Here is a 57671-nt window from a genome sequence, read left to right as displayed (position 1 = left end):
GCAGTGCTCGCGGAGCCGCTGGGCGTACCGCTCGGTGGCGTCGTGCACGGGCACGGCCGACTGCCGGCCGGGTCCGTAGAGAGTGGCCAGGTCGGACTCGAGGGCCGGCACCCGGAACAGCGCCGGGTCGGCGAACGGGCCGGCCACCTCGTGGTCGCGCAGCTCGCCGGCGGCGATCTCCAACTCGCGGTAGATGACCAGGTACTGAGCGGTCAGCTCGGCGAAGCCGGCCGGCGGCACCTTGCCGGCCATCAGGCGCGAGATGAACGTCCTGTTCTCGGCCTCCCGATGCTCGGCCATGGTGGCGCGGCGGATGCGAGCAGCGAATCCGGTCATGTCGGCCCGTCCTTCCTGATCAGCGGGATAAGAATCCGGCACGACCTCGGTGTCTCGTTCATGGTCGTCATCAAGTGCGGCCCGTGTCCAGAGGTTGACGCGGACCGCATACCCCGATGACGCTCGCGCCGAGCACGGAAGCCGAGGTCAGGATCAGCGGGCGTACGACGTCCGGCGTGCCCGGACGATCATGTTGCTCTCTACGATGGGGTCGGGCCGGCCGGGGATCGTTGCGGAATTCCCGGCCGGTTCCCCCGCTCATGCGACCGGTAGCTCGTGCCCGTGTTCGGCGTGATCGAGGGCCGCCACCGTCGTGCCGCTGAGCGCCGGGCAGACCGGGCACTTGTATTTGCCCACGCTCGTGTCCCAGGTGGCGGCGACCCGTGGGCCGTCAGCGGTCTGGATGGTCAGCGGCGGGTACTCCTTGGCCAGGTGCCGGCGGCACTCCTCGGCGCGGGCGCGGGCCCGGTCCGCGGACGCCCGGTTGTTCGCCGGGTCGACGCCGGCGTTGGCGAGCCGGTCGTGCAGCACCGCCTCCCGGTCGTAGAGCGGGGCCAGCTGGGCGGCCGGGAAGATGTGCTCCTCCAGGTGGCGCCGGCGCCGGCTGCTGATGTCGAGCTGCTCCTCGAACGGGCCCATCCGGCGCAGCCCGGCCGAGAGCGGGGCGTTCGGGTGCCGCGGCGAGACGTACTGGTGCGACTCGCGGTGGCGTACCGCCCAGCCGTCCAGCTCGGCGGCGACCGCGGCGGTGAACTTGGCGCCGTGCGGGAGCCGCTCCGGGCGGGCGAGCGCGTCCTCCCACTGCTCGACCGCGCCGGTGAAGCGGCCCTGCGCGGTCTGCTTCGTGACGCCGAGTGACTCGCCGATCTCCTTCCAGGAGAGGCCGGCGGCGCGGCAGGTGACGACGGCGGCGGCGAGCAGGCGCTCGGCGTTGGCTACCGCGCGTGACGCCTCCTCGACCAGCTTCACCTCCGGCCGCCCGTCGGCGGCGACGAACGAGCGGGTGTGGTCGGACAGCTCACGGGCGATCGACGCGAGGACCACGAGCGCGCGGGCGTCGTCGGTCCAGGGTGAGTCGGCGTCGGTCTGGGTCCACACATCGTCACGGCTGGTCATGGCTGGTCAGGCTACGCCTGACGATCTTGAAAAGTCAGGGCCGACCTGACGATTGCTCATCAGCCGTGTCGGTGATGCTTCTTCACGTAGGTGTAGCCCGGCTCCAGCGTCTCCTCGGCGATCCGGCTGTGCAGCTCGAGCTGCTTCTCGGACGGCTGCGCGCCGGGCGGCAGCTTGCGGACGAAGCCGTTGACCCAGTGCTCGGCGCGCTCACCGGAGGGCCCGATCGGCTCGAGCAGCGGGGCGTAGAAGAGCATCTCGGCGCTCTGTTCACCGTCGACCGGCGGGTAGGACGGCCGGCCGTCCGCGTCCAGGCTGCCGGTCACCCGGGTCACATAGCCCTCCCGGATCAGCTGGTCGACGGCGTTGGTGAGCAGGAACGTGCCTTTCGCTCCCCGGCCCAGACCGGCGTGCGCGGCGACCTCCGCCTCGGGGAAGACCGCGCTGCCGTCGGAGAAGACCCGGCCCAGCCGGCGCACCACGCCGAGCACCCGCCCGTGGTTCGACCGGCCCGGATCGAACTCCCGGGTGACGACCTTCGCGTCGTACTCATGGAAGTAGTCGGCGCCGTCGATCCGCATCGGCTGGTCCAGCTCGGCGGTGCGGATCAGCATCTCCTCCTTCGCCGGCCGCCAGGAGAGGGTGACCAGCACGCCCGGTCGCACCTCGGCCGGCCAGTTGATGCCGGTGAACCGCCGGCCGACGTCCTGCTCCAGAGTGGTCTCGACCGCCGCCCGGACGCCGTGCTCCAGCGTGACAGTGATCGATTCCCGGCCGTGCAGCGCCTCGGCGATCTCCTCCGGCACCGGGCAGACGGCGCCCTCGATGTCCGCCCGCAGAAGGGCGAATCGCCTGGTCACCGTCTTCACATACCGAAGATACCGCGGGTCAGATATTCCCGGACGTGTGCGCGGGCCTGGTGGATCCGGCTCTTCACGGTGCCCTCCGGGATGCCCAGATGCCCGGCGATCTCCCGGTAGTCGAGCTGGCAGACGTCCCGCAGCACGATCGGCGCCACCAGTTCGGGCCGGTGCGCCTCCAGCTGCTCCAGCGCGTCCAGCAGGTCGAGCCGCGATCCGGCGATCACGCTTGTGGTCCGCGGATCGGCCACCTCCACCGGCACGTCCTGGGCCTGCTCGGCGGCGCGCCGCTTGAGTGTCCGGTACGTCTGCCGGGCGCTGTTGGCGATCACCACGTGCAGCCAGGTGGAGAACAACGACCGGCCCTCGAACCGGTGGATCATCCGGGCCACCTGGAGGAGCACGTCCTGGCAGGCCTCTTCGGCGTCCTGATAGCAGGGCAGGAAGCGGGCACAGCGGCGCAGCACGCTGGGCCGGATCTCGGCGAGCAGTTGGTTCAGCGCGAGCGCATCGCCGTCGGCGGCCCGGCGGGCGAGTTCTTCCATGGTCGTGACTCCCATAATGTGCAGTGTGTCAATGCCTGCCAAGATCGGCCGCTACCGCCTGGAACGCCGGCTGGGCTTCGGGGCCTTCGCCACGGTCTGGCTGGCCGAGGACGACGCCCTCGGCTCACCCGTCGCGATCAAGGTGCTGGCCGACAACTGGGCCCACCACCCGGACGTGCGGTCCCGCTTCGAGCAGGAGGCGCAGGTGCTGCGCCGGGCCGACTCGGAGCGCCTCGTCCGGGTGCACGACTTCGGTGAGCTGCCGGACGGCCGGCCGTACCAGGTGATGACCTACGCCTCCGGCGGCACCCTGGCGGATCGGCTGGCCACCGGGCCGATGGCGATCGGCACCGCCCTGCGGACGGCGGCGGAGATCGCCGAGGCGGTCACCGTGCTGCACGCCTCGGGTGTGCTGCACCGCGACCTGAAACCGACGAACGTCCTGTTCGACACGGTGCGGGGCGTCGAGCGGGTGCTGGTCGCCGACCTCGGCCTGGCCAAGGAGATCGCGCACGCCTCCGGGTTCACCGTGGTCGCCGGCAGCCCCGGTTACATGGCCCCGGAGCAGCTGGTTCCCGGCGGCGGGCTGGACGTGCGGGCCGACGTCTACGGGGTGGGTGCGCTGGCGTACGAGATGCTCACCGGCCGGGTTCCGGAGCCCGGCGCTCCGGCGCCGTCCCGGCTGCGGCCCGGGGTCCCCCGTGAGGTCGACCGGATCGTGCAGCGGGCCCTGGACACCGACCGGGACCGGCGTTTCCCGACCACTGCAGCGCTGGCAGCCGCGCTGGCCCGGCTGGCCGAGCCCCGGCCGGCGCGGTGGGCGGGGCGGGCCGCCGGCGCCCTGACAGCGGTCGCTGCGCTCGGCGCGCTCGGCGGCGCCGCCGATCCACTGTCGACCCCGGCCGGCTGGGTCCGGGTGACCGACGACAGCCGGACCCTGTCGGTCGCGGTGCCGCAGGGCTGGGCCGGACAGGCCCGCACCGCGGGCTGGGCGCCGGGCAGCGGGCGCGCGCCTGCCCTGACCATCGGCGCGGACCTCGTCACCGGGGTGGGCCCGGCGGTCTTCGTCGGCGTCGGTGGCGCCGCGCAACCGCACGATCGGTGCACCCGGTTGCCCGGCCGGGACGTCCGGGCCGGCGCGGTGACCGGCCGCGCGGAGCGGTTCGTGGCGTGCGACGGGACCACCGTCTCGTACACCGAGGTCACCCTCGGCGGCGGCCTCTACGTCCAGCTGAGGCAGACGGACGCGACCGACCGCACCGATGCCGTGCTGAGCACCCTGCACGTCACTCGACGCACTTCTGTCCCTCGGCCGCCCACACCAGGTAACTGACCTTGCCGTCCCGCACGTCGATCCGGTAAGCGGGCTGATTGTCGTCGCTCTCCCCGGTCCAGCCCCAGCCGGTGTCACCGTCGCCGACAGCCAGCTCCCAGCCGGGGTACGCCTCCTGCACCGCCGTCATCGTGCTGCCCAGCCGGATACCGGCCGTGGTGCGGACGCCGGGCGGGGCGTCGATGCTCGAGACGCCCATCCCGGGGGTGAAGAAGACGGTGGCGTCGGTTCCCTTGATCTTCGAGATGCCGCACCCGGCACCGAAGTCCTCGGTCTCATACCCGGAGATCAGGCCGGTCGCCTCGGCCTGTGACCGGCTCATGCCCAGCTTGAGCGCGCCGAATCCGTCCCGGCCCAGCACTGTCGGCGGCCGGGCCGGCGACTTCGACGTCTTCGCCCGCGAGGGGGGCGTGCTGGTCGCGGGCGCCGAGGAAGCCGGCACGGAGGGAGAGCCCGATGTGGGCGCCGAGGTAGGGGCCGCCGGTGCGGAGCTCATCGCCGCGGCCGGCAGCGCATCACCGTCCAGCCGCTGCGGCCCGCCCCCGCACCCGGCCGTCACTGCCATCGTGACCAGCAGTACCCCGGTGAAAGTCACCTTGCGCATCTCTGTTCCCCCGTGCTCGACCGTGTGCCGGTTGATCCGACATCAGGTGCGATGCCGGAGGGAACGAAGTAGTTCTCGATTCGCGGTCACGAAAGGGTAACGACGGCGTGCAGAGCCGCGGCGTCGACTCCGGGAAAGCGGCGGGCGGCCAGCCAGGCGGCGGCCGCAGCCGGGTCTCCGCTGGTCAAGACCTCGCCGCGAGGTCGCAGCACCGCGAGGAGGCCGTCACGAAGCGGGGTGTCGGCGACGAGCAGACCGCCGGCGAGCACCACCGGGCCGTCCGCACCGACCTGGTCGAGCGTCGCGGTGAGGTGACGGACCGCCGCGGCGACGATCGTGACGGCCTCCGGTGAGCCGGAGCGGGCCTGGTCGCACACCACCGGCGCCAGGGCGGCGATGCGGGCGTGCGGCAGCTCCTGTGCCCAGTGGATCAGCTCGTCCCGGCCGCGCACCCCGGCGTGCGCGGCGACCGCCGACGCGAACGGCGAGGGCCAGGACCGGACGGCCGCACGCAGGGCGCTGACCCCGAGCCAGTGGCCGGACCCCTCGTCGCCGAGCAGCCAGCCGAGACCGTCCGCGACCCGGACGATCCGATGCTCCTCGATCCGGGCCGCCACCGCGCCGGTCCCGGCGATCAGCACCGCGCCGGACGACGCGGCAGTGCCGGCGGCGAAGGCGGTCACCGCGTCCCCGACGATGGTCCGCTCGCAGCTCAGCCCGGCGCCCCGCCAGGCGGCGTCGAGGGCTGCGAGGATCGCCGGATCGGTGCAGGCGCCGGTGCCGGCCAGGCCGAGCACGCCGCCGGCGACCGCTGCCGGGTCCGCGCCGGACAGTGCCTGCCGCAAGGCGTCGCCGATGGCCGACGCTGCTGCCGGACCGGCCGCGAACAGGTTGCCGGGACCGGCGCGACCACGGCCCACCACCGCCCCGGCGAGGGTGGCCACGACGGCCCGTGATGCCGTCCCACCAGCGTCGACACCTACCACGAGGTCCATGCCGAGATCGAAACACAGAAATTCATTGTTGACTAGTTGTGTCGACGGTCGTAATTTTCATCGACAACAGCACTTGATGAAAAGGATGACCACGGATGACGGGTGAGAGCGGCGGGCTGCTCGGGCGGCTGCGCATCGAGGGTCCACAGATGCCGGAGGCGCTGAGCCGGATCGCGGAGACGATCCTGGCCGACCCGGAGACCGCGGCCCACGCCAGCATCGTGGACCTGGCCGAACGCTCCGGGACGTCGACCGCGACCGTCACCCGGTTCAGCCGCACCCTGGGCTTCAAGGGATACGCCAGCCTCCGCGTCGCCGTCGCCACCGAGACCGGGCGCGCCGAGCAGGCCCGCTGGGAGACCGACATCAGCGGCGACATCACCCCGTCCGACTCGCTGGACCAGGTCCTCAGCGTCGTCGCCGCGGCCGACACCCGGGCCATCCAGAGCACCGCCGCGGGCATCCAGATCAGGGACGTCGAGCGGGTCGCCGACACCATCGCCGGCGCCCAGCGCGTCGAGCTGTTCGGCCTGGGCAGCAGTGGCACCGCGGCCCGCGAGATGGCGTTCCGGCTGGAGCGGATCCGGGTCCCGGTCTGGCACCGGCAGGACAGCCACACCGCACTGACCAACGCGGCGCTGCTGCTTCCCGGCGACGTCGCGATCGGGCTGTCGCACTCCGGCCGGACCCGCGAGGTGATCGAGACCCTCGCCGAGGCGGCCGACCACGGCGCCCTGACCGTCGCGGTGACCAGCTTCAACCGGTCACCGCTCGCCGAGGTGGCCGACGTCGTCTTCACCACGTCGGTGCTGGAGACCACGTTCCGGCTGGCGGCGCTCTCCGCGCTGCACTCGCAGCTGCTCGTCCTCGACCTGATCTACGTCGCGGTCGCCCAGCGCACCTACGAGCGCACCGCCGAGGCGCTGGAGCTGACCGTGCGCGCCGTGGACGCGCACCGACTGCCGGAAAAGGTGCCGACCCGTAAACGCAGGTCGGAGAAGGGAACACCGTGACCATCACCAGCGGGGACTACCTGCGACACATCGAGGACGTGGTCGGCCGGATCGGCCGGGGCCAGCGGGACCGCAAGGATCGCGCGGCCGACCTCCTGACCGAGGCGGTGCGCAACGGGGGCGTGATCCAGGCGTTCGGCTGCGGGCACTCCGAGGCGCTGGCCATGGAGATCGCCGGACGGGCCGGCGGGCTGGTTCCCACCAACCGGATCGCGCTGCGCGACATCGTCCTCTACGGCGGCGAGCCGATCGAGGCGCTCGCTGACCCGACCGTGGAGCGCAACACCGACATCGCCCACAAGCTCTACCAGCTGGCCCCGGTCAAACCGGACGACGCGTTCGTGATCGCCTCCAACTCCGGCATCAACGGCGCCGTCGTGGAGATGGCGCTGCTGGTCAAGGAGCACGGCCACGCGCTGATCGCGATCACGTCCGCGGAGCACTCGGCCGGGGTGGCGTCGCGTCATCCGAGCGGCCGCAAGCTCGGCGAGATCGCCGACGTGGTGCTGGACAACGGAGCGCCGTACGGGGACGCGACGCTGCCGCTGCCCGGTGGCGGGGCGGTCGGCGCGGTCTCCTCGATCACCGCGGCGCTGCTGGCCCAGCAGCTCGTCACCGAGGTGGTGGCTCGCCTGCTCGCGGCGGGGATCACCCCGCCGGTCTACCTGTCGGACAACGTGCCCGGCGGCAAGGAACACAACGCAGAACTCGAGGCGCGGTACGCCGGGCGCATCCGGCGTACCGCATAGGGAAGAAAGAGCCCGCTGATGAACCCTGAATCCCTGCCCAGACCGTACCCCACCCGAAGAAGCCTGCTCAGGACAGCGGGAGCTGCCGCGCTGAGCGCACCCCTGCTGGCCGCGTGCGTCACCGCCGCGGACGACGACGAGCCCGCCGACACCGGCGGCGGCGCCAAGAGCGCCGACAACCCGCTGGGGGTCAAGCCCGACGCGCCCCTCGAGGTGGTGGTCTTCAAAGGGGGGTACGGCGACCAGTACGCGATCGACGCCGAACGTGTCTACAACGAGAAATACCCGGCCGCCAAGATCGACCATAAGGGACTGCAGAAGGTCGGCGAGGCCATCCAGCCCCGCTTCGTGTCGAACGACCCGCCGGACGTGGTGGACAACACCGGCGCCGGCCGGCTCGACATCGCCACGCTGGTCGCCGCGAAGCAGGTCACCGACCTGGCCGAACTCCTCGACGCGCCGGCCTTCGACCAGCCCGGCAAGAAGGTGCGCGACACCCTGCTGCCCGGTGTGGTCGAGGACGGCACGTTCGACGGCAGCACGGTCACGCTGAACTTCACCTACACCGTCTGGGGCCTCTGGTACTCCAAGTCGCTGTTCGCCGAGCGCGGCTGGGCGTACCCGAAGAGCTGGACCGAGATGCTCGCGCTCTGCGAGACGATCAAGAAGGCGGGCATCGCGCCCTGGACGTACCAGGGCAAGTACCCGGAGTACATCAACGACCCGCTGCTCACCATGGCCGCCAAGATCGGCGGACTGGACCTGGTGAAGGCGGTCGACAACCTGGCGCCGGACGCCTGGCGTCAGCCGGGCCTGACCCAGGCCGCCGAGGCGTTCGCCGAACTGGCCGGCAAGGGCTATCTGCTGTCCGGCTCGGAGGCGCTGTCGCACACCGAGGCGCAGGCCGCGTGGTGCCAGAAAAAGGCCGCGTTCATCCCGTGCGGCTCCTGGCTGGAGGCCGAGCAGAAGGACGTCACACCGGCCGGCTTCGACATGGTCATGGGCACCGTGCCGAGCGGCTCCGCGGCGGACAAGCTTCCGGTCACCGCGGTGCAGGCGGCCAGCAGCGAGTCGTACCTGGTGCCGGCAAAGGCGAAGAACGTGCCGGGTGGTCAGGAATACCTGCGGATCCTCTTCTCCAAGGCGTCGGCGACGGCGTTCGCGCAGGCCAACAGCACGCTGCCGGCAGTCGCCGGAGCGACCGACGGACTGACGCTCTCCAGCGGCCTCGGCTCGGTGCGCGACGCGGTCACGGCCGCCGGTGGCGACGCTTTCAACTACCGGTTCCGTACGTGGTACGCGCCGCTGGCCAAAGCGATCGACGACGCCACCGGCGAACTCGTGAACCGCCGGATCAGCCCGGCCGACTGGTCCACCCGGATCCAGAAGGCCGCCGACGCGCTGGCCAAGGACTCCACCGTCAAGAAGTACACACGCTGATGCGACACGGCCGGTGGCGGTTCCTTCTCGCCGCGCTCGTGCCGGCGCTGGTGCTGCACGTCGTCTTCGTGCTCTCGCCGTACGCCCAGGCGTTCTATCTGTCGCTGACCGATTGGACCGGGGTGGCCGGCGAGGCACGGTACGTCGGGGCGGACAACTTCGCCCGCCTCGGCGGCGACTCGCTCTTCCTGGACGCGGTCCGCAACAACGCGGTGATGCTGGTGGTGGTGCCGGTGGTCACGATCGCGCTGGCCCTGTTCCTGGCGAGCATGCTGCACGGGCGGCGGCGGATACGCGGCTCGTCCGCGTACCAGATCGTCTATTTCTTCCCGCAGATGCTCTCGCTCGTGATCATTGCGGTGCTCTGGGGTTTCGTCTACAACCCCAACACCGGGCTGCTCAACTCGGGCCTGCGGGCGGTCGGGCTGGACGGCCTGGCACGCAGCTGGCTGGCCGAGCCGTCGACGGCACTGATCTCGGTGATGGCGGTGGTGGTCTGGTCGTCGGTCGGCTTCTACGTGGTGCTGTTCAGCGCGGCGATCGACGGCATACCGAAGGAGCTGTTCGAGGCCGCGGTGCTCGACGGCGCGGGCCCGTGGGCCACTTTCCGCGGGGTCACCCTGCCATTGGTCCGGGAGAGCGTGCAGGTGGCGTTCGTCTATCTCGGCATCGCGGCGCTGGACGGGTTCGTGCTGGTCCAGGTGATGACGGTCGGTCCGGGCGGACCGGACGGCGCCACCGAGGTGGTCGGGCTGTCGCTCTATCGGACCGCCTTCACGTACGGCAAGTTCGGTTACGCCACAGCGATGGGGGTGGCGCTGTTCTTCGCCGCGCTCACGCTCGCGGTATTCGCGCTGCGCTGGGGCCGTCGCAACCAGGTGGAGATGGCATGACCGCATTGCTGGAACGCCCCGCCTCGGTCGACCGGGTCTCGCCGCCCCGGGCCCGGCCCAATCCGCTGCCGCACCTGGCGATGTTCGCGTGGGCGGTGGTGACCGCGTTGCCGCTGCTCTGGGCGGTGGTCAGCTCGCTCAAGACGGACGACGAGATTCTCAACGACCCGTGGGGCGTGCCCGGCGAGTTGCACTTCGAGAACTGGTCGCGGGCCTGGACCGCAGCGAGCATCGGCCGGTACTTTTTGAACAGCGTGATCGTGGTCGGCGGCGCGCTGGTGCTGACCATGCTGCTCGGCTCACTGGTCGCGTACGCCCTGGCACGGTACGACTTCCGGGGCAACCGCCTGATCTACTACACGTTCGTCGCGGCGATGTTCTTCCCGGTGTTCCTGGCCCTCGTGCCGCTGTTCTTCGTGGTGCAGCAACTCGGCCTGCTCGGCACCTATCCCGGACTCATCCTGGTCTACACCGCGTACGCCGTACCCTTCACGATCTTCTTCCTGCACGCCTTCTTCCGCACCCTGCCCACCGAAGTCGCGGAGGCCGCCGTCCTCGACGGCTGCTCGCACGCCGCGGTCTTCTTCCGTGTCATGCTCCCGCTCGCCCGCCCCGGCCTGGTGGCGGTCGGCATCTTCAATTTCCTCGGGCTCTGGAACCAGTACCTGCTCCCCCTGGTTCTCAATCCCGACCCGGACCGGTACGTCCTGGCACAGGGTCTGGCCGCCCTGTCGGTCAGCCAGGGCTACCGCAGTGACTGGAGCGGCCTGTTCGCCGGCTTGACCATCGCCATGCTGCCGGTGCTCGTCGCCTACGTCGCGTTCCAACGGCACATCCGCGCCGGTATGACCGCCGGCGCGGTCCGCTAACACTCCGAGCCCATCCCCCGGGAGGAGTCTGTCCATGTCCATCGGCAAACGTCTATTCGTCGGCGTCGCCGCGACGGTGCTGACCGCAACCAGCGCCGTCGTGATGAACGCCGGCAGCGCCGCGGCCGCCGACTGCGGCTACCTGTTCGACGACTTCCACTACAGCTCGTCGTCGGACCCGTCCCTGACCGCCAACGGCTGGACGCCGCGCAGCTACCAGGGCGGCCCGGGCGTGCCCGGCGCCAACTGGTCACCGTCGGCGATCACCTTCCCGACCAACGGCGGTCAGAAGGTCATGCAGCTCACCGCGTCGACCGACGGCACGGCCGCCGGGACCTCGCACGCCGAGCTCTACTCCACGCAGAAGCGCTACCTGGAGGGCACCTACGCCAGCCGGGTCCGGTTCACCGACGCACCGGTCAGCGGCAACGACGGCGACCACATCAACCAGACCTTCTTCACGATCAGCCCGCTCAACGGGGACATGGACCCCACCTACAGCGAGCTGGACATCTCCGAGTACCTGCCGAACGGCGGCTGGGGCGAAACCGGTCCGATCAACTACCAGACCTCCTGGTACACGTACCGCGCCGACCCCTGGTTCGCCGACAACATGCACTCTGAGCAGCGGTCCAGCCTGGACGGCTGGCACGACCTGGTGGCGCAGGTGGCGAACGGGCACGTCGTTTACTACATCGACGGCGTGCAGGTGGGCGACCACGGTGGCAAGTACTTCCCGCGCCAGACGATGACCATCAACTGGAACCTGTGGTTCATCGACACGGCCACCCACACCGGCGGCACCTCCACCTATGTCGAGCAGGTGGACTGGGTGCTGTTCGCCAAGAACCAGGTGCTCAGCCCCGGTCAGGTGACCTCGCAGACGGCGTCGTACCGGTCCGCGGGCACCGCGTTCTCGGACACGGTGGCGGCGTCCGGCCCGTGCGTCGACCCGACGCCGACACCGCCGTCATCGACACCGCCGTCACCGACGCCGACCACGCCGCCGCCGGCCGGTGACTGCTCCAGCGCGGTGAGCTGGCAGCACGGGACCGCCTATCCGGGCGGCAGCGTGGTGAAGCACGAGAAGAGCCGGTACGGCGACCCGTCCGGCCCGAAGTCGGGGCAGGGCGTCCACCTCTGGAGGTCGAGGTGGTGGAGCCAGGGCTCGGAACCCGGCTGGACCGAGCAGTGGCAGGACCTGGGCCGCTGCTGACGTAACAGCGTGTGAAGTTCGGGTGCGCTCCGCGCCCGAACTTCACACGCACGGTGGCCGCTTCGTGTGCCGGCCTTCACCTGCTGGTCGCGGCGCTCGGGGGCGCGGTGGCGCGGAGCCGCTCAGCTCCGGATCTCGCAGCCGATCAGGACGTCGGAGACGGTGACCATGCAGTGGTCGCCGGTGGCGCTGTTGCTGCCGCCGTCCAGCCGGTCGGCGGCCTCGCCGTAGATCGGGTCCAGACCGCCGACGGTGTCGTCGCCCGCCTCGCCGTAGATCTCGTCCCGGCCGTCCATGCCGTCGACCGTGTCGTTGCCGGCGCCGCCGCGGATGATGTCGTTGCCGTTGCGGCCCTCGATGTAGTTGGCAGCGCTGTTGCCGGTCAACCGGTCGGGGCCGCTGCCGGCGATGATGCCCTCGACGTCGGCGGCGACCGTGTCGCCCTCGCCGGGGATCCCGTCGTCGCCCGCGGAGCCGTCGAGGTCCACGACGACGCCCTTGCCGTAGAGGTTGTAGTGCACCCGGTCGGTGCCGGCACCGCCCACCAGCACGTCGGCGGCCGGCGTGCCGAGCATGGGGTTGTCACCGAAGAGCCAGTCGTCGCCGGCGCCACCGTCGACGCGGTCGCGGTCCTGCTGCCCATCCAGGTCGTCGTTGCCGGCGTCGCCGTACATCTTGTCGTTCCCGGTGCCACCGCTCAGCGTGTCGTCGCCCGCGCCGCCACGCAGGGTGTCCGCGCCCGCGTCACCGGTGGCCCAGTCGGTGCCGGCGTCGCCGTGGAAGGTGTCGTTGCCGTCGTGGCCGAAGCCCCGATCGTTGCCGGCGCCGCCGTAGAACGTGTCGTTGCCCCAGTCACCGAAGAAGGTGTCGTTGCCCGCCCCGCCGGAGTGCGCGTCGTTGCCGATGCCGCCTTCCAGCCGATCGTTGCCACCGAGTCCCCAGAGCCGGTCGGCGCCGTTGTCGCCGCGCAGCAGGTCCGCCTTCGATCCGCCGTAGATCCGGTCGTTGCCGTCGCCGCCGTTGGCGGTGATCGGCAGGTCGGTGCGGTTGGTCGCGCTGTCGTTGCCGCCGTGCAGCTGGAGCCGGACCCGGGAGGGGATCTTCGCGGTGGTGCAGCGGACCCGCGTCTTGTCACCCTTGACCTGCTTACAGCCCTTACCCGGCTTGATCCGCAACCGGTCGTCGATGGTCACGGTCCGCCCGGAACGGGTGACGATGACCTTGTTGACGCCCTCGTAGGCCGCGGTGAACCGCACGGTCGTCCCGGAGACGGAGGCCACGGCGACCGTGCCTTCGGCGGAAGCCGGAGCAGCGAAGAGGACAGTAGACGCGAAGACGGTCAAACCGGCGGTGAGCAGCCGGGACAGGTGCGGCACGAGGGCTCCAAGATCCAGCGAAGGGGCCGCCATCATAGAACGCTACCGTTACGACGCGCTGCACCGGCCCGGCCGGATGATCGGAGATCCGCAATGGAGCAGTCCCGTAGCTCATACGACCTAGCTCACCTCGGGGCCGGTGGAGAGGATCTCGCGGGCCTGTTCCGCGGCCCGGATGATGGCTTCCCCGGTGAAGTCCATGAACCGGGCGATGTTCTCCAGGCGGGCGGCGGCCTTGGTGCCCGGACCGAGGATGCCGACGCCCTGCCGCGCGGTCCCGGCCAGATCGAAGTTGGCTTTCGCGGCGGCGATCATCGACTGGTACCACACGTCGTTGTCGACGATGTACCGCTCGCGGCGGCGCTCGTCGCGTTCCCGCCGGATGAGGCCCTGACCCTCGAGGAAGGCGGTCGCCTTGGAGACGGACGCCGGGCTCACCTGCAGGCGCCGGACCAGCTCGGACGCGGTCAGACTGGCCGTCTCCGTGATGTAGAGGCAGGTCAGCACCCGGGCGGTCATCTTGGGCAGGCCGGACTGCATCAGGATCGTGGTGAACGTCTCCTCGTACTCCCGGACGGCATCGGCGTCCTGCCCGGGGGTCAGGGCCGGTGCCTCCGACCCCGGCGCCGCGGGCGGCCGGCGCCGGTGGGCGCGGCGCTCGGAGGCGCGGTGGGCCAGGTCGGCGCGGTAACCGGTGGGGCCGCCGTTGCGCATGACCTCGCGCGTGATCGTCGAGGTCGGACGATCGAGGCGCCTGGCGATCTCCGCATAGGCGAGGCCGTCGGCCACGCCCAACGCGATCTGCTGGCGTTCCTGCTGGCTGAGTCTGCCTCCCGGCATGGTGATCTCCTCCGCGCTCCTCGGATGTCGCCAGCATAGCGTTCAATTCTCATTCATTGCAACGCAACGACGTGCCGCATTGCATTAGATTCTGAGCTGATGCAACGATTTACCGGGCCTGAGCAGCTGCTGTTCTCTAAAAGTGCAACAATGTTGTTGCTCGATATGGAAACGCAACGTAGCGTTTCCCACATCGGAAACAACGAGCACAGGAGCAGAACAATGCAGAGCTTCACCACCCCCGCCCCCATCTCCGCCGTCCTGGACATCCCCGCCGGGCGGATCCAGTTCATCGCCGCCGACCGCTCCGACACCTCCGTCGAGGTGCTCCCGGCGGACGCCGCCAAGGAACGGGACGTCAAGGTCGCCGAGCAGACCACCATCGAGTACGCCGACGGTGTGCTGCGGATCGAAGCCTCGCCGAAGAGCCAGTACCTCGGCAGCTCCGGCTCCATCGAGGTGACCGTCCAACTGCCGGCCGGCTCGCGCATCGAAGCGAAGGCGGCGAGCGCCGACCTTCGCGGTGTCGGGCGGCTCGGCGACGTCACCTACGAGGGCGCGCACGGCTCGATCAAGCTCGACGAGGCGACGAGCGCCCGCCTCAACACCGCTGCCGGTGACGTCTCGATCGGCCGGCTCACCGGCCCGGCCGAGATCAGCACCGGCAAGGGCGACATCCGGATCGCCGAGGCCGGTCCCGGCAAGGTCGTGCTGAGTGCCCAGGCCGGTGCGATCACGATCGGCGCGGCACCCGGCGTCTCGGCCGCCCTCGACGCCGGCACCGGGCACGGCCGCATCAGCAACAGCCTCCGCAACGACGGTGCCGCCGAGCTCGACGTCCACGCGACCACCGGTTACGGCGACATCACCGCCCGCAGCCTCTGAGCCCCCTTTTCTTGAGGAGATCGACCATGACGACCCCGGCCATCACGGCGAACGGCCTGCGCAAGTCCTACGGCGACAAGGTCGTGCTCGACGGCATCGACCTGACCGTCCCGGAAGGAACAGTCTTCTCGCTCCTCGGCCCCAACGGCGCGGGCAAGACCACCGCCGTCAAGATCCTCTCCACCCTGGTCTCCCCCGGCCCCGGCTCCGGCGACATCCGCGTCGCCGGCCACGACCTCGCCACCGACCCGCAGGCGGTCCGCGCCACGATCGGTGTCACCGGGCAGTTCTCCGCCGTCGACGGCCTGATCACCGGCGAGGAGAACATGCTGCTGATGGCGGACCTGCACCACCTGTCCCGCCGCGACGGCAGCCGGGCCGCCGCCGAGCTGCTGGAACGCTTCGACCTGATGGAAGCCGCGAAGAAGCCCGCCTCGACGTACTCCGGCGGCATGAGGCGCCGCCTCGACATCGCGATGACCCTGGTCGGCAACCCGCGGATCATCTTCCTCGACGAGCCGACCACCGGTCTGGATCCGCGCAGCCGGCACAACATGTGGCAGATCATCCGGGAGCTCGTCGCCGGCGGCGTCACCGTCTTCCTCACCACGCAATACCTGGAGGAGGCCGACGAGCTCGCCGACCGGGTGGCCGTGCTCAACAACGGGAGGATCGCCGCCGAGGGCACCGCCGACGAGCTGAAGCGGCTGATCCCCGGCGGGCACGTCCGGCTCCGCTTCACCGACCCGGCCGCGTACCAGGACGCCGCCCGCGCACTGGGCGGAGCCGCCCGGCACGACGAGTCGCTGTCGCTGCAGATCCCCAGCGACGGCAGCCAGCGCGACCTGCGCTCGGTCCTCGACCGGCTCGACTCCGCCGGCATCGAGGCCGACGAGCTGACCGTGCACACCCCCGACCTCGACGACGTCTTCTTCGCCCTGACCGGCGCCGACCAGCCTCAGGAGGCTGTCCGATGAGCACCCTCGCCCTCGCCGTCCGCGACTCGTCCACCATGCTGCGCCGCAACCTGCTGCACGCGCGCCGCTACCCGTCGCTCACCCTGAACCTGCTGCTCACCCCGATCATGCTGCTGCTCCTGTTCGTCTACATCTTCGGCGACACCCTGAGCGCGGGCATAGGCGGTGCGCCGGACCGGTCGGCGTACATCGCCTATCTCGTACCCGGACTGCTGCTGATGACCATCGGCAGCACCGTGATCGGGACAGCCGTCTCGGTCTCCAACGACATGACCGAGGGCATCATCGCCCGCTTCCGCACGATGGCCATCCACCGTGGATCGGTCCTCGTCGGGCACGTGGCCGGCAGCGTCCTGCAGTCGGTCCTGAGCGTGATCCTGGTAGGCGCCGTCGCGGTGGCCATCGGCTTCCGCTCCACCGACGCCACGGTTCTGGAATGGCTGGCCGCGTTCGGCCTGCTCGCCCTCTTCGCTCTGGCGCTGACCTGGATCGCCGTCGGGATGGGCCTGGTCAGCCCGAACGCCGAGGCGGCCAGCAACAACGCCATGCCGCTGATCCTGCTGCCACTGCTCTCCAGCGCCTTCGTGCCGGTCGACGCGATGCCCGGCTGGTTCCAGCCGATCGCCGAGTACCAGCCCTTCACGCCGGCCATCGAGACCCTCCGCGGCCTGCTGCTGGGCACCGGGATCGGCCACAACGGCTGGCTCGCCGTCGGATGGTGCGTGGGCCTGGCCGTCCTCGGCTACTTCTGGTCCACCGCCAGGTTCAACGGCGACCCGCGCTGACGATCCGGCTCACGGCCGTCTCCCGCTTCCGCGAGGGGCGGCCGTCCCCGTGAAGGGCTGTTATCGATTCGTGATGCAAGTTCGAGAACTACCTCGCCTGCGGCCGCATCGCATCAGATGTCAGAACGACCAGAAACCCGGGGGATTCCATGTTCCTGTTCAACCGCAAGGCGCTCGCTCTCGCAGGTGCCGCCGCCGTGGCCACCACGACCACCCTGTTCGCCTCCTCGGCTCAGGCCGCCACCGTCGGCACCGCTCAGGTGCTGGGGAAGAGCAACAGCATCGTCACGTTCACCGCCGCGGCGGGCCGGTCCAACTCGCTGGTCGTCACGATTTCCGGACGAACCGTCACCCTCGACGACTCGGCTGTCATCAACCCCGGCAAGGGCTGCAAGGCGGTGGCCGGCGACCGGACCGTGGTCAGGTGCACCACTTCGGTGAACCCCACCGAGATCAGCGTCACGCTCGGCGACCGGAACGACAAGGTTCGCAACCGGACCGCGGTACGCATGGTGGCCGAGGGCGGCGCCGGCGACGACATCCTGGCCGGCGGCTCGAACCGGGACCGGTTGTTCGGCGACGCCGGCGACGACAGGCTGCACGGTGGCGCCGGCGCGGACGCGATCGACGGCGGATCGGGTGTCGATCACGTCCACGGCGGAGGCGGCAACGACTGGCTGCGGGGCGGCTCCGGCAACGACATCGTTCTCGCCGGCAGCGGCAACGACACCGTGTACGGCCACACCGGCCACGACGATCTGCACGGCGACGGCGGCAACGACACCATCCGGGGCGGCCAGGGCGACGACGCCATCGCCGGCGGCCCGGGAAGCGACAAGATGTACGGCGAGGCCGGCAACGACGGGATCGTCGGCGGCGAGCTGGACGGGGACGTTCCGGACAGTGCCGACGTCATCTTCGGCGGTGCGGGCGCCGACACCCTGATCGGCCAGGCCGGCAACGACCGGATCAGCGGCGGCCCCGGCAAGGACCGGATCACCCAGTAGACAAGCGTGTGAACTTGCGGCTCGATTCGCACCCCAACTTCACACGACCTCACGGAGAAGACCCGCGCCGGAAGCCGGCGCGGGTCTTTTCGCGGTCGGAGTCAGAGCTTGCCCCAGATCTGGTTGGCGGTTGCGGCGCAATCCCAGAGCTGCAAAGTGGCGCCGTTGGTGCCGTTCCAGTCCTTGATGTCCACGCACCGGCCGGACGAGACGTTGAGCAGCGTCCGGGCGGAGGTGAGGGTGAACCGCTGCACCGGGTTGGCGTTGCAGTCGGCCAGCTGGATCGGCGTGGTGTTGGCCAGGGCGCCGCCGGCCGGGTCCATGCACTTGCCCATCGCGCGCAGGGTGCCGTCGGCGTGGAACGTCCACTTCTGCGCGTCGCTGCTGTTGCAGTCCCACATCTGCAGCCGGGCGCCGGCGTTCGGCACACCGCCCGGGATGTCGATGCACCGTCCGCTGAAGTTGGACTGCAGCATGGTCGCGCCGGATGCCGGGGGCGTCGTGGTGGGCGGCGTCGTCGGCGGGTTGGTGCCCGGCGGGACGCCCGGGTCGCAGTCGTTGGTGGAGACCACGTTGTCGGCGTGCGTGGTGCCACCGGAGCGGTATCCGTTGATCGCGGCGGACGCCTGCGCCGGGCTCAGAACCTGCTTCTTGGCGTGATAGACGTAGTCGACCGACTGGAGGTACGTGCTGGTGCCACCGGCGTGCCCGGCCAGGTCGATGAACCACTGGTTGAAGTCGATCGACATGTTCTGGCGGGGGTACACCTTGCCGGAGTGGTCGCCGACGAGCGCGCCGTCGATGTAGTACTTCACGTGGCCGCCGGAGACGGTCGCCATCACGTCGTGCCAGCCGGCGATGCTGCGGGACTGGCTGGTGTGCTGGTTGTCGGCATACCAGGGGTCGGCGACGTAGGTGTACCAGGTGGTCTGGTAGTTGATCGGGCCCGGCTCGCCCCAGCCGCCGTTGGGCAGGTACTCGGAGAAGTCCATCTCGGAGTACAACGGGTCGCGCGGGGCGGTCAGCGGCGAGATCGTGTAGAAGGTCTGGTTCACGTGGTCACCGTCCGGGCCACTGACCGGGGCGTCGGCGAACTTGATCCGGGCGAGGTACGTGCCTTCGAAGAAGCGGCGGTTGCTCTGCGAGAACTCGGCGTGCGAGGTGCCCGCCGCGGTGCCGTCGGTGACCGCTTTGAGCTGGGCGACCTTCTGCCCGTCGACGGTCGGGAAGGACACGTTGTCGGCGAGCCAGCGCGCCCCGGCCACACCCGGGCCGCCGGCGTTGCTGCGCACGCTCCAGCCGCGCTGGCTCAGCGCCGCGTCGGTGCGCGAGGAATAGTTGAAGTCGTCGAAGAGCACACCGCAGCCGACCGCGGCACTGCTGCTGGGGGCAGCGGCGACGCCGATGCCGGCGAAGGCTGCGACGGTCGCGGCGATGGTCGTACCAAAGGCGATTTTGCGTGTTGGCGTAAGCCCCATGGGGGTGGGCTCCTTCGCATAGAGGACGCCGGTCGGGGGAGCAGCCGAACACTCCGCTCACGAGAAACTGACCAGTGGTTCGGAAATCGGCCGCCCGGATACCGTCGTCCACGCCAGTGGTCCACGTCAATACCCCATGTGCAACTTTCTTAACAGTGCCATTCATGACTCTGACCTGGTACGACCGACGCGGGTCGACAGAACCGCTGCCGAGCATGGACACTTGGCGACGGCAGACCAGTGGAGAACTCGCGGTGCCCGCCAGGGCGATAGGGGGCGCTGTGCGGCGTGCTGAGGTGCGGGACAGACTGCGCGAGCTGATCGACGCCCGCGCGCCCGGCGACCCGATGCCGTCCGAACGGTCCCTCTCCGAGCTCCTCAGCGCCTCCCGCCCGACGGTGCGGGCGGCCATCGACGACCTGGCCCGCAGCGGCCTGCTCGTCCGCCAGCACGGGCGCGGCACCTTCACCAGTCCACACAAGATCTCGCAGGAGGTTCCGTCCGCCCTCGGACAGCCCGTCCCACCGGCCGAGGGCGACTGGACCAGCAAGGTGCTGGAGTTCCGCACCGAGCCGGCGGGCGCCCGCCTCGGCCGGCGGATGCAGCTCTCCCCCGGCGACGAACTGCTCCACGTCCGGCGCCTGCGGATCGTCGACGGCGACCCGATGGCCCTGGAGGCGATCCGGCTGCCCGCCGCGCTGGTCCCCGGCATAGCCGCCGAGGACTTCGTCGCCGGCTCGCTCTACCGCCGGCTGCGCGAGCGGTACCAGGTCAACGCGACCGACGCGGTGCAGACCATCGAGCCGACAGTCACCGACGCCGGCGAGTCCGGCTGGCTCGGCGTGCCGCTCCATTCACCGGCGCTGCTCTTCGAACGCACCACCCAGGACGACAGCGGGCGGCTCATCGAGTTCACCCGCTCCGTCTACCGCGGCGACCGTTACCGGATCACCAGCCACCTCCGGCTCGGGCCGGACTCCGGCTGATTGCCAGGTCAGCCCAGCTTGGGGGCCGGGCCGTTGTCCACGAAGGAGTACGACGTCAGCAGAGGGGCGTCGCCCAGCTCCTCAGCGATCAGGCCGGTTCGGGGAAAGTACTGCAGGAACGCGCCGCCGTTGCTGATCGCGTACGTCGGCCGGCCGTTGTCCTTCGCCGTCAGCCTGGTGATGTCGAACAGCTGCCCGGCCCGCTTCGGGTCGCAGGTCGCGGCCACGGCGGTGAGCGGGTTACTGCCGTTGTTCCTGATCCCGATGCAGGCGGCCTTCTTGCCGTCACCCGCCTTCGCGGTCTTGATCTGATACTTCTTGCCGACCGGCGTGAGCACGAACAGCCCGAACTTCGCCGCACCGTCGGTCAGGCCGAGCCGGCCCTTCGAGTCGATCGCGACGATCGACTCGAAGGACGGGATCGGCTTGATCACGACCTGGCGCTTGCCGCCAGGATGGGGTCGGTGGCCGCGGCGGAAGCGGCCGGGGAGACTGCCTGCGGGGCGAGCACGATACCGGCGGCCAGGGCGCCGAGGAGCAGCTTCTTCATGGTCGTACCTCCCGATTTGCGGTGGCGATGGAGATCATGTTTGCCGCTACCGGGAGGCCGTAGCGGCGATCGCATCCCCTACGGCACGTTTTGCGGAGTCAGGTCTGTCGCTCACTCGGCGCCAAGTCGCGGTCGGTCCGGCTGGCCCGGTGCGGGTCGGCGCCGGCAGCGGTGGACCTGGTCTCGCCGTGACCGCCGTGCCAGTCGAGGACCAGCAGGCAGGCGTCGTCGGGCAGCACGGGGCCGGCGACCTGCAGGACCATGTCACCGAGAACCCGGACGACCTCGCGGGGATGCAGCGGGATCAGCTCCCGCAGCCGCGCGGGCAGGTCGAGTACGGCGGCGCCGTGTTCCAGCATGCCGTCGGTGAGCAGGACGAGGCGGTCGCCCGGCTCCAGCTGGAACTGGACCGCCCGGTACGGCTTGTCGGGCAGCACCCCGAGCGGCCGGTTGGCCGGCAACGCCACGGGTCCAACGGTCCCGGCGCGAACCAGCAGGGGTGCGGGGTGCCCGGCATTGACGACGTCGAGGACCCCGGTCGACAGGTCGAGGCGGCCGAGGAGGCCGGTGGCGAACGGCGACCCGGCCGGGGTGTTGTCACGGATCGCCCGGTTCGCGGCCATTGCCTGTTCGAGAAGCGTCGCGCCGCGACGGCGGGCGTTGCGCAGCGCGCTGACACACAGGGTGGCGGTGAGCGCCACCAGGAACGACACCCACAGCGCGCCGAGTTGCGCCCCGATGGTGCGGGCCACCGCGTGCACCGCGTCGACCGGGGCGGCTTTCTCCACCGCGAGCAGCACATCGTCGAGATCCATCCGGCTCCTCGCGCTCTCGGTCACGCGACGCAGCATAGGCGCGAATCCGTGCCCTTACCCCCGAGCGGTGTCCCGGACCGGAACCACGCACCTGGCCGGACCCGCGGACCAAGCCGTACGCGTTCATGACGAGGGCCCCGGCGCGTGAAGCGCCGGGGCCCAGGGTTACGGGTTGAATACACCATCTACCGGCGGTTTCGCCGGATTGCCTTTTCCGCACCTACCGCCGTCGGCGGTTCAGGGTGCGAGGATCGCATAAGCGTGACCGGAGACCACCTCACGTTCGATGGAGACTGCGGTGTCCGCCACGGACCAGAAGCACGTCCTGTCGGCGGGCGATCCAACGGTGCTCGGCCCTCCCTTTCCTCTGCTTCCATTTCCTCCTGCCGGTGTCGGAGCCCCACGCAACTTCATGGCCCCGCACACGTGCGGCAGGCTTGCCACACAAACTTCTGCTTCATCAGGCAGAGCCCCGAAACTGCTTCAGCCCTGTCCGCGTTTGCCCTGACCTGGAATTACGTCAAGGTCTTGTCCTGCCTTGCTTCTTGCGGTCCTGCATCAGGGGGAGCCCCAAACCTGCCTCAGCCCCACCCGCATCTGCCCTGACCTGGAGAAACGTCAAGGTCTTGTGGTGCACCTGCGTGCGGTGATGCCTTTCCACCGCTCGGCCGAGCGAGCCACGAACATTCCGGGCCCTGCTTTGACGCTCGGTTCTGAATCGTCTGCGTCTTCAACGATCTCTGTTGTCAACGAGAGGAACACTAACTGGCTACCGCCAGAATGTCTAGTCGCCTCAACCCAGATTTTCTCGGCGATGTCACCGAGACTCCGGTACGCATCGACGCAGCACCCGAGGATGCGGCGTCCCGGTCAGGCGTCATCCGCCCGAACCCGCAACCACGCCGCGGCGCGCCGCACGACGTCGTCCGGCACCTCGTGACCGCCACGGAACTCCTCGTAGGTGACGTCGTATCCGAGCTTGCGCAACCACGGGACCAGGCGGCGGCTGCAGCGGTCGATCGGCAGCACCCGGTCGCCGTCACCGTGCGAGACGAACACCCGTGGCGCGCCGTGCGTCACCATCGGGGCGGCGAAGCCGGGCGAGAACGCCAGGATGCTGTCGAAAAGGTCGCCGTTGGTCAGCCCGAGCGACAACGCGTACGAGGCGCCGTCCGAGAAGCCACCGATGCTCATCCGGTCGACCGGACAGGCGCCGAGCACCTCGGACAGCACCCGATCGAGGTGCCGCACGTCCGGGCCGAAGCCGGCGGAGATGACGTCCCAGGTCGTACCGGCCGACTCGGGCGCCACCAGCAACAGGCGCAGGCTCCGCGCCACCGGCAGCATCAGCTCCAGGCCCTGCCGCGCCGTACCGCCGGCGCCGTGCAGCAGAACCATCAGACGGTACGGCCCGGCGTCGTCCGGCTCCGGCACGTACGTCAGGGCCGGCGGCCTGCCGCCGGACTCCGTGACGTGCCCCGGCCCGGCCGGGCCGGCACGCTGCGTCACACCGCCGAGGCGGACACTCAGCCGCCCGTGCCCGGAACCCTCCTCGGGCTCGCTGCGCGCGCGCCCCGGTTCCTCGTTGATCGGCATGAGCCCCTCCCGGAATCCGGAACGCCGGTCAGCCCGGCGTCAGCAGTCTCTGCACGTCGGTGAAGGTGTCTGTGCTCATGGCGGCGGGATACCCCCGGCTCGGCGTCCCATTCCGGCATTGCTCGCGCCGGAGCGAGGCCGAAGCCGGCGGAGGTGACGTCAGCCGGTGATCGGCAGTGTGGGTGGCGCCGTGCCCCATCCCGCCTGGCGACATGTGCGCAGGAGGTCGGCCGCCGCGGCCCGCCACGCCTCGTCACCGTCGTCGGCGCTGCGCCCCATCGTCACGGCAGGCTGACCGATCGCTGCGCTGTCGCTGCGCCACGCCAGCCGCTCCACCGTGTCGGCCAACTGCAACCGCGCCGGCGTGTCAGCGGCTCGCCGCCAACCCGCATGGAATTCCGCGCACGCCTGACGGCCGTCCGCGTCCAGCCCCGCCGTGGATCCTCGGCGCGAATCGGCCGCCGGCGAGGGCCGTTGGTCACAGCCGGCCACCCCTGGCGCCGGCAGGGTCAGCACGAAGGCGGCGATACCGCGACGCCACCAGCAACCAGTCATCATGCCCATGGCCCCGCCATACCCATCGACCAGGCTCGCGGAAGCCGGTGAGCTGCGGAATCACCCGGTCGAGCAGGGCTTGCCGGACCGGTCCCGCCGCCACGTCCGTGCGGGCGCGTCAGGAATGAGAACTGCCGCTCCGTTGTATCGATGCTCGAGAACAGTCGGAGCAGAACGCCCGGCCCGGATCTTGCCGGTGAGCGGCTTGCGACGGTCTGGGATCGTGTGCCGGTGCCTGAATCTCTTGTGGAGTCGCTGCGTCTCCACGCCACCCGGCAACCCACCCGCACCGCTCTGACCTGCGGCGATCGCGAGCTCACCTTCGCTGGGCTGGAGAAACGGACCCGGGAGTTCGCGGCGGGACTGGCCGCGCTGGGTGTGGGGCGCGGCGAGCGGGTGCTGATCTGCCTTCCGGCCGGCATCGACGCCGTCGTCGCGGTGCTCGGCACGGTGCGGGCCGCGGCGGTCGGCGTACCCGTGAATCCGCGCTCGACCACCGCCGAGCTGGATCAGTATGCCGGGGACTGCACCCCGCGCCTGGTCGTGACCGGCGACAACGTCGCCGAGATCCACGCGGCCGGGGCGGGCGGGGCCGGCGCCCGGGACGATCTCGGCCCGGATGAGGACGCGTGGATCCACTACACGTCCGGGTCGACCGGACGGCCCAAGGGCGTGGTCTCCAGCCAGGCGAGCTGGCTCTGGACGGTGCGCCGGTCGTTGATCGATCATCTCGGCATCAGCGCTGCGGACCGGCTGCTCTGGCCGCTGCCGTTGTTCCACGCGCTCGGGCACGCCCGCTGCGTGCTAGGCGTCGCGGTGATCGGGGCGAGCGCCACGATCCTCGACCACGCGAGTGACGACGAGCTGATCGCGGCGTTGGAGAGCACCGCGCCGACGGTTCTCACCGGGGTACCGACCGTCTATCACCGGTTGCTGGCCGCGCTGGGCGACCGCCGGCTGGAGGTGCCCAGCCTGCGGATGTGTGTCACCGGTGGAGCGCCCTGCCCGCCGCGGTTGCGCGCCTCGGTGCGGGCCCTGCTGGGTGCGCCGCTGGTCAACAGCTACGGGAGCACGGAGACCTGCGGGGCGATTGCCCTGGAGACCCCAGGGGGCGAGCCGGTCGCGGAGGGCTCGGTCGGGCGGGCGATCCGGGACGTACGCGTCGTGGATCCCGCCACCGGCGCCGCTCTGCCGCCCGGCCGTGAGGGCGAGGTACAGATCGGCGGCCCGGCCCTGATGAAGGGCTACCTCGGTCTGCCGGAGGCCACCGCCGAGGTGCTGGCCGACGGCTGGTACCGCACCGGTGATCTGGGCCGCCTCGACGGCGATCAACTGGTACTGACCGGCCGGGCCCGGGACCTGATCATCCGGGGCGGCGCCAACGTGCACCCGGCCGAGATCGAGAAGGTGCTGCTCGAGCTGCCCGGTGTGGCCGACGTGGCGGTCGCCGGCCGGCCGCATCACCGGCTCGGGCAGGTGGCGGTCGGCTATGTGGTGCCGTCCGGGCCGGGTGTGGAAGCGGCGGCCCTGCTCGCGGCCGCCCGGCGGCGGATGTCGGCGGCGAAGGCGCCTGACGAGATCCAGATCGTGACGGCCATCCCGCGTACCCCGTCGGGCAAGGTGTTGCGCGACGAGCTGGGAGCGTCGCAGGAACCCGACGACCCGATCGTGATCGTGGCCATGGCCTGCCGGTACCCCGGCGGTGTCCGCTCACCGGAGGACCTCTGGGCGATGGTGGACGGCGAGGTCGACGCGATGAGCCCGTTCCCGGCGGACCGCGGCTGGCCGGCGGACCTGCACGACCCCGACCCGGACCGGGCCCGGCACACCTATGTGCGCGGCGGTGGCTTCCTCGACGGGGTGACCGACTTCGACCCGGCGCCGTTCGGCATCGGCGCCACCGAGGCGGTGGGGATGGACCCGCAGCATCGGCTCCTGCTGGAGACATCCTGGGAGCTGTGGGAACGGGCCGGCATCGATCCCGGCACGGTGCGCGGCAGCGACACCGGAACCTACGTCGGTCTGATGTACCGGGATTACGTCGGCCTGATGTACCGCGACGGCGCCGGCCAGGCCGGGGATCCGTCCGCAGAGTTGGAGGGCCATCTCGTTCTCGGTTCGGCCGGCAGCGTGGCCTCCGGGCGGATCAACTACACGTTCGGGCTCACCGGGCCCGCGGTCACCGTCGACACCGCCTGCTCATCCTCGCTGGTCGCTCTGCACTGGGCGGCGCGGGCGCTGCGGGCCGGCGAGTGTTCGATGGCGATCGCCGGCGGCGTGACCGTGATGTCCACACCGGATCCGTTCGTCGTGTTCAGCCGGTTGCGCGGGCTCGCCCCGGACGGCCGGGTCAAGGCCTTCTCGACCAGCGCCGACGGCACCGCCTGGGGTGAGGGCGCCGGGCTTCTGCTGCTGGAACGGCTGTCCGACGCCCGCCGGCACGGCCACCCGGTGCTCGCCGTGCTGCGCGGCACCGCGATCGGCTCGGACGGCGCCTCCAACGGGCTTGCCGCGCCGCACGGTCCTGCCCAGCAGCGGGTGATCCGGGCCGCCCTGGCCGACGCGGGGTTGCGGCCCAGCGACGTGGACGCGGTCGAGGCGCACGGCACCGGCACCCCGCTCGGCGACCCGATCGAGGCTCAGGCGCTGCTCGCCACGTACGGCCGGGATCGTCCGGCCGGGCAGCCGCTGTGGCTCGGAACGGTCAAGTCGAACATCGGGCACAGCCAGGCCGCTGCCGGCGTCGCCGGTGTGATCAAGATGGTGGAGGCGCTGCGCCACGGCCGGTTGCCGCGCACCCTGAACGTCGAGCGCCCCAGCGAGCACGTGGACTGGACCGCCGGTGACGTCCGGCTGCTGACCGAGGCGCGGCCGTGGCCCGAGACCGGGCGCGCGGGCCGGGCCGCGGTGTCGTCGTTCGGCATCTCCGGCACGAACGCCCACGTCATCGTGGAACAGGCTCCGCCGGCCGAGGATCTGCCCGAGCCGGAGAACCGGCCCGGGGTGCCGCTGCTGCTGTCGGCGGCGGACGGCGCCGCGCTGGCCAACCGTGCCGGGCAACTGGCCGGGCAGGACGGACTGTCGGCGGCCGCGGTCGGCGCCGGGCGGGCCGCACAGCGGCACCGGGCCGCGTTGCTGGGCGGGCCCGCCGCGTGGCCGGGCGCTCTCGCCGCCCTCGCCGCCGGGCACGGTCATCCCGGTCTGGTGATCGGCGACGGTCGCCCGCCCGGCAAGGTCGCGTTCCTGTTCCCGGGGCAGGGCGCCCAGCGCGCCGGCATGCGCGACCTGCTCCCGCACGAGGTCTTCCGCACAGCCTTCGACCAGGTCATGACCGCTCTGGGAAACCCGGTTCCGCCGGGCGCCGACCCCGACCGCACCGAGTACGCCCAACCGCTCCTGTTCGCCTACGGGGTGGCGTCGGCCCGGCTGCTGGAGTCGTGGGGGATCGTGCCGGACGTGGTCGCCGGGCACTCGATCGGCGAACTGGCCGCGGCGCACGTGGCCGGCATTCTTACGCTCGAGGACGCCGCGACCCTGGTGGCGGCGCGAGCACGGCTGATGGGCACGCTTCCGGACGGCGGCGCGATGGCCGCGGTGGAGGCAACCGAGGCGGAGGTACGACCGGAGCTTCGTCCCGGAGCCGGCATCGCGGCGGTCAACGGTCCCCGGTCGGTGGTGGTCTCCGGCGACGAGGCCGTCGTGGCGGCGCTCGCCGCGTCATTGCGGAACCGTGGTCACCGCACCACGATGCTGCGGGTCAGCCACGCCTTCCACTCCGCGCACATGGATCCGGTGCTCGGCGCTTTCGAGGAGGTCGCGGCCGGGGTCACCTATCGTCCCGCGCGGATCCCGGTGGTCAGCACCCGCACCGGGCGCCCCGCCACGGGCGACGACCTGCGCTCGGCACGCTACTGGGTGCGGCAGCTGCGCGAACCGGTGCGGTTCGGTGATGCCGTCCGTGAGCTGCCGGAGCTGGTCGTCGAGCTGGGGCCGGGCCGCACGCTGGCGCCGATGACACCTCAGGGCACGATCCCCGCCTCGCTGGACGGCGCGGCGACTCTCTGGGCGCGCGGGGTGGCGGTGGACCGGGCGGCGCTGCTCGGCCGGCCCGACCCGCTACGGGTGGCCGCCCTGCCGACCTATCCGTTCCAGCGCCGCCGCTTCTGGCTCGGCGGCGGAGCAGCGGATCAGCGGCCGGCGGCCCTGCTGGACACGATGACGGCGGTGCCCGGCACCGGGCGGCACGTGGCGACCCGGCGGTTGTCCCCGGCCGCGCAACCGTGGCTGGCCGACCACACGGTCGGCGGGGAGGTGCTGGTTCCCGGCGCGTTCCTCGCCGAGATGGCGATCGCCTTCGGCGCGTGGGCCGGGGTGCCGGTGGTGACCGAACTCGTCATCGGCCGCCCGCTCGTCCTCGCCGGCGACGACGTGGATCTCCAGCTGGTCCTGGGCGAGCCGGCGGTGGACGGCGGCCGAACCCTGTTGATCCAGGCCCGCGAGGGTACGGAGTGGACACCGCACGCTTCAGGGCGGTGCGCCCCGGACGTCGTGCCGCCGCAGCCCGAACCGGATCCGAAGCCGGAGACGTCGCAGTGGCCGCCGCCCGGGGCCGAGCCGGTCGACCTGACCGGGTTCTACGACGGCAGCGGTTACGGGCCCGCGTTCCGAGGCGTGACCGCTGCCTGGCGGGCGGGCGACGAGGTCTTCGCGGAGGTGCGGCTGCCCGCCGCGGCCGGTAAGACCCCGGACCCGCACCCGGCGCTGCTCGACGCGGCCCTGCACCCGGCGCGGCTGCTGGCCTCCCACGATCCCGCGCCGCGGGTGCCGTTCGTGTGGTCCGGGATCCGTCGCCACAGCACGGCTGGTGCGGCCCGGGTGCGGATCCGGTCGTTGGGCACGGACCGCATCCAGGTGCGGCTGACCACCCAGAACGATCAGCCGGTGCTGGACATCGGGGAGCTGACGCTGCGCGCGCTGCCGCAATCCCTGTACCGGGTCTCGGTCGTCCCGGTGCCGGTGGGCGACCCCGTCGCGGATCCGGTCGTGCTGGACGCGTCGCTGCCCGAGCCGGAACGGCCGGAGGACGTACGCGAGCAGTTCTGGACCGTGGCCGAGCGGCTCCGCGACCGGGTGGACGGGACCGCACGGGTGGTCGTCACCACGGGCTCGCCGGCGATCGCCGGACTGGTGCGGGTGGCCGCCGCCGAATATCCCGGGCAGGTCGGCCTGGTCGAGACCGACGACACGGACGAGTCCCGCCGGGTGCTGCCCGAGGCGGTTCGTGCGGCGGCCACCGAGCCCGAGATCCGGGTCACCGCCGGCGTGCTGGGCGTTCCCCGGCTGACCCGGGCACAGGTGCGGTCCGGCGCTGTCGCCGGGTTCGGGGCCGGGACCGTCCTCATCACCGGCGGCACCGGAGCGCTGGGCCGGGTGCTGGCACGGCATCTGGTCACCGCGCACGGGGTGCGTCACCTGATGCTGGTGAGCCGGCGTGGTGACGACGCCGGGATCGCCGGCGAGCTGACGGCGGCCGGGGCGGCGGTGACCGTGCGGGCGGCCGATGTGAGCGACCGCGCCCAGGTGGCGGCGCTGCTGGCGGCGGCCGACCCGCCGGTGACGGCCGTGGTGCACGCGGCCGGTGTCATCGACGACGGCCCGATCGCCACGCTCACCCGGGGCCGGGCCGACGCCGTGCTGCGCTCCAAGGTGGACGGAGCTTGGCATCTCGACGTGCTGGGCGGCGAGCTTGCCGCGTTCGTGCTGTGCTCGTCGGCGTCCGGGCTGGTCGGCAACCCCGGTCAGAGTGCCTACGCGGCGGGTAACGCGTACCTGGATGATCTTGCTCGTCGCCGTCGGCGGGCCGGTCGTCCGGCGCTCTCGCTCGCCTGGGGCCCGCTCGCGCTGGACGGCGGCATGCCCGTCGGCCGGTCCCGGTTGCGGCCGATGACACCGGCCGAGGTGACCGCGGCGTTCGACGCGGCGCTGCGTGGCGACGACCCGGTGCTTGCGCCGATCGTGCTGGACCAGGCGGAGGCCGCGGTGACGCCGCCGAGCCGGTCGCGGCCGATGCCCGCGGTGGCCGAAGGACTGCACGGGCTCGCCGGGGCCGAGCTGGTGACGGCACTGGAGGAGTTGCTGCGTGCCGAGGTGGCCGGTGAGCTGGGGCACGCGGACCCGGCGATGGTGGACGTGCGCGGCGCGTTCACGGATCAAGGGCTGGACTCGGTCAGCTCGATCCAGCTGCGGACCCGGCTGGTCGCGGCCACCGGGGTGGCGATGCCGGCCACCGTGGTCTTCGACCACCCGACCCCGGCGGCCCTGGCGCGATGGATCGCCGAACGGCTGGCGGACGGGTCCGGGGTGCCCCCGGTGCACCTGCCCGCGGCTGAACCACCAACCCCGCCCACATCAACCCCGCCCACATCAACCCCGCCCACGCCGGCCCCGCCCACGCCGGCCCCGCCCACGCCGGCTCCGTCTCGCACGCCTGCTGCCGCGGGTGGAGAGGGGGGCGACAGCCTGGTGGCGATGTTCTCCGCGATCGCGGGCGACGGTCAGCACTGCCTGGCGGTGAACCTGCTGATCAGCGCCTCCGCGCTGCCGATCGCGGGCCGGGAGCGCGCACCCGTGGAACCGGTGTCGCTGACGGATCATCCGGAGGGACCGCTGCTGATCTGCCTGCCGTCGTTCGGCCCGGCCGGCGCCGCCGAGTTCCTCGCCTTCGCGCGTGCTGCCGGGCAGGCGGTGACCGTGCTGCCGCTCCCCGGCTTCGACGGCCGCCACCGGATCCCGGAGTCCTTCGACGACCTGCTCGACCGGCTCATCGAAGCGGCCGCCGGCGCTGCTGGTGACCGGCCCTACGTGCTGATCGGCCGATCCAGCGGCGGCCAGATCGCGCAGGCGATGACCGAGCGCCTCGAGGCGCTGGGCAGCAAGGGGCCGGCCGGGGTGATCCTGCTCGACACCTATGAGACGGACCTCGGCATGCTCACCGAGGACTGGCTCGCCTCGCTCGTGGTCACCGGGCTGGACCGGGTGCTCGGCCGGGTCGGGCCGGACGCCGCCCGGACCGCGCTGCTCACCACGGGTTCCTATCTGCGGTTGGTCCGCGGCCGGCGCCCCGGCCCGCTGGCGACGCCGAGCCTGCTGGTCGCCGCGGGTGAGCCGGTGCCCGGGATGCCCGCCGACTGGCGGACGTCACGGTCGGTGCCGCACGAGCGGGCCGAGGTGCCGGGCGATCATTTCAGCATGCTGGACCGGTACGCCGCCGGGACCGCGGCCGCGGTCGGCCGATGGGTGGGTGATCGAGGGCTCTGAAGCGGGCCGGGCCGAACCTCACGACGCCGTGACCGCGACGTTGTCGAAGGCGGCCGCGGCGTTGTAGACGCGTAGCCCGGACGAGCCCGCACCGTACGTACCATCCATGACTGTGATCTTGGGGTTGGTCATGTCGTTGACGAACACCTTGAGCGACGTGCCCACCGCCTCGACGCGCAGGTGGTGTCGGATGCCCGGGGTGACGGGTATCGGCGCGGCGCCCAGCCTGGTCCAGTTGTTGTTCGCCTTGCCGAGGATGACCTGGCCCACCGGAGTGATGCCCGCGTAATAGCCGCGGTAACTGTCGGTGCCGACAGCGGGAGAGGTGGCCCGGAAGACCAGGCCGGCGTCGCCGCTGCCGGAGGTGACGGTGACGTGGGCGTCGTAGACGGCGTTCGCGTGGTTGTCGGTCAGCAGAGACTTGCCGCCGTACGAGTGCTGGGCCCGGTACTGCCCACCGGCGGCGGTCCACGAGCCGCCGTACGTCTTCCAGCCGACCGCGTTGCCGTCGTCGAAGTTGTCCTTGACGAGCATCTTGACCCGCTGGATGGTGCCGTCGGCGGCGAAGTTCATCCGGTCGTACGCCAGGTAGCGGGCATTGCCGTCGGTCTCGCCCAGCGGCCGGCGGTGATAGAAGGTGTACCAGGTGTCGGTGCCCGGGATGTTGAGGACCGAGTTGTGGCCCGCGCCCCGGGCGACCGCCGCGTCCTGCGCCAGGATCTTGTCGAGGCGCCGGAACGGGCCGGTCGGCGAGTTCGACATGGCGTACGCGACGGAGTAGTCCGGACCGGTCCAGCCACCCTCGGACCACATCAGGTAATAGATGCCGTTGCGCTTGAGCATCTGCGGGCCCTCGACGTACCCGGCGGGCGTGATCTCCTTGAAGACGGTGCCGTCGGCGAAGGTGCCCAAACTCGTCATGTCGCTGTTCAGCCGGGCGACGTTGGCATGGCCGTGGCCGCCGTAATAGATGTACGCCTGACCGTCGTCGTCGATGAACACATCCTGGTCGATCGGTTGCGCGCCGTTGACGAACCGGTCGATCAGCGGCCGTCCGATGGCGTCCACGTACGGCCCCTCGGGGCGATCCGCGACGGCGACGCCGATGCCGCCGAGCTCCGCGTTGCTCTGGATGTCGTTCGCCGCGAAGTACAGGTAGTACCTGCCGTTGCGCTGGATCGGCGCGGGCGCCCACACCGCGTACTTCGCCCAGGCGACGTTCGCGGTGGTCAGCACGTTGGGATGCTTGGTCCACGTGACCAGGTCGGCGGAGGAGAAGGCGTCCAGGTAGGTCTGCTCGGCGTAACTGCGCGACGCGGTGGGGAAGATCCAGTAGCGGTCGTTGTAGATCGCCACGTCGGGGTCCGCGTACCGCCCGTCGACGAACGGGTTGCCTGCCTCGGCGGTGGTATAGGTGGGCGGTGCCGCGAAGGCCGGCACGGCGAGCAGGGCCACCAGGGCCGCGGCGATCACGTTCACGATCTCCCCCATCGACATCATTGGATGGAACGATGAGGTTTGTTTACTGGTGCGGTGACTGACCGTCAAGCATTTGCATTGATCATCGCTAACTTTCGCCTCTGGTGACAAAAGTCCGCACAGCAAAGCGGCCACCGGTGCGGGTAGCACCGGTGGCCGCCGGACTCACATCGTCATCGCGTCGGCGTCACGCCGTGAGACTCAGGGGTAGGCCACGACCTGGCGCGGGGTGGTGTTGCCGGCCGGGTTGGGGACGGCGCCGCCGGTGTCGTTGACGACGTTGGCGATCGTGCCGACGTCGCCGAGCGAGACGGTCAGGATGCTGCGCAGCCGGACGCCGGGCCGGTTCGGCACCTCGAAGGCCCGGTCCACCCGGACGCTCGGGTTGACGTTGAAGTAGGCGTACGAACCGCCACCCCAGAGCTCGTGGTCGGTGACGTTGTCAGCGACCTTGTAGGCGGCGTAGCCGTTGCCGCGGGGACCGATCCAGGCCGCCTGGTTGGGCACGTCGTACGGCTTCTCGTTCTGGAAGAAGATCGTCCGTCCGCGGTTGCCGTTCCAGATCACCTCGTACTTCTGGTAGTGCTCGACGAACAAGCCGGTGGCGAGGACGTCGTCGCCGTTCACGATCAGGCCGGTGTCACCGGTGTTGACCGTCCAGCCGGTGGGCGCACCGCCGTGGTCGGCCCGCCAGGCCCAGATGTGGTCGATGATCGTGTCATCGCTGTGCACGGCGAGGGTGGTGGTGGCCTTGCCCTGGACGCTGCTGCCGATCCGGAAGAAGACGTCCTGCAGGCTGATCGGGTTCGCGGAGTGGTCGGTGTGGACACCGGCCCGCCCGACGCTCATCAGCGTGGGGCTGTTGGTCGTACCGGCGTCGAAGGTCAGGCCGCTGACCTTGACACCGTCGACGTCGGCGATGTTCAGCGCCTCGACGCCGTTGTTCGGGATCAGGGTCGGGAAGCCGATGCCGGTCACCACGGTGTTGGGGCGGGTGACCCGGATCGTCTCGTTGAGCGAGTAGGTGCCCGGGGTGAAGAACAGGTTCAGGCCCTGGGCGAGCGCGGAGTTGATCCGGGCGGCGCTGTCACTCGGCTTGGCGACGTAGAACTCGCGCATCGGGATCGAGGTTCCGGCGGCGTTCGGCCAGCTGGCGCCCGCGGAGTTGCGCCGCAGAGCGGGCACGAAGACACGGTAGTCGCCGGCGCTGTCGACGTAGAGGTACGGCTTCTCCCGCGTGACCGGAGTGGTCGCCAGGGTGGTGTGCGGCGGGTTCGGGAACGCGTTGGCCGGGGCGCCCTGGACGCCGGAGTAGACCATGTTCCAGACGCCGCCGTCCCAGCGGGCTATCCGGCTGTCACGGGTGTACCACTGCTGCTGGGAGCCCGAGGAGACGACACCGTCGACCACGGAGTCGGCCAGGTAACCGCCGCTGGAGTACCCCTGCCCGTTGTCCTGGTTGGACGGCGCCAGGGTCAGGTTGCCCTTGATGTGCACCCGGCGCATCGGGGCGGCCTGCGAAACGGCCCAGCGGTTGGTGCCGCCCTCGGGCACGATCGACAGGTTCTCCATGCTGCGCCAGAAGTTCTGGGTCGCGTTGGACTCGTCGCCGAAGTTCCAGCCGGAGTCGACGTTCACCGCGCCGTTGATCGTCACGTCGTCGGGGTTGAGGCCGAGACCGGCGATCGTGGTGTAGAAGCCGACGTTGGCCCACACTCGGCCATATGTGCCGGGCTTGAAGAGGAACACGTGGCGCTGGGAGCCGAACTGCGCGGTCGAACTGCGCAGCTGCGCGTTGAACGCCTGGTCCACCGCCGTCTGGATGGTCGACGCCGGCGTACCCGGCTCGAAGACCCGCACGTTCGGGCCCAGGTCGGGCCGGTCGGAGGTCGGGAGCGTCGGAGACGGAGTGGTCGGGGTCGGCGACGGACCAGTGCCGCTGCCGAAGACCTGGAACTCCCAGAGCGAGTAGCCGTACGGGGTGGCCCGGGTGGTGCCGTTCATCCGCACGTACCGGCCGCTGCCGGAGACGTTGAGGGTCTGAACGCCGGCCCGGCCCGTCGTGGTCGGGGTGATGTTCGTCCAGCTGGTGCCGTTCGCGGAGGTCTGGATGGTGAAGGCCGAGGCGTACGCCGCCTCCCAGTTCAGCACGACCTGGCTGATCGACTGGGTGCTGCCCAGGTCGACCTGCAACCACTGCGGGTCGGCGAACGTGCTGGACCAGCGGGTGCCGGCGTTGCCGTCGACCGCGGCGGACGCGGCGAAGGCGGCGCTCTCGACGGACGAGGCGGTGGCCGGCTTGCCCTGCGACAGCGGGATGTCCGCGGCGCTGGCGTTGCTGGTGACCGAGGCGACGGTGAGGCCGAGCGCTGTGGCGAGGACGCCACTGAGCACGACTCGCCCGCGGCGCCTGCGTTTCTGCGGTGATGGGGAAGTCAGGTATGGGGGTGTCATGTTCCTGCCTGTTCGGACGGGTTGCCGCGCGTCCATGGGGGACGGACGTGCGACTGATCGGGGGGAGAGAAAGCAGCACAGCCGAGAGAGCGCTCTCTTTGCATTGTTACTTCGCTGTTGCGGCGCGTCAATATTCCGGCAACAAAAGATCCAGAGAGCGCGCTGACCACGCCCTTCGGCCGCTTTCACGTCTGTCGGTATTGGATTTACCTGAACAAATTCGGGGAAGCGCTTCCCGGAAAACTGTTATCGCGTTCGTTAGGTCCGGTTGGCCCGAATTCAGCTCCGCGCCCGTCAGCTGCCGGCGGACCGGTAGGCCTTCCCCGCCTCGGTGGGCGTGGTGGCGTCGCGGTACAGGCCGTAGTCGACCGAGTCGCCGACCGCCGGCAGCGAGAACCAGGCATATCGCTCCACGTACGGCGCGGCCTCCATCTGGGCGGTGGAGCTCCTGATGAACCGGGTGATCTGCTCGGTGTTCGGGAACTTCGGGGTGCCCGTGAAGTTCATCAGGCCGTACTCGGTGACCCAGATCGGCAGCTTGTAGCGGTCGTGCACCGCCTTGACATAACCCATGAACTGGCCGGCCGCGGCGTCGCTGAAGTCGGAGCCGTACCAGTGCAGGGTGATGAAATCGACCCGCAGGCCGCGCTGCTTCGCGCCGGTCATGAAGCGGTCCAGCCAGCCGCCCGGAGTGTCCCCGCCGAACGCCACCGCCGGGCTGCCCAGACGCATGCCGGTGGCCTGCAGCTGCGGCCACAGATCGAGCGCCTGCTCCACCGTCATCTCGGCCTGGCCGGGCAGATCCGGCTCGTTGAAGCCCAGCAGCGTACGGCCCTCAGTCTTGACCTTGGCCAGGTTCGCCGCCGTGACGACGTTCTCGTCCCAGATCATCGGCACGAACTCGGCATCGGCCGGCATGCTGTCGTTGTCGGTGCCCCAGTTGTAGTACCACTTGGCGCCGACATCGTCGACCGCGCCGGACAGGCCAGGGAACTGCCAGGTGCTGACGCCCTTCTTCACGCCGGCGGCCGGCGCGGTCGTCGGTGTGGTGGGCGCGGGAACCGCCGCTCCCGGTAGCTGCCACAGCTGATTGCCGGCGCCGGTGCACGTCCAGATCTGCAGCCGCGTACCGGCGGCGTCCAGACACTTGCCGGAGCCGGTGTTGACGAGCTGGCCGTCACGCGCCGCCCACTTCTGCGCACCGGTGCCGTTGCAGTCGTAGAGCTGCACCTTGGCTCCGTCGGCATGCGATGCCGCCGCGACGTCGAGGCACTTGCCGAGAGCCTGGACACGTTCACCGTCGACGGTCCAGCGCTGCGCGGCGGTGTCGTTGCAGTCCCAGAGCTGCACGGCCGTACCGTTCGCCGGGTCGGCCCCGGCCACGTCGACACACTTGCCGCCGAAACCCTTGATGGCGCCACTCTCGGCGGCCATGGCGGAGGTGATGCCCGCGACTCCGAGGGCGGTGACCACGGTGCTGGTGAGTGCGACGGCCAGAATCCGCCGCCGTTTCGATACTGCCATGAGAGCGAAGTTATCGATGCCGGAGTCCGCGGGAGATGGGCCGCCGGTTACTTAACCAGGGCCTAAGAAGAACGGTCCGGTCGGCCGATTCTGATTCCGCAACCACAGAAGTGTTATTCATTCTCGTCCCGGCAGCGGGTCCCTGCCGCCGCGAGGGGCCCGCCCGGGACTACCTGCGGCGGCGAAGATCGATACCATGCGAACCTCATCCATGTCATCAATGGCTACGGGGGCCATCGTTGCGTGCACTATCGCTAGGTCTTGCCGCCCTTCTCCTGGGCGGCGCCGTCACAAGTTCGGCCACACCGGCCGCCGCCGCGCCGAGCGCGCTCCACTTCAACGTCGGTCTCGTTCCGGGAACGGATCCGTTGGCCCTGTTCAAGGGGCTGGGGCTCGACCTGCACGGAACTCCGGAGTGGATTCCGGGACTGCGGGCGGTCCGCGCCGGCTTCGAATACGACGACTTCAACGCGCTGATGGACAAGCTGGAGAAGCCGCACCCGGCCATCCGCTACGTGAAGCGGGAAGCCATCGTCGATCTGGACGAGTCGGAGCGGAACGGCCTGACCGGCCGTGAGCTGCAGACCGTTCAGATGCCTCAGGGAAAGTCCGGCACCGAACCGGTCACGGTGGCTGTCCTCGACACCGGCGTCACGGCGAACCGTGATCTGCCGAAGGACCGGCTCGTGCCCGGCCACGACGCCACCCGGATGCCGTTCGTCGGTCTCGAGGATCTGCCGCTCGGCGGCAGCACCGAGGACACGGCCGGGTACGGGACGATGGCGGCCGGCATCATCGCCGGCGACTCGGGTGCGTGCCCGACCTGCCGGATCATGCCGGTCACGATCGCCCATGAGTATCAGGGCGAAGTCATCGCGCTCTCCGCGAGCCTCGCGGCGGGCATCGTCTGGGCGGCCGACCACGGCGCCGACATCATCACGACCGCGGGCGCCGTCGACTCGGAGTCCGAGTTGATCCAGGAGGCGGTCGAGCACGCCGCGAAGAAAGACGTGCTGATCATCGCGTCGGCCGGCAAGAACGTCTACAACGGCCGGTCCGTCCGCCCGGCGTCCATCGAGCCGGTGCTGGCGGTCAGCGCCGTCGACACCTCCGGCCGGGTCACCGGACGTTACAGCAGCGACCACCCGGGCGACCGGTGGATCGACGTGGCCGCGGCCGAGGGCGCACCCGCGGTGAACCACCTCGGCCAGACCTCCCAGCTGGACGGGGTGGAGGGCGCCACCGCCGTGGTCGCCGGCACCGCCGCTCTGGCCCTCTCCTCGAACCCCGGGGCGACCGCCGCCCAGGTGCGCGAGGCGATCGTGGAGACCACGGTCGCCGGGGAGCTGCCGGTGCTGAACGCGGCCCGGGCCGTGTACCAGGTGGCCGGCAACGACACCGCGGCGCCGCAGATCACCGCGACCGGCCTCACCGCCGATCAGCTGATCTCCAAGCCGATCGACGTCCGCCCGACCGTCACCGACGACTACGGCATCGCGCTGGTCGAGATGACAGCCGGTGGCAAGACGGTCGCGGCCGGCAAGCCGTGGGAGACCCTGCGGCTCACGCCGCCGGCCGGGTTCACCGGCGACCTCGCCGTTTCGCTGAAGGTCACCGACGTCGCGGGCAAGACCACCGAGGCGACCACGGTCGTCAAGGTGGACACGACCGGCCCGGCCGGCAGCTTCGTCTCCCCGGCGGCCGGCACGCACGTCCGGGGCGCGGCGAAGGTCGTGTTCCGCAGCGCCGACACCGCCTCCGCCAAGGTCAACGGTGTGGTGATGAAGCAGGCCGGCGGCGACTGGACGGCCACGGTCGTCCCGAACCGCGGCACCCTCACGATCGAGGCAGTGGACGCGCTGGGCAACCTCAGCCGCTTCGACCGGACCGTGGTCGCCGACAACGACGGTCCGACCGCAACCGTGCTCAACCCGAAGCAGAACACGCGGGTGCGCGGCACGTTCACGACGTCGCTCAGCGGTGTGCGGGACGCCTCCGGTGTCGCGAAGGCCGAGCTGTGGGCGAACGGCAAATACCTCGGCACCGGCTCGGCGAAGAACGTCAGCACCGGTAAGGCGAACGGCAACGTCACGCTGACCTGGAGGTTGACCGACAAGCTCGGCAACACCCGCGCCTACACCCGCACGGTGATCGCCGACAACAAGGCGCCGTCCGTGTCGATCACGAAGGCGCCGAAGCACAAGGCGAAGGTCAAGGGCACGGTCAAGGTCTCGGTGAAGGCGGTGGACGCCGCCGGCGTCGCGCGGGTCGAGCTCCTCGTGAACGGCAAGGTGGTCGCCACCGACAAGACCGCCGGGTACGTGCTGAGCGTCAACACCGGCAAGCAGAAGAAGACGATGAAGGTGCAGGTCCGGGCGTACGACAAGCTCGGTAACGTCATCACCACGGCTACCCGCACCTGGTACCGGAAGTAGCAGCGGCCCGGCCCCGGGCGATGTGCCGGCTGTTCAGGCGCACCGCCCGGGGCTGATCCGAGGACCGCAGCATGCTCAACCCACGGCTTTCCTCAGCAACGACCTGATCATCGCCTCTGCCTCGTCGCTCAGCTCCGTCAGCGCGAACGACGTCGCCCACAGGCCGCGGGACTCGTCGAGTTTCGCCTCCGCCGAGAAGCCGAACGTCGAGTAGCGCTCCTTGTCCCCCTGACCGCTGCGGAAGAAGCAGACCACCTTCCCGCCCAGGGCGTAGGCCGGCTGGCTGTACCACAGCTTCGGCGCCAGCTCCGGAACGGTCTCCTTGATGATCGCGTGCAGGCGCTCTGCCACCCCGCGGTCCGGTGGCGCCATCTCGGCTATCTTCGCCAGCACGTCCTTCTCGTCGGCAGCCGCCTTGTCCGCGCTCTTCGCCCGGCGTGCCTGCGACCGCACCTCCGCCGCCCGGTCCTTGACCGCGGCGCGCTCGGTCGCGGAGAGGCCATCCTTGCTGAGTTTGCTCACTGGAGTCGCCCTTCGTCGTCGACAGCGTCTCCGATCAAGCTAACGGCGACGCCGCCGCCCTCCTTCTCCATTCCTGATCAGTCCAAGTCCGTCGCTCATGGATTCACACTGTCCGCGGAGGATCACCAGGGCTGGAACGTCTCGCAGGAGGCCAGGGTGACGGTCTCGTACCGGCCGTGGCACACGTCGTTGTCCGCGCCGCCGTCGAGGAAGCCGACACCGTAGTAGACGTAGAGGACGTCGTCGCCCGCCTCGCCGTAGAGCTTGTTGTCACCCTCATTGCCGTACAGGTCGTCGTTGCCGCCGCCACCGAGGATCGCGTCGTTGCCGGCGAAGCCCATGATCCAGTTGGCTGCCGCGTTGCCGACGAGGCGGTCGTTGCCCGAGCCGCCGTTGAGGCGTTCCACGTCGGCGCCGACGGTGTCGCGCTCGCCGGCCACGCCGTCGTCGCGGGACACGCCGTTCAGGGAGACGGTGAGAGGCTTCTTGTAGCCCTGGTAGTCGACCAGGTCCCGGCCGGTGCCACCGAGCAGCACGTCGGCGTAGGCCTTGCGGTCGTCGGGGTCGCCGTACAGCTGGTCGTTGCCCGCGCCGGCCTCGATCCGGTCCGCGCCGTACCAGGCCTGAATGAAGTCGTTGCCGTTGCCGCCGTACATCTTGTCGTTGCCGTTGTCGCCGAAGAGGTCGTCGTCGCCGTTGCCACCGTGGATCACGTCGTTGCCGGCACCGTCGGACGCGGTGACGCAGTCGCTGTCGCCGAGGACCCGGTCGTTGCCGTCACCCGCGGAGACGTAGTCGGACCCGTCACCGGCGTAGAGGAGGTCCGCGCCGCCCATGCCGTAGATCTTGTCGTGGCCGGCCGCCGGGTCGCAGAGATCCTCGCCGTGCAGGACATCAGCTTTCGGGCCGCCGACAAGCCTGTCGTTGCCCGGACCGCCGTACGCCACCAACCTGAGATCGCTCTTGTTGACCACCGAGTCGTCCCGGTCGTAAAGCCTGACGACCACCTTGACGGGGGTCTTCTTCGTCTTGCAGCGGACCCGGGTCTTGTCGCCCTTGACCTGCTTGCAGTTCTTGCCGGGCTTGACAGCCACCCGGTCGTCGATGGTGACGGTCCGGCCGGACCGGGTGATCACGACCTTGCTCTTGACCTTGTCGTGGGTCGAGAACGAGACCGTCATGGCGCCCGCGCTCACCCACCCATGGCCCGATGCCGCGGCGGGACCAGCGACGGCCGTGGCAGCAAGGGTGGTCACGGCCGAAAGAAGAAGGGCCGACCAGACTTTCCGTGACATCAAACTGTCCCCCGATTCAGATACGGCTGCATCATAGGGATTCCTCGCATGGCCGGATCAGCCCGGCCACAACCTTCGGCGCTCAGAACCGCACCAGGACGGATGACCTTGCGAAGCGGCGTGGATCGTTAGTTTCATAGGCCCTCGCCACGACTGCAGGCCGTCGATGACGAAGCCGAACAAAGCGCCCAGAGCTGCCTCGCCCAACTCCAAGGGACGCAACGGCAGCGGATACGGATCCTCGTCCTCCCACGCCGGGTCCGGATCGACCGGATGCAGACCGTCCCAGTACCGGCGCTCGAAGTCGAACGGCAGTGCGGAAGGACGCCTGATCACGAGTCTGCGATCGCACAGCAACTCAGCTCCGGGCAGCACCGTGACATGGGTGATGTCGTCGGGTGGACAGGTCACGTCGAGAGTGGAGTCAGCCTTCAACGTCACGTGATACCCCGGAAGCACCTTCCGGACAACCGCTTCAGCCTCTGCCGCATCGGATGGAGTCGCACCCGGCAACGCCGGCCGCAATTCGCCGTCGGTGAAAGCCAGCAGAGCAGTCTTCGGATCAATGCCTGAAGAAGGTAGCTGGTGGCTCGACCGAGAGACTCGGACGGGTGAACCGCACGGATGCCTTCGAGGCACCTGGGCTGATAGCGTCCGCGACGCCCTGACGTCCAACCCGAGGCCGGCCCATGCTCCCGCTGCCCAACGCCGCGACCCTGCCCGAAATCCAGCGCTACGTCGCCGCGATGGAGAAGGAGCGCGGATTCGCCGATCGTGGCGTCATCGACCAGTGCCTGCTCTTGGGCGAGGAGGTCGGAGAACTGTTCAAGGCCGTTCGCAAGTCCGAGCACCTGTCCGTCGACACGACCTCGATCGTCGGCACGGTCGACGAAGAACTCGCCGACATCCTGATCTTGGTGTGTGCGGTGGCCAACCGCTACGGCATCGACCTGAGCGAGGCGCTGCGCCGCAAGGAAGAACACAACGAGCAGCGGGTCTGGTCCTGACTTCCACCCATACGATCCGTACGGGATACGAGCAGGCGAGTAGCGGGAAACAAAAGGCCGTGACCCGCGTTGCCTCAGGTCACGGCCTTTGAGATGTGCGCCCGAAGGGACTCGAACTCAACAGCGGCTGCCCGAAACTACGCCGCCCCGGCGGCTCCTGGAGCACCAACCACGGCACGTGGGGCTACCAACTCGAACTACCTGTCGCAGCCGGGCGCGGACGCCGAGTGCTGCGCCGCAGCGGCTTCGACGACCGCGACACCACCCGCACCGAGCTCGACCACGCCCGATCCCTGCTCGCCCTGGCCGGCGACGACACCGGCCTCGCCGCACAGATCGGCGACCTACTCCAAGCCTGCAAGAACGGCATCCCGCTGCCCGACCGCGACACCGTCGCCGCCCGCGTCCGCGCCGGTGTCCCCGCCACCGTGCCGACCACCACCGGCGAATACCTCACCGAATGGTTGGCCGGACGGCGCGGGCTCTCGCCCAAGACCATCCGCGGGTACGGCGACCACATCCGCTCCTACCTCATCCCGCACCTCGGCGACATCCCGCTGCAAATTCTGCGGACCAGCCACATCCAGACCATGTTCACCGCACTCGACGCCCGCAACGAACAGATCCGCACCGCACGAGCCAGCCCCGACCCACTCGTACGCCTGAAGTTCCGTGGTGTCCGGCCGATGGGCGCATCCAGCATGCGAGGCTGTTCGGCACCCTGCGGGTCGCGCTCAACGACGCCGTTCGCCGCGCCCGATTGATCCCCACCAACCCGGCGCTGGGCATCGAACTCGAAGCCGGCGCCCGACCGAAGGGGTGGCCACAGGCCGACCGCCGTGGTACCGGTCTGGTGGCGCGGCCACCTGACCGGGTGCACGAACGATCACGTGACTCCGCCGAACGGTCAAGTGCTCTGACCAGGCACGGAACGGCTCGGCTCGTTCCGCACCTGACAGCCGGCGCACGGCGGGCTCGTCCGTCTCGCTCGACGCCGCCCGACACGGACCTTTAACGCCCGCATCGGTGCTTCGCCCGGCGGCCGCCAGATTGATGGCGGCGCCGAAGTTGGCATTGTGCGGCTACCAGGCACCGCTTACCGTGAGCGTCGGGACCGCGGTCCGTCCGCATCCCAATCTTCGACAACTGAGCCTCGCGCTCGCCGCTCTCTCGCGGAGCCCACTTTCACGGCCACTTCGGTCAAGGGCTGATGATCCCGCTCGCGGCCTTTTCTCTCTCCTTTCACGACGTCTCGTCTTCATGGACGGATCGCTCGTCTCGCGTACCCGTGCGCTGCCACGCCGGTGGCCGGCGCTGTACCCGTCGCGAGAGGAAAGCAGTGACCACGGATCTCATCACGGCATGGCTGGCCAAGAACTTCCCGCTTCGGCACCTTCTGTGCGCCGAGATCGGGACCGCCCTGTGCGGCCGCATCCCCATTCCGGTCGACGTCGACGACAAGTCGTTCTTCGGCGACCTCATGGAGCTTGCCATCGGTTTGTCGCTCTGTGATCAACCGCCCTACACGCACTTGTTCGACATTCTCGGCGAAGAGCGGACCGCCAGGTTGCTGCCTCTGGCGGGCTATCACAGGACCAGCGCACCCGCTGCAAGCCTAGGTTCGTGGCAGCGCGACGGAAGGACGGCCGAGCCCGCCAAGTTCTTCCTTGCTGCGTATCGCCTGGCTCAGGTCATGGAGTTCATGAATCCGCGTTCTGGTGCGCGGCCGAAGCCCGATGCCGTTGCGCGCCATCTCCGGCAACACCCAGACGCATTGCCTCACCACGGCAGCGAGACAGTTTTTGAATGGCGGGCGTTCGCCGACCTGTGGGCCAGCTACAGCAACGCCTTCCGCACGGCGCTCAGCTCGTACGGGAAAGCGAGGGCGCATGTGGCGTTGCTCGGCGGTCTTCGGTGCGCCGATTTTCTCCTCGGCACCACGGTGCTGGAGGTCAAGAGCGGACGGCTGGACATAGCCGACTACCGCATGCAACTGGTCGATCAAATGATCAGCTACAGCCTGCTCGCCCATCACGACGGATACCCGGTGACTCACGTCGCTGCCTACGGCGTCCGCTACCAGCGCCTGATGCGCTTTCCGATCAGGCCGCTACTCAACCACCTGGCCGGCGACCTCATCGACATGGACAAGCTCAGCGCAGAGCTCGCCGCGTTGATCCGAGACCTCCGAGGCAAGCGAACGGCTTGGAACTGACTGCGCACGGCAAGGCCGGCAGCGAGGGCCGCGCAGGGTTTTGTGTTTTTGGCGTTTGCGGATAGTCTCAAATCATGGTGCCAACTGGCAGCGGGCTCTTGACCACCGGCGAGGTGGCCAAGATTCTGGGCATCTCGCGCCAGCAGGTCGTGAACCTCTGCGAGCGGGGTGACCTGCCGTTCGTCATGGTCGGCAAGCACCGCAGGGTCGAGCGCAGAGCCGTCGAGGCGCTGCGCCGACCCAAACCGAAACTGACCCGCGATCAACTCAAGTCGCTGTGGCTGCATCAGGCGGTCGCCGGCAGCCTCGTCACCGACCCGGACGCGGTCCTGGGTAAAGCCGTTGAAAACCTCGATCGGCTCCTGGTTCAGCACCAGGGCACCATGACCGAGGTCTGGCTGATGCGCTGGCGCGACAAACTCAGCGAAGGACCTGGTGCCGTCCTCAAGACGCTGACCTCAGAAGATTCCGAGGCCGTAGAGCTTCGGCAGAACTCGCCCTTCGCCGGAGTTCTCTCCCCGCCTCAGCGCCAACAGGTTCTCAGAGCCTTCACCCGGAGCGGCTGGGAGCACGCGGCGTGAGACGGGAGCAGTTGGAGCACGTCCTGCGCGCGGCAAGCCAGATCGCCGACGATCCCGACGTCGTCGTGATCGGCAGCCAGTCGATTCTGGCAGCCATCCCGGAGGACTGTCTCCCGATGGAAGCCACTGCCTCCATGGAAGTCGACGTGGCCTTCTTCGACGACCCGGATAACCGCAAGTCCGATCAGGTCGACGGTGCCATCGGCGAGCTCTCGCCGTTCCACGAGATGAACGGCTACTACGCCCAAGGGGTCAGCGTCACGACAGCGACGCTGCCCTGCGGGTGGCGTGACCGCCTCGTGCTGGTCGAGTCGCAGAGCACGCAGCCCGGACGCGGCTACGCACTCGACCCGCACGACTGCGTGGTCTCCAAGCTGGTAGCCGGCCGCGAGAAGGACCACGCCTTCGCCAACGCCCTGATCGAGGCAGGACTGATCGACCCGATGATCGTCGCGACCCGCATCGACACCCTGGAAGTCGACCCTCGGGTCATGCAGCGCCTCAAGCGCTGGATCGTCATGTACACGCAAGCGGAATAGTGGTCGCGCCATCTCAACCAGCTAGCGGTGGTGCCGCCACTGGCACAGGAGTTCACCGTCCAGCCTAGTCACGCTTGGGCGCAAGACTGCTGCTCAGTACCAGGGCAGACGGGCCACTCCGGAACAACCGATCACCACAGGATCACCACGTCCCACATAACGGGATCTAGACGAGCTGGAGATGGGAAGCAAAATGGCCGCTAACCCGCGTTTCCGCTGGTCAACCGACATCCGATCACCACCGGATCACCACGCGATCAACTCACTCTGCGTAGAACCGGCCGCTACAACGCCAATTCGGCCGACGACTGGGGTTCCGGATACGTCAACTGCCGCCCGTGACTTCCCCGCGATGGTCCACGTGTAAGCCCTGCTGCCGGTCATTCGAGCCGCAACCTGGTCACCCGGTCCGACTGCTCGTGGCGTTCACCGCGGCGTCCGTCGCTTGAGATGACCTGGCGCTGGACAGCGCAACGGAGACAACGCTCCTGCCGTGGCGTGGTAGTGCGTCCCTGAGGCGTTTGCCGGTGGTTACGCGGCAGCGGTGGTGGCGGGTGTGCTGCTGCGGTGAAGGTCGGCGCCGGCGGCGGTGTGGCGGGTGGTGCCGTGGCCGCCGTGCCAGTCGAGGACCAGCAGGCAGGCGTCGTCGGGCAGGGTGGGTCCGGCGACTTCGAGGACGAGGTCGCCGAGGACGCGGACTACTTCGCGAGGGTGTAGTCCGCTCAGGTGCTGCAGGCGCACGGGCAGGTCCAGGTCGGCGGCGCCTCGTTCCAGCATGCCGTCAGTGACCATCACCAGCCGGTCGCCTGGCTGCAACGCGATCTGCGCCTCCCGATAGGGGCGGTGGCGTAGCACTCCGAAGGGCCGATTGGCCGGAAGCGGCACCGGCTGGGCGGTGGTGTCGCGGATCAGCAGCGGGGTGGGATGCCCGGCGTTGACGACGGACAGGATCCCGGTGCGCAGGTCGAGCCGGCCGAGCATCCCGGTAGCGAAGGTGAACCCGCCGGGAGCATGGTCGAGCAACGCCAGATTCGCGGCTTCTGCTTGCTGGAGCAGGGTCCCGCCGCCTCGGCGGGTGTTACGCAGACTGCCGACGCACAGGGTCGCGGTCAGTGCGCTCTGTACCCCGTGGCCTACGGCGTCGGTGATGCTCAGGTGCAGTTCGTCTCGGGCAAGGCTGTAGTCGAAGGTGTCGCCGCCGATGTTGGCCGCCGGTTCCAGCCAGCCCGCCAGGGTGAACGAGTCGGCTTCACAGGTGAACGAGGCCGGCAGCAACCGGCGCTGGATCTCCGCGGCGAGAGTGAACGCGGTGGTGCGCTGGCCCCACTCGAACAGGTCGGTGTGCCGGCGGTTGGCGATGATCACGAACGCCAGCGTGTGCGCGGCCCGCGCCACCGCCTGCACGGTCGCGTCTGGCGGTGACGCGGGCAGGGCGATCTCGAGCAGACCGATGGCTTCTCCCCGTTGGGTAACCGGCGCGCGGACCACGAACACGTCCCCGGCTGCTTGCACCAGTACGCGCTGGCCACGCAGAGCCTGCTCCTGAGGCCCCCCGTCGAAGGGCAGCACCACCGCGACGTCCTGACCCTGACGCCGGGCGTCCGGCGCGGCGCCGAGCGGTACGTGGGACAGGCGAACCAGGGCACGGCCACTCATGTCCGCCACCAGGAACGACACCCACAACGCCTCGAGACGGCCGCCGATGCTGCGAGTCACCGCCTCCAGGGCGTCGACCGGGGCGGCCCGCTCGACCGCGAGCAGCACATCGCTGAGATCCACACTGCTCGCCCCGCTGCCGGTCACGCGAGGCAGCATAGATGCGAAAGATGTAGCGCGGGCGTCTAACACCTATGGTCCGGCACGTCGCCTCCGCGGAACCGCCGCCATGAGCCGTCCGAACGACGTGTCCGCTCGCATCACCGGAAGATAACCCGGATCAACGCAGCTCGTGGGCGTCGCGCTCAACAGCGGCCGCGTCGTGGGCGAGGTCGGGCTCGGTGGCGGGTTGCGGCACGCAGAGCAAAAGAGCCTTTGGACGTACGGTGACCAGAAGATCCTTGCCCGGGTCGATGAGGTCGCCGTCGAGTTGGCGGGGCTGGGCACGCTTGCTGCGGATCTGCACGCGGGTGGCGGTGTAGGTCTCCATACTCGGCACGCTCTGTTTGCGGCGCAGCACGCCCCAGCCGAGAGCGGCCCAGTGGCGCAGGGTGCGAGGGCTGAGGATGGCGACGTCCAGCAGCCCGTCGTCGGGCTGGGCGTCATTGAGCAGTCGCATGCCGCCCTGCAGCCGGCCGACATTGCCGACGATGACGGTGCGGGGCCTGCGGGTGAAGGCGGGTTTGTCGTCCAGGGTGATGCGTAGGTGCATGGGGCGGTCGCGCAGGTGCTGGGCGGCTCCGGCGGCGTAGGCGAGCCAGCCGATATGTTTCTTGGCGGTGTCGTTGGTGGCATCCAGCATGTGGGCGTCGAAGCCCATGCCGGCCATCACCGCGAAGCTCTGCTCGCCGACCGCGCCCACGTCGATGCGTCGGCGTCCGCCTTGCAGGACGACTTCGAGGCCGGTGGCGAGGTCGCCGGCGAGTCCGAGGTTGGCGGCCAGCAGATTGCCGGTGCCAGCAGGCAGCACGGCCAGGGCGACGTCGGAGCCGGCGAGGGCAGTCACGCAGGCCATCACGGTCCCGTCACCGCCGCAGGCGAAGACGAGTTCGGCGCCGTCGCGGACGGCTCGGGTGGCCTGGCCGGCGCCGGGGTCGTCGACGGTGGTCTCGAGCCACATCGGTTCCGGCCAGCCCTCGGCGGTAAGGGCGTCGGTGATGGTGCGGCGCAGGTCGTCGAGGTCGGGCACTTTCACCGGGTTCACCACGACGGCTGTTCGTAAGGGGCCGGTACTGGTCATGACGTCCACGGAAAAGTCCTTTTCGGCAGGGGGAAAGCGACCGCCACCGACCCGTCGGGGTCGGCGGCGGTCATCAGCGCCGTCAGGCGTCGGCGTGCTCGCGGGTGCCGGACTTCGCCAGGCCACGGCTGATCAGGTAGCCGATGGTCAGCAGGACGACGTAGAACCATGCGCGGTCGGCGCGGAAGTAGTCGCCGCCGGCGCCGTTGTCGCCGTTGCCGTTGCCGTCGACCACCAGGGAGGCGATCAGGACAGCCAGCGTGATGACGACGTACGCGATGAACTCGGTGGTCTTGAACGCGGCCTTGGTCTCGGTCGAACGGCGGCGCACCGCGCCGGTCGTGGAGGCGTCGGTGCGGTTGGTGGTGCTGGACATGTATGTCTCCTGGAGCTGTTTATGCGTGGACCGGCGTACTGCTCTGGCAGTACGGGTTTGATGCGGGAAGCTCCGGACGGCAATCGGCATTCGTTGCCTTCGATGGAAGCATGCCCGGTGCCATCCCTTCCAAACAGGACGTATTTCACTCCTGCCGGTCGCCCGTGCCGCCCATCGTGGGGGATGCGGTCGGCTGGTCACCGCCGGGGCGCACCGGATCGGACGTGGCGTTGATGCTGTCGCGGGCCGCTTGGGCGACCGCCACGGCGGTGATGCCGAACTCCTGGTAGAGCCGCTGATGGTCGGCGGAGGCACCGAAGTGCTCGAGGCTGATGATGCGCCCGGCGTCGCCGACGATGTCGCGCCAGCCCTGGCCGATGCCGGCCTCGACGCTGACGCGGGCGCGCCGGTTGGGCGGGAGCACCTTGTCGCGGTACGACAGGGTCTGCTGGGCGAACCATTCCCGGCACGGCATCGACACCACGCGGGCGGTGATGCCCTCGCCGGCGAGCAGGTCACGGGCGTCGAGGGCGATCTGTACCTCCGAGCCGGTGGCGATCAGCAGCACATCGGCGTCATCGCCGGCGCCGGCCAGCACGTAGCCGCCGCGGGCCGCGCCGTCCGCTGCCGCGTATCCGCCGGGGCCGCGGTCGAGCACGGGCAGGTTCTGCCGGGTGAGGATGATGCCGGCGGGCCGGTCGGTGTGCTCCAGGACGGTCCGCCAGCAGACGGCGGTCTCGTTGGCGTCGCCGGGACGCACGACGTCCAGGCCGGGGATGGCGCGCAGCGCGGCGAGGTGTTCGACGGGCTGGTGGGTGGGGCCGTCCTCGCCGAGGCCGATGGAGTCGTGGGTCCAGACGTAGGTGGCGGGCAGTTGCATGAGCGCGGCCAGCCGGACGGCGGGGCGCATGTAGTCGCTGAACACCAGGAACGTGCCGCCGTACGGGCGGGTGAGGCTCTGCAGGGCGATGCCGTTGAGGATCGCGCCCATGGCGTGCTCGCGGATGCCGAAGTGCAGAGTGCGGCCGTACGGGCCGCCGGGCCAGTTGCGGGTCTGCCGGTCGGCCGGGATGAACGACGGCTGGCCGGTCATGGTGGTGTTGTTGCTCTCGGCCAGATCGGCTGAGCCGCCCCACAGCTCCGGCAGGACCGGGGCGAGCGCGGTCAGGATCTCTCCGGAGGCCTTGCGGGTGGCCATGCCCTTGGCGTCGGGCGCGAAGGTGGGCAGGGCGGCCTCCCAGCCGTCCGGCAGCTGCCGCTTGAGCAGCCGGTCGAGCAGCGCGGCCCGGTCCGGGTGGGCGGTGCGCCAGGCCTCGAAACCGGGCAACCACTCTTGATGTACGCGTGACCCGCGCGCGACGCTCGCACGAGCGTGGGTCAGTACCTCGTCCTCGACGGTGAACGAGGCGTCCGGGTCGAAGCCGAGCAGCCGCTTGGTCGCGGCGATCTCGTCGGTGCCGAGGGCGGATCCGTGCGCCTTGCCGCTGTTCTGCAGGGTGGGGGCGGGCCAGCCGATGATGGTGCGGAGCTTGATCAGCGATGGCCGCCCGGTCTCTGCCTTGGCGGCCTCGATAGCGGCGTGCAGGGCGTCGATGTCCTCGACGTACTCACCGGTGCTGGTCCAGTCGACGGTCTGCACGTGCCAGCCGTAGGCGGCGTACCGTCCGGGAACGTCCTCGCTGAACGAGATGTCGGTGTCGTCCTCGATGGAGATGTGGTTCGCGTCGTAGAACACCACCAGGTTGCCCAGTTGCTGGTGCCCGGCCAGGGAGCTGGCCTCGGCGGTGACGCCTTCCATGAGGTCGCCGTCGGAGGCGATGACGTACACGTGGTGGTCGAACGGGCTGGTGCCCGGTGCGGCGTCCGGGTCGAGCAGGCCCCGTTCGCGGCGGGCGGCCATGGCCATGCCGACGGCGCTGGCCAAGCCCTGACCGAGCGGCCCGGTGGTGATCTCCACACCGCGGGTGTGCCGGAACTCGGGGTGCCCCGGCGTGACCGAACCCCAGGTGCGCAGGGCGCGCAGGTCGTCCAGTTCCAGGCCGTACCCGTTGAGGTAGAGCTGGGTGTAGAGGGTGAGGCTGGTGTGCCCGGCCGACAACACGAACCGGTCCCGGCCCAGCCACTGATCGTCGTTCGGGTCATGCCGCATGACGTCGTGGAACAGCAGGTAGGCCAGCGGCGCCAGGCTCATCGCCGTGCCGGGGTGACCGTTGCCGACCTTCTGCACGGCGTCCGCGGCGAGCAGCCGGGCGGTGTCCACGGCACGGACATCGAGCGCGTCCCAGCCCACGGCGTCGGTGATCGGAGCGGTGACCTGCCGGTCGAGCTGATGGAACTGGGTCATGGTGATGTCCTCACTTCACATTGGATACACATGCCGACGCGCCCTCCCCGAGTAGCCGGCCGCGAATGTCCGGGATTCGGCAGATCCGCGTCTGGCGTGATGACCACGGGCGGACCCCAGCGATGGCCGTCGCATCCGACCCGCGGGGACCCTTGGATCGCGATGTCAGGTGGCGGTCAGGGCGATGGCGATGCCGGTGCAGTGGGCGGCGAACGCTGCGACGGTCAAGGCGTGGAAGACCTCGTGAAATCCGAACCAGCGTGGGCTCGGGTCGGGCCGTTTGAGGCCGTAGACCACCGCGCCGAGGGTGTAAAGAGCACCGCCGATAATGAGGAAGGTGACGACCGGTGCGCCGCCGGCCCGCCAGAACGCGGGTAGGTAGATCACGGCGACCCAGCCCAGGGCGACATACACCGGTACGTACAGCCAGCGCGGGGCGCCGACCCACAGGACCCGGAAGGCGACGCCGGCCAGCGCGCCGCACCACACGATCCAGAGCAGGGTCCGGGACTGCCCGGGTGGGAGCGCGAGTACGCAGAACGGGGTGTAGGTGCCGGCGATGATCAGGAAGATGTTGGCGTGGTCCAACCGGCGCAGCACGTCCTCGACGCGTGCAGTCCAGTGGCCGCGGTGATACAGCGCGCTGATACCGAACAGCAGGGCTGCCGACAGTGTGAACAGCGCCAGGGCCAGCCGGGTACGGGCGTCCGGGGACACCACGGTCAACAGTCCTCCTGTGCCCGCGGCAAGAGGGAAGGCGCCGACGTGCAGCCATCCCCTCAACCGCGGCTTGATCACGGCGCCGAGGTGGTCCAGGCCTTTCTCCACCTGGTCCTCCAGCCGCTTCAGCCCGGCATCCGGACGGTCGCCGGTCTCTGCTTGCCGCGAGCCGTCCGCGCTCATGTCGCCCAGCATCCCGGCAGCGCGTCGCTTGCCAACAGGAAGTGCGCCTCGTCCTTGGCCGGCGGCATTCAACGGCTGCCGCAGCCTTGGATGGGCCCGCCGCGGATCGTGGCGATGGCAGGCATGTCGGTGGCTCGCAACACCCACTCGGTCTCCGGTCTCGGCCGCCACAGAATGAGTTCAGCGTCGCCGGGCACAGCGTGGCGAACGTGTGCGATGAAGTTCGGTAGCGTCGAGCACGCGAACGTGAGCGCGGCAAGGTCCATCAGAACGCTGACCGGCGCCGTCGTGGTCAGCCAGTCAACGGTCCGGGACAGGATCGCGCGCGAATCCCGGTCGATCTCCCCCGCCAGACACACATATGCACAGCGGCCGTCACCGGGCAGGGCGCGGACGGTGATCGTCAGCCCGTGAGCGGATCGATAGACGCTGCTGTCGGAACTCTCAGGCATGGTCCCCGCCTCAGGTGGCGTGCAACATGCCGGGGTCCGGGGCAACGGCCCCTCCACCGGGACTCGTATCAGTGACCCTACCCGCATCGTGGGGGCCTGCAAGCCGGGTGACGTTTTCGGTGCCGCATCTCCGAAGACTGTCGGTGCGAGTAAACTCGTAGTAGGACCGGAATCATCTGGTGCTACTGCCCAGGACCCGGCGGTCTCTTCTTCCGCCGCCGAGGTGCAGCCATGCCCGTTCCGTATTACTGCTCGTCCTTGACCGTGCCGTGCCGAAAACTCCCGTCGTTACGCCGGCGAGGCACGAGTCATGGCTGACCGGGCCACCGCGATCAGGAACCTCATCGCGGCGCAGCCGGGCCGTTCCCACGGCATCGCCGACTACCTCCAACGGGTGTGCCAGACCGCCGCCCGGACACTGGCCGCGTCCGGAACCGGCATCAGTGTGCTGACCGACGACGGGATACGCGGGGTGTGTGCGGCCTCCGACGCGCGCTGCGAGCGGGTCGAGGAACTTCAGTTCGTCTTCGGTGAAGGGCCCTGCATCGACGCCTTCGAGTCCCGCCGCCCGGTCCTGGTCCCCGACCTGAGCGACGACATGGCGGCCCTCTGGCCGATGTACGGCCCCGCCGCTCGCGCCGACGGCATAGGCGCGGTATTCGCGTTCCCGCTCCAGATGGGCGCCGCCCGGCTGGGTGTCCTCGACGTTTTTCGTGATCAGCCCGGGGCACTGTCGAGCGACCAGCTCAACGATGCGATGACCTTCGCCGAGATCACCATGCAGGCCCTGCTCGACCAACACGAAGCCACCAGCGACGACGACACCGACGGCGATGTCGCCGACGCGGTCGGCTACCGGGCGCAACTGTTTCAGGCCCAAGGCATGGTGATGGTGCAGATCGGAGGGACAATCAGTGAAGCCATGGCCAGGATGCGGGCCTACGCCTACGCCGAGAATCGCCGCGTGGACGAGGTGGCCCGCGACGTCGTAGCCCGCCGGCTGCAGTTCGACCGAGATCGCCCATGACCGTGCCGCACCCATCGCCTCGATGCCGGGAGTCAGGTATGACCACCGTTTCCGCCGAACGGTTGGCGACGATCTTCGTCGAGGTCGCCGACACACTGGTCGACGACTTCGACCTGATCGAGTTTCTGCACATGCTCACCGACCGCACCGCCTCCCTGATCGGCGCCGCCGCCGTCGGGCTGGTCCTGGCCGACAAGGACGGCCGCCTGGAATTCATGGCGGGCTCCGACGAGAACGTCAGACTCCTCGAACTGTTCCAGCTGCAAACCCACGAAGGGCCGTGTCTGGAGGCGTTCCGCACCGGGCAGCCGGTCATCAACGTGAACCTCGGCGAAGCCGCCACCCGATGGCCCCGCTTCGCCCCCCACGCCACCGCCAGCGGATTCCAATCCGTGCACGCCTTTCCCATGCGGCTACGCCACCAGAGCATCGGGGCGTTGAACGTCTTCGGTGACACCAAAGGCGGCGACTTCACCGGCCCGGACATACCGATCGTCCAAGCCCTCGCCGACGTAGCCGCCATCGCGCTGCTACAGGAACGCGCCATCCATCGCGGTGAAGTCCTGACCGAACAACTCCAAGGCGCCCTGAACAGCCGCGTCGTCATCGAACAGGCCAAGGGTGCCATCGCCCAAGCCCACAAGATCGACGTCGATCAGGCGTTCACCCGCATCCGCACCTACGCCCGAAACAACAATCGAAAGCTCACCGACGTGGCCCACGCCATCGTCACCGACCACAGAACCCTCCACCGCCTCGCCTGAAACGCATCCGCTCCGCATCGAAGGCAAAAGACATCCGGCCTGCACCATATCGGCGTGGCCACAGCCGGCCGGCGCCTGGACCGCGACAAGGCCCTCGGCTTCAAACAGGCCGCTGTCCGCGCCGGCGACATCACCGCGACATGGACAGACGCCGACCGCCCATACCGGCATGTCGTCGTTGACGAGGCCCAAGACCTGCACGCCGCCCACTGGATTCTGCTTCGCGCCCTGGCCCCGGCCGCCAAGGACGACATGTTCATCGTCGGCGACACCTTCCAGCGTATCTACGACAGCCGCGTGACCCTCGGTAAGCTCGGAATCGACATCCGCGGCCGGTCCCACCGACTGACCTTGAACTACCGCACCACCAGACAGATTCTCGAAGCCGCCGTCAGCGTTATCGACCCGCATGACCCTGACGGCTACGACGACCTCGACGGTGGTTCCGATAGCCTACGCGGCTACCGCTCCATCCTGCGGGGAGGCAAACCCGATGTCATCGGATATTCCTCACCGACGGCGGAAATGAATGCCCTGGTTCGCCGTATCCGGGGCTGGCACGAAGGCGGTATCCCGCTCGACGAAATCGCCGTCATTGGCCGTACCAACACCGCTGCAACTGCTGCAGTAAACGCTCTACATACGGCGGGCCTACCCTCAAATCTCGTCAAATCCGGGCAGATTTCTAAGCCGGAGGCGGGTGTCCAAGCGATGACCATGCACCGCGCTAAGGGGCTGGAGTTCCGCGCGGTCGCGATCATCGGCGCCGGCGCCCGTTACCTTCCCCTGCCCGCTGCAGTCACTCCGCAAGAAGCAGACCATCTCGACCACCAGCGTGACATTCAGCGCGAACGCTCGCTGCTTTTCGTCTCGGCAACCCGGGCCCGAGAGGCGCTGTCCATCACCTGGTCCGGCCAGCCCAGCCGCTTCCTCACCGGGCTTGTCAGCAAGGGATCGTGATCCTTTCCCCTTGCTTGTTAGCCAAGGTGAGAGTTCGCCCAGCACCTCGAGCTGGCCGACCAGCAGTGGAGCAGGCACGCGCGATTGGGTGACCAAGCTCCTTCTTGCTGGATGGTCAGCGCACTAGTCGCAGTTCACCCTTTGGTTGAGTGTCAATTGCGCCGGGTAATCGTCCGCCCGTAGTTGGACCCGGGGCGGCTCGGCCAGCGGTGCATCATAAGCGGCATTCCGGGCGGCCGTCGACCAACAGCGAGGGGATGACGATCGGCGAAGCGGACGACGGGGAGTCAGCCGCCGGTATCGTGCGAATCTTCGAGCATCTTCAGCACGTGGGTCAGGTGGTGTGCCGTACCCCAGGCTCGCCATCCTGCCGCGTTCCCGGGACCTCCGAGCACGGCGGCGCGTTGCGCGATCTCGGCATCGCCCCAGGAGTACGCGGCGCCTTCTGCCGGCCAGTGATCCGCCGCCACCAGCGAGGCGCAAAGGTCGTACATGCTCTTGTAGCCGTTGCCGTCGCGCGCCCATCGGTATATCCACCACACGTCTTCGTCGGTGTACCGAAGGTTCGGAGGTGGAGGCCATCCCTTGACGCTCATCTTCGGGTGGGCGATGCCGTAGTCCCCGAAGACGATGTCGGGATCTTGGAGTCGTCTCCAGAGAGCAAGGTCGCGTCTAGGTATGGGGGTGGCGATGTTGTACGGAAGGTCACCGATCGACTCCGGCATCGCCCCTGAAGCCACCGTGATGGATTCCCACGGATAGCGCCGCGCCCAGACCAGGCACTTTCGCGCCAGCGCTTCGACTCTGCCGATGTCGCGTTCTGAGCGAACGTCGAAGAAGTCGAGAACGAGTGCAGACTTCTCGATCGTCGTCCCAGCCCGCCGGCAGAGGTTGGCGACCGCCGCTTCGGCTTCATCCTCGTCAGGATCGGCGATGTCGCCGTCGAGCCGGATGACAGCCTCCCCATCGTGCATCTCCGCAGCCTGTCGCGCCTCTGCCAGACGACGCTCGGAGTCGTTCAGGTGGAGAACCGGCCGGATTGGGACGCACCAGTCGGCGAAATCGTCGACGATAGCCTGCAGCGGTCCCCGCCAGCCTCCGTCCGGATCATCCAGGTAACGAGCGTCGACCGCCACGCTCATCCCCCGCGGTATTACGTTCCGGGCCTTCTCGGCGAAGCTGTGGGCATCCTTGATCGGATCCCCACTGGTTGGCGGCACCTCAAAGATCGGCATCACCCTCGCTGCCAGCACCTCCGGCAGATGGTCGATGGCTTTGAGCTCGCCTTCCCTGCCTTTGAGTATGGGCATGTAGACCACGGCGCACCCTTCGCAAGCCATCCACGCTTATCACTCAATAGTGCACTCTGAGTGACACTGCGACAACATTGCGTGCTCTCGATGCAGCGTGGGCGGTAGCCACTCCGAGGTCAGCATCCCGATGGCGGTGGCCTTCGCTGCACTGGACCGTCAGAGCAAGGGGTGATCATCTACCCGGCTGATCAATCAGGCCGCTGCCGCCGTGATCCAGGCGTGCCGCAGGCCCGACGCGGCCAACGTCGCTAGTCATAGACCTGACAGGCGACAGCGCTCGCTCGATCCCACGCTGGCCCAGACCTGGCCGGTTGGACCGACTGAGTCCTCGCGCGTGCCGGTGGCGACGCGCAATAGGTCGGTACTTCAGCGAGGCGTAGCCGGAAGTTGCGTTCCCGGGCGGCGGAGTGCAGCCAGAACAGCACCGGCCAGGACCGGTCGAGGGTGGCGAAGAGTCTCGCGTAGCCGATGATCTTGGCGGTCAGCACGCTGAGCTGTTCGGCGCCAGTGTCGTACTCGAGGAAGAACGGCACCTCGCGGCCGTCCTCGACCCAGAGCCCGTACCCGTCTGGGCGTACCGGTGGTTCGTATGCGCGCAGCAGTGCCGGGTCGTTGTCGGTAACGAACGTGCCGGCTCGCTGGCAGACGGCTTCGGGCAGCCACTGCTGGAGTTCGGCGCCGGGGTGAGTGCGGGCGTGACCGGCGAGGTCGGTGAAGAACTGGTTGACGCCGAGCCGGTGGTCGAGAGTCCGAGTGGACGTCCAGCGGCGACGTTCGAGGCGGGCATGGTCGCGGCGCGGTGGGCGCTCGTCGCGGGCCGCGGCAACGACTTCGGCGCCGAGCTGGTCGATGAGCCAGTGGTACGGATGGGAGCCGCCGTCGGCGCGCTGAGGGCGGAAGCGGGCGATCAGCCGTAGTTGGTAGAGCGTGCGGAGGCGGCGCTGGCAGAAGTCCAGTGACGGGAACAGGGCGTTGGCGGCTTGGAAGGTGGTGAGGACGCCGTGGTCGTAGAGCCAGCCCAGCAGGATCCGGTCACGGGTCGTGAGTTGGGACTGCACTCGCAGGACGGGATCATCCATGCCGCACCCCAGGGGAGACCCGGATGATTGCAGGGTCTGTCGGTGCACACGTCGCCAGCGGTGACAGCCGCTCTGACCTGCGGTGTGAGGCGGATGGAGGGGTCGGTTCGGGGGTCCGGTTGAAGACTGACGTCAACCCGGACGGCAAGACTGACGTCCACGCTGACACGCGAACCGTTGTCGATGCCGAAGTTGCGGATGGCACAGTTCTCTCCCTTTGAGTTTGGAAGCGCAGCAAAGTGGCGTGGTGCCGGCCGGGAACCGCGGTCGCGGACCGATCCGACGTGGATGGCAGGCGGTCGGACTCGGATCCCTGGGGCGAGCCGTCACGGCCTAGTCGTGGGCAACGGGCCGCGGTGCTCCCCGGCGG

At 69.6% G+C, this 57671-nt stretch carries 49 protein-coding genes (1 of these 49 running past the window's edge); 22 read left to right on the top strand and 27 right to left on the bottom strand.

Going from position 1 to position 57671, the window contains the following annotated elements; all coding sequences use genetic code 11:
* The 4 genes from AC0NH5_RS22545 to AC0NH5_RS22530 all read right to left on the bottom strand — a co-directional run.
* Positions 1–336, bottom strand: partial view of a biliverdin-producing heme oxygenase gene (locus tag AC0NH5_RS22545; RefSeq protein WP_474406998.1) — the 5' portion only. It extends 318 nt beyond the left edge of the window; 336 of the gene's 654 nt are visible here — the first part of the coding sequence; it begins with the start codon at positions 334–336; its stop codon lies off the left edge, out of view.
* Between the two features lie 258 nt (positions 337–594).
* Positions 595–1452: a hypothetical protein gene (locus tag AC0NH5_RS22540; protein ID WP_474406996.1), complete on the bottom strand. Its 858-nt coding sequence runs from the start codon at positions 1450–1452 to the stop codon at positions 595–597.
* A 59-nt stretch (positions 1453–1511) separates the two neighbouring features.
* Positions 1512–2321, bottom strand: a complete 810-nt coding sequence (locus tag AC0NH5_RS22535) for a hypothetical protein (RefSeq protein ID WP_474406994.1) — start codon at positions 2319–2321, stop codon at positions 1512–1514.
* A complete protein-coding gene (locus AC0NH5_RS22530; RefSeq protein ID WP_474406991.1) occupies positions 2318–2872 on the bottom strand; it encodes an RNA polymerase sigma factor in 555 nt (184 codons plus the stop codon). Before AC0NH5_RS22530 ends, AC0NH5_RS22535 begins: the two co-directional genes overlap by 4 nt.
* A 16-nt stretch (positions 2873–2888) precedes the next feature.
* Here AC0NH5_RS22530 and AC0NH5_RS22525 point away from each other — a divergent pair, with 16 nt between their 5' ends.
* On the top strand, positions 2889–4190 hold the full coding sequence (locus AC0NH5_RS22525; protein WP_474406989.1) for a serine/threonine-protein kinase: 1302 nt from the start codon (positions 2889–2891) through the stop codon (positions 4188–4190).
* Here the strand turns inward: AC0NH5_RS22525 and AC0NH5_RS22520 are convergent.
* Together AC0NH5_RS22520 and AC0NH5_RS22515 are read right to left on the bottom strand one after the other, a co-directional pair.
* Positions 4144–4794, bottom strand: a complete 651-nt coding sequence (locus AC0NH5_RS22520) for a hypothetical protein (protein WP_474406987.1) — start codon at positions 4792–4794, stop codon at positions 4144–4146. The two genes, AC0NH5_RS22525 and AC0NH5_RS22520, sit on opposite strands and share 47 nt — an antisense overlap.
* 86 nt (positions 4795–4880) lie before the next feature.
* Positions 4881–5789, bottom strand: coding sequence for an N-acetylglucosamine kinase (locus AC0NH5_RS22515; RefSeq protein ID WP_474406984.1), 909 nt, complete (start codon positions 5787–5789; stop codon positions 4881–4883).
* Between the two features lie 95 nt (positions 5790–5884).
* Between AC0NH5_RS22515 and AC0NH5_RS22510 the strand changes: the two genes are divergently transcribed.
* From AC0NH5_RS22510 to AC0NH5_RS22485, 6 genes are read left to right on the top strand one after another with little or no spacing between them, the layout of a single operon-like run.
* Positions 5885–6802, top strand: a complete 918-nt coding sequence (locus AC0NH5_RS22510; protein ID WP_474406981.1) for a MurR/RpiR family transcriptional regulator — start codon at positions 5885–5887, stop codon at positions 6800–6802.
* Positions 6803–6822: 20 nt separating this feature from the next.
* A complete protein-coding gene (locus AC0NH5_RS22505; RefSeq protein WP_474407150.1) occupies positions 6823–7551 on the top strand; it encodes a sugar isomerase domain-containing protein in 729 nt (242 codons plus the stop codon).
* Between the two features lie 18 nt (positions 7552–7569).
* On the top strand, positions 7570–8991 hold the full coding sequence (ngcE, locus tag AC0NH5_RS22500) for an N-acetylglucosamine/diacetylchitobiose ABC transporter substrate-binding protein (protein ID WP_474406979.1): 1422 nt from the start codon (positions 7570–7572) through the stop codon (positions 8989–8991).
* Complete coding sequence (locus AC0NH5_RS22495; RefSeq protein ID WP_474406977.1) at positions 8991–9884, top strand: carbohydrate ABC transporter permease; 894 nt, start codon at positions 8991–8993, stop codon at positions 9882–9884. The genes ngcE and AC0NH5_RS22495 overlap by 1 nt, the downstream gene beginning before the upstream one ends.
* Positions 9881–10753, top strand: a complete 873-nt coding sequence (locus AC0NH5_RS22490; protein ID WP_474406975.1) for a carbohydrate ABC transporter permease — start codon at positions 9881–9883, stop codon at positions 10751–10753. The genes AC0NH5_RS22495 and AC0NH5_RS22490 overlap by 4 nt, the downstream gene beginning before the upstream one ends.
* Before the next feature lie 34 nt (positions 10754–10787).
* Positions 10788–11969, top strand: coding sequence for a glycoside hydrolase family 16 protein (locus AC0NH5_RS22485; RefSeq protein ID WP_474406973.1), 1182 nt, complete (start codon positions 10788–10790; stop codon positions 11967–11969).
* Between the two features lie 122 nt (positions 11970–12091).
* On the opposite strand, the gene AC0NH5_RS22480 is transcribed toward AC0NH5_RS22485, so the two are convergent.
* Positions 12092–13378: a calcium-binding protein gene (locus AC0NH5_RS22480; RefSeq protein ID WP_474406970.1), complete on the bottom strand. Its 1287-nt coding sequence runs from the start codon at positions 13376–13378 to the stop codon at positions 12092–12094.
* 87 nt (positions 13379–13465) lie between these two features.
* Positions 13466–14185, bottom strand: a complete 720-nt coding sequence (locus AC0NH5_RS22475; protein WP_474406967.1) for a helix-turn-helix domain-containing protein — start codon at positions 14183–14185, stop codon at positions 13466–13468.
* A 222-nt stretch (positions 14186–14407) separates the two neighbouring features.
* On the opposite strand from AC0NH5_RS22475, the gene AC0NH5_RS22470 reads away from it, so the two are divergent.
* From AC0NH5_RS22470 to AC0NH5_RS22455, 4 genes are all read left to right on the top strand, one after another.
* Positions 14408–15070, top strand: a complete 663-nt coding sequence (locus AC0NH5_RS22470; protein WP_474406966.1) for a DUF4097 family beta strand repeat-containing protein — start codon at positions 14408–14410, stop codon at positions 15068–15070.
* A gap of 26 nt (positions 15071–15096) precedes the next feature.
* Positions 15097–16047 (top strand): ATP-binding cassette domain-containing protein, encoded by a 951-nt coding sequence (locus tag AC0NH5_RS22465; RefSeq protein ID WP_474406964.1) that lies wholly within the window; start codon positions 15097–15099, stop codon positions 16045–16047.
* Positions 16044–16832, top strand: coding sequence for an ABC transporter permease (locus AC0NH5_RS22460; RefSeq protein ID WP_474406961.1), 789 nt, complete (start codon positions 16044–16046; stop codon positions 16830–16832). Before AC0NH5_RS22465 ends, AC0NH5_RS22460 begins: the two co-directional genes overlap by 4 nt.
* Positions 16833–16981: 149 nt before the next feature.
* Positions 16982–17839: a calcium-binding protein gene (locus AC0NH5_RS22455; RefSeq protein WP_474406959.1), complete on the top strand. Its 858-nt coding sequence runs from the start codon at positions 16982–16984 to the stop codon at positions 17837–17839.
* A 101-nt stretch (positions 17840–17940) separates the two neighbouring features.
* Here AC0NH5_RS22455 and AC0NH5_RS22450 read toward each other — a convergent pair whose 3' ends face one another.
* Positions 17941–19317 carry a ricin-type beta-trefoil lectin domain protein gene (locus tag AC0NH5_RS22450; RefSeq protein WP_474406957.1) on the bottom strand — a complete coding sequence of 459 codons (1377 nt, stop codon included), beginning with the start codon at positions 19315–19317 and terminating at the stop codon, positions 17941–17943.
* A gap of 296 nt (positions 19318–19613) precedes the next feature.
* Here AC0NH5_RS22450 and AC0NH5_RS22445 point away from each other — a divergent pair, with 296 nt between their 5' ends.
* Positions 19614–20303, top strand: a complete 690-nt coding sequence (locus AC0NH5_RS22445) for a GntR family transcriptional regulator (RefSeq protein WP_474406955.1) — start codon at positions 19614–19616, stop codon at positions 20301–20303.
* 8 nt (positions 20304–20311) lie between these two features.
* On the opposite strand, the gene AC0NH5_RS22440 is transcribed toward AC0NH5_RS22445, so the two are convergent.
* From AC0NH5_RS22440 to AC0NH5_RS22425, 4 genes are all read right to left on the bottom strand, one after another.
* Entirely contained in the window at positions 20312–20737 is a 426-nt protein-coding gene (locus tag AC0NH5_RS22440) for a hypothetical protein (protein ID WP_474406953.1), read from the bottom strand.
* Between the two features lie 214 nt (positions 20738–20951).
* The gene (locus AC0NH5_RS22435; RefSeq protein ID WP_474406950.1) at positions 20952–21668 is read right to left on the bottom strand and encodes a PP2C family protein-serine/threonine phosphatase; all 717 of its coding nucleotides are present in this window, start codon (positions 21666–21668) and stop codon (positions 20952–20954) included.
* Between the two features lie 870 nt (positions 21669–22538).
* A complete protein-coding gene (locus tag AC0NH5_RS22430; protein WP_474406948.1) occupies positions 22539–23264 on the bottom strand; it encodes an alpha/beta hydrolase in 726 nt (241 codons plus the stop codon).
* 159 nt (positions 23265–23423) lie between these two features.
* A complete protein-coding gene (locus AC0NH5_RS22425; protein WP_474406946.1) occupies positions 23424–23618 on the bottom strand; it encodes a hypothetical protein in 195 nt (64 codons plus the stop codon).
* Positions 23619–24050: 432 nt separating this feature from the next.
* On the opposite strand from AC0NH5_RS22425, the gene AC0NH5_RS22420 reads away from it, so the two are divergent.
* Positions 24051–31136 (top strand): SDR family NAD(P)-dependent oxidoreductase, encoded by a 7086-nt coding sequence (locus AC0NH5_RS22420; RefSeq protein WP_474406944.1) that lies wholly within the window; start codon positions 24051–24053, stop codon positions 31134–31136.
* Positions 31137–31154: 18 nt separating this feature from the next.
* On the opposite strand, the gene AC0NH5_RS22415 is transcribed toward AC0NH5_RS22420, so the two are convergent.
* The 3 genes from AC0NH5_RS22415 to AC0NH5_RS22405 form a co-directional block, all read right to left on the bottom strand.
* Positions 31155–32627 (bottom strand): family 43 glycosylhydrolase, encoded by a 1473-nt coding sequence (locus AC0NH5_RS22415; protein WP_474406941.1) that lies wholly within the window; start codon positions 32625–32627, stop codon positions 31155–31157.
* A gap of 189 nt (positions 32628–32816) precedes the next feature.
* Positions 32817–35069 carry a discoidin domain-containing protein gene (locus tag AC0NH5_RS22410; RefSeq protein ID WP_474406938.1) on the bottom strand — a complete coding sequence of 751 codons (2253 nt, stop codon included), beginning with the start codon at positions 35067–35069 and terminating at the stop codon, positions 32817–32819.
* Positions 35070–35363: 294 nt separating this feature from the next.
* The gene (locus tag AC0NH5_RS22405) at positions 35364–36593 is read right to left on the bottom strand and encodes a glycosyl hydrolase (RefSeq protein WP_474406936.1); all 1230 of its coding nucleotides are present in this window, start codon (positions 36591–36593) and stop codon (positions 35364–35366) included.
* Between the two features lie 368 nt (positions 36594–36961).
* Here AC0NH5_RS22405 and AC0NH5_RS22400 point away from each other — a divergent pair, with 368 nt between their 5' ends.
* The gene (locus AC0NH5_RS22400) at positions 36962–39028 is read left to right on the top strand and encodes an Ig-like domain-containing protein (protein WP_474406935.1); all 2067 of its coding nucleotides are present in this window, start codon (positions 36962–36964) and stop codon (positions 39026–39028) included.
* 75 nt (positions 39029–39103) lie between these two features.
* On the opposite strand, the gene AC0NH5_RS22395 is transcribed toward AC0NH5_RS22400, so the two are convergent.
* From AC0NH5_RS22395 to AC0NH5_RS22385, 3 genes are all read right to left on the bottom strand, one after another.
* Positions 39104–39550, bottom strand: coding sequence for an iron chaperone (locus AC0NH5_RS22395; RefSeq protein WP_474406932.1), 447 nt, complete (start codon positions 39548–39550; stop codon positions 39104–39106).
* Between the two features lie 122 nt (positions 39551–39672).
* Positions 39673–40731 (bottom strand): calcium-binding protein, encoded by a 1059-nt coding sequence (locus AC0NH5_RS22390; protein ID WP_474406930.1) that lies wholly within the window; start codon positions 40729–40731, stop codon positions 39673–39675.
* A 171-nt stretch (positions 40732–40902) separates the two neighbouring features.
* Complete coding sequence (locus AC0NH5_RS22385) at positions 40903–41484, bottom strand: DUF6928 family protein (RefSeq protein WP_474406929.1); 582 nt, start codon at positions 41482–41484, stop codon at positions 40903–40905.
* 50 nt (positions 41485–41534) lie between these two features.
* On the opposite strand from AC0NH5_RS22385, the gene AC0NH5_RS22380 reads away from it, so the two are divergent.
* The 5 genes from AC0NH5_RS22380 to AC0NH5_RS22360 all read left to right on the top strand — a co-directional run bounded on the left by AC0NH5_RS22380 (position 41535) and on the right by AC0NH5_RS22360 (position 45187).
* Positions 41535–41852 (top strand): MazG nucleotide pyrophosphohydrolase domain-containing protein, encoded by a 318-nt coding sequence (locus tag AC0NH5_RS22380; protein WP_474406927.1) that lies wholly within the window; start codon positions 41535–41537, stop codon positions 41850–41852.
* Between the two features lie 95 nt (positions 41853–41947).
* Positions 41948–42616 (top strand): N-terminal phage integrase SAM-like domain-containing protein, encoded by a 669-nt coding sequence (locus AC0NH5_RS22375; RefSeq protein WP_474406925.1) that lies wholly within the window; start codon positions 41948–41950, stop codon positions 42614–42616.
* Positions 42617–43191: 575 nt separating this feature from the next.
* Positions 43192–44067, top strand: a complete 876-nt coding sequence (locus AC0NH5_RS22370; protein WP_474406923.1) for a hypothetical protein — start codon at positions 43192–43194, stop codon at positions 44065–44067.
* A 74-nt stretch (positions 44068–44141) separates the two neighbouring features.
* A complete protein-coding gene (locus AC0NH5_RS22365; RefSeq protein ID WP_474406921.1) occupies positions 44142–44648 on the top strand; it encodes a helix-turn-helix domain-containing protein in 507 nt (168 codons plus the stop codon).
* Positions 44645–45187, top strand: a complete 543-nt coding sequence (locus AC0NH5_RS22360) for a DUF6036 family nucleotidyltransferase (RefSeq protein WP_474406920.1) — start codon at positions 44645–44647, stop codon at positions 45185–45187. Before AC0NH5_RS22365 ends, AC0NH5_RS22360 begins: the two co-directional genes overlap by 4 nt.
* Before the next feature lie 531 nt (positions 45188–45718).
* Here AC0NH5_RS22360 and AC0NH5_RS22355 read toward each other — a convergent pair.
* The 6 genes from AC0NH5_RS22355 to AC0NH5_RS22330 all read right to left on the bottom strand — a co-directional run bounded on the left by AC0NH5_RS22355 (position 45719) and on the right by AC0NH5_RS22330 (position 52158).
* Complete coding sequence (locus AC0NH5_RS22355; protein WP_474406919.1) at positions 45719–46990, bottom strand: PP2C family protein-serine/threonine phosphatase; 1272 nt, start codon at positions 46988–46990, stop codon at positions 45719–45721.
* A gap of 133 nt (positions 46991–47123) precedes the next feature.
* The gene (locus AC0NH5_RS22350; RefSeq protein ID WP_474406917.1) at positions 47124–48083 is read right to left on the bottom strand and encodes a diacylglycerol/lipid kinase family protein; all 960 of its coding nucleotides are present in this window, start codon (positions 48081–48083) and stop codon (positions 47124–47126) included.
* Positions 48084–48165: 82 nt separating this feature from the next.
* Positions 48166–48459: a hypothetical protein gene (locus AC0NH5_RS22345; protein ID WP_474406915.1), complete on the bottom strand. Its 294-nt coding sequence runs from the start codon at positions 48457–48459 to the stop codon at positions 48166–48168.
* Positions 48460–48604: 145 nt separating this feature from the next.
* A complete protein-coding gene (gene tkt / locus AC0NH5_RS22340; protein WP_474406914.1) occupies positions 48605–50803 on the bottom strand; it encodes a transketolase in 2199 nt (732 codons plus the stop codon).
* Positions 50804–50968: 165 nt separating this feature from the next.
* The gene (trhA, locus tag AC0NH5_RS22335) at positions 50969–51706 is read right to left on the bottom strand and encodes a PAQR family membrane homeostasis protein TrhA (protein ID WP_474406912.1); all 738 of its coding nucleotides are present in this window, start codon (positions 51704–51706) and stop codon (positions 50969–50971) included.
* A 68-nt stretch (positions 51707–51774) separates the two neighbouring features.
* Positions 51775–52158, bottom strand: coding sequence for an STAS domain-containing protein (locus AC0NH5_RS22330; protein WP_474406909.1), 384 nt, complete (start codon positions 52156–52158; stop codon positions 51775–51777).
* A gap of 310 nt (positions 52159–52468) precedes the next feature.
* On the opposite strand from AC0NH5_RS22330, the gene AC0NH5_RS22325 reads away from it, so the two are divergent.
* The 3 genes from AC0NH5_RS22325 to AC0NH5_RS22315 are packed head-to-tail and all read left to right on the top strand — an operon-like array spanning position 52469 to position 54909.
* The gene (locus tag AC0NH5_RS22325; protein ID WP_474406907.1) at positions 52469–53185 is read left to right on the top strand and encodes a GAF and ANTAR domain-containing protein; all 717 of its coding nucleotides are present in this window, start codon (positions 52469–52471) and stop codon (positions 53183–53185) included.
* Between the two features lie 38 nt (positions 53186–53223).
* Positions 53224–53949, top strand: coding sequence for an ANTAR domain-containing protein (locus tag AC0NH5_RS22320; protein ID WP_474406905.1), 726 nt, complete (start codon positions 53224–53226; stop codon positions 53947–53949).
* A 54-nt stretch (positions 53950–54003) separates the two neighbouring features.
* The gene (locus AC0NH5_RS22315; protein ID WP_474406902.1) at positions 54004–54909 is read left to right on the top strand and encodes a 3'-5' exonuclease; all 906 of its coding nucleotides are present in this window, start codon (positions 54004–54006) and stop codon (positions 54907–54909) included.
* A 287-nt stretch (positions 54910–55196) separates the two neighbouring features.
* Here the strand turns inward: AC0NH5_RS22315 and AC0NH5_RS22310 are convergent, their stop codons facing one another.
* On the bottom strand, positions 55197–56219 hold the full coding sequence (locus AC0NH5_RS22310) for a beta family protein (protein ID WP_474407148.1): 1023 nt from the start codon (positions 56217–56219) through the stop codon (positions 55197–55199).
* A 251-nt stretch (positions 56220–56470) separates the two neighbouring features.
* Positions 56471–57301 carry a replication-relaxation family protein gene (locus tag AC0NH5_RS22305; RefSeq protein WP_474406900.1) on the bottom strand — a complete coding sequence of 277 codons (831 nt, stop codon included), beginning with the start codon at positions 57299–57301 and terminating at the stop codon, positions 56471–56473.
* Between the last annotated feature and the right edge of the window lie 370 nt (positions 57302–57671).

It is taken from the genome of Actinoplanes sp. 13 (genome assembly GCF_056134165.1).
This window is presented reverse-complemented; position numbering and strand designations above follow the sequence as displayed.

What these genes read in the sequence shown, in the direction of transcription:
- AC0NH5_RS22510 (WP_474406981.1), top strand. Translation starts at nt 5,885, where the DNA reads ATGACGGGTGAGAGCGGCGGGCTGCTCGGGCGGCTGCGCATCGAGGGT.
- AC0NH5_RS22460 (WP_474406961.1), top strand. Translation starts at nt 16,044, where the DNA reads ATGAGCACCCTCGCCCTCGCCGTCCGCGACTCGTCCACCATGCTGCGC.
- AC0NH5_RS22345 (WP_474406915.1), bottom strand. Translation starts at nt 48,459, where the DNA reads ATGTCCAGCACCACCAACCGCACCGACGCCTCCACGACCGGCGCGGTG.
- AC0NH5_RS22515 (WP_474406984.1), bottom strand. Translation starts at nt 5,789, where the DNA reads ATGGACCTCGTGGTAGGTGTCGACGCTGGTGGGACGGCATCACGGGCC.
- AC0NH5_RS22525 (WP_474406989.1), top strand. Translation starts at nt 2,889, where the DNA reads ATGCCTGCCAAGATCGGCCGCTACCGCCTGGAACGCCGGCTGGGCTTC.
- AC0NH5_RS22455 (WP_474406959.1), top strand. Translation starts at nt 16,982, where the DNA reads ATGTTCCTGTTCAACCGCAAGGCGCTCGCTCTCGCAGGTGCCGCCGCC.
- AC0NH5_RS22490 (WP_474406975.1), top strand. Translation starts at nt 9,881, where the DNA reads ATGACCGCATTGCTGGAACGCCCCGCCTCGGTCGACCGGGTCTCGCCG.
- AC0NH5_RS22470 (WP_474406966.1), top strand. Translation starts at nt 14,408, where the DNA reads ATGCAGAGCTTCACCACCCCCGCCCCCATCTCCGCCGTCCTGGACATC.
- AC0NH5_RS22305 (WP_474406900.1), bottom strand. Translation starts at nt 57,301, where the DNA reads ATGGATGATCCCGTCCTGCGAGTGCAGTCCCAACTCACGACCCGTGAC.
- AC0NH5_RS22410 (WP_474406938.1), bottom strand. Translation starts at nt 35,069, where the DNA reads ATGACACCCCCATACCTGACTTCCCCATCACCGCAGAAACGCAGGCGC.
- ngcE (WP_474406979.1), top strand. Translation starts at nt 7,570, where the DNA reads ATGAACCCTGAATCCCTGCCCAGACCGTACCCCACCCGAAGAAGCCTG.
- AC0NH5_RS22325 (WP_474406907.1), top strand. Translation starts at nt 52,469, where the DNA reads ATGGCTGACCGGGCCACCGCGATCAGGAACCTCATCGCGGCGCAGCCG.
- AC0NH5_RS22415 (WP_474406941.1), bottom strand. Translation starts at nt 32,627, where the DNA reads ATGGGGGAGATCGTGAACGTGATCGCCGCGGCCCTGGTGGCCCTGCTC.
- AC0NH5_RS22330 (WP_474406909.1), bottom strand. Translation starts at nt 52,158, where the DNA reads ATGCCTGAGAGTTCCGACAGCAGCGTCTATCGATCCGCTCACGGGCTG.
- AC0NH5_RS22450 (WP_474406957.1), bottom strand. Translation starts at nt 19,317, where the DNA reads ATGGGGCTTACGCCAACACGCAAAATCGCCTTTGGTACGACCATCGCC.
- AC0NH5_RS22365 (WP_474406921.1), top strand. Translation starts at nt 44,142, where the DNA reads ATGGTGCCAACTGGCAGCGGGCTCTTGACCACCGGCGAGGTGGCCAAG.
- AC0NH5_RS22380 (WP_474406927.1), top strand. Translation starts at nt 41,535, where the DNA reads ATGCTCCCGCTGCCCAACGCCGCGACCCTGCCCGAAATCCAGCGCTAC.
- AC0NH5_RS22405 (WP_474406936.1), bottom strand. Translation starts at nt 36,593, where the DNA reads ATGGCAGTATCGAAACGGCGGCGGATTCTGGCCGTCGCACTCACCAGC.
- AC0NH5_RS22430 (WP_474406948.1), bottom strand. Translation starts at nt 23,264, where the DNA reads ATGCCGATCAACGAGGAACCGGGGCGCGCGCGCAGCGAGCCCGAGGAG.
- AC0NH5_RS22495 (WP_474406977.1), top strand. Translation starts at nt 8,991, where the DNA reads ATGCGACACGGCCGGTGGCGGTTCCTTCTCGCCGCGCTCGTGCCGGCG.
- AC0NH5_RS22530 (WP_474406991.1), bottom strand. Translation starts at nt 2,872, where the DNA reads ATGGGAGTCACGACCATGGAAGAACTCGCCCGCCGGGCCGCCGACGGC.
- AC0NH5_RS22435 (WP_474406950.1), bottom strand. Translation starts at nt 21,668, where the DNA reads ATGGATCTCGACGATGTGCTGCTCGCGGTGGAGAAAGCCGCCCCGGTC.
- AC0NH5_RS22480 (WP_474406970.1), bottom strand. Translation starts at nt 13,378, where the DNA reads ATGGCGGCCCCTTCGCTGGATCTTGGAGCCCTCGTGCCGCACCTGTCC.
- trhA (WP_474406912.1), bottom strand. Translation starts at nt 51,706, where the DNA reads ATGAGCGCGGACGGCTCGCGGCAAGCAGAGACCGGCGACCGTCCGGAT.
- tkt (WP_474406914.1), bottom strand. Translation starts at nt 50,803, where the DNA reads ATGACCCAGTTCCATCAGCTCGACCGGCAGGTCACCGCTCCGATCACC.
- AC0NH5_RS22320 (WP_474406905.1), top strand. Translation starts at nt 53,224, where the DNA reads ATGACCACCGTTTCCGCCGAACGGTTGGCGACGATCTTCGTCGAGGTC.
- AC0NH5_RS22350 (WP_474406917.1), bottom strand. Translation starts at nt 48,083, where the DNA reads ATGACCAGTACCGGCCCCTTACGAACAGCCGTCGTGGTGAACCCGGTG.
- AC0NH5_RS22485 (WP_474406973.1), top strand. Translation starts at nt 10,788, where the DNA reads ATGTCCATCGGCAAACGTCTATTCGTCGGCGTCGCCGCGACGGTGCTG.
- AC0NH5_RS22390 (WP_474406930.1), bottom strand. Translation starts at nt 40,731, where the DNA reads ATGACGGTCTCGTTCTCGACCCACGACAAGGTCAAGAGCAAGGTCGTG.
- AC0NH5_RS22475 (WP_474406967.1), bottom strand. Translation starts at nt 14,185, where the DNA reads ATGCCGGGAGGCAGACTCAGCCAGCAGGAACGCCAGCAGATCGCGTTG.
- AC0NH5_RS22465 (WP_474406964.1), top strand. Translation starts at nt 15,097, where the DNA reads ATGACGACCCCGGCCATCACGGCGAACGGCCTGCGCAAGTCCTACGGC.
- AC0NH5_RS22310 (WP_474407148.1), bottom strand. Translation starts at nt 56,219, where the DNA reads ATGCCCATACTCAAAGGCAGGGAAGGCGAGCTCAAAGCCATCGACCAT.
- AC0NH5_RS22540 (WP_474406996.1), bottom strand. Translation starts at nt 1,452, where the DNA reads ATGACCAGCCGTGACGATGTGTGGACCCAGACCGACGCCGACTCACCC.
- AC0NH5_RS22520 (WP_474406987.1), bottom strand. Translation starts at nt 4,794, where the DNA reads ATGCGCAAGGTGACTTTCACCGGGGTACTGCTGGTCACGATGGCAGTG.